This is a genomic window from Streptomyces sp. NPDC001889 (assembly GCF_053594535.1).
In genome coordinates this window covers 1-57671 of sequence record NZ_JBSFER010000028.1, presented here as the reverse complement: position 1 = coordinate 57671, position 57671 = coordinate 1, and the positions used below count along the sequence as shown (strand labels likewise).

Here is a 57671-nt window from a genome sequence, read left to right as displayed (position 1 = left end):
CCCCGTCGTACTTCTCGTGTCCCGCGATCACCGCGGACTCCACCATCTCGGTGCCCATCTCCCCGCGCACGATCAGCGGGTCGTGGCGCAGATCACGCATGAGGGCCACACACATGCCCACCATCACGATCACGAAGGGCGCGGCGACCAGGATGGTGAGGTTCTGGAGTCCCGCCAGCGCGTCGCCCTCGCCGTTGCCGATCAGCAGCATGATCGCGGCGACGGCGCCCGTCACCACACCCCAGAAGACGACAACGAGCCGGGAGGGCTCGAAGGTGCCCTTCTGCGAGAGGGTGCCCATGACGACCGACGCCGCGTCCGCGCCGGAGACGAAGAAGATCCCGACGAGGACCATCACCAGCAGGCTCATGGCGGTGGCGATCGGGTACTGCTGGAGCACCGCGAAGAGCTGGCCCTCGGGGGTGGCCTCCTTGCCGAGCTGGTTGTTCTCCTGGAGCTTCATCGCCGTGCCGCCGAAGACCGCGAACCACACCAGGCTGACGGTGCTCGGCACCAGGATGACGCCTCCGACGAACTGGCGGATGGTGCGTCCCCGGCTGATCCTGGCGATGAACATGCCGACGAACGGCGTCCAGGAGATCCACCAGGCCCAGTAGAAGACGGTCCAGCTGCCCAGCCAGTCGGCGACGCCCTCGCCGCCGGTGGCCTCGGTGCGCCCGGCGAGCTGCGGCAGCTCACCGAAGTAGGAGGCGATCGAGGTGGGGAGCAGATCCAGCACGATGATGGTGGGACCGGCGATGAAGACGAAGAGCGCCAGGACCAGCGCCAGCACCATATTGGTGTTGGAGAGCCACTGGATGCCCTTCTCGACCCCGGAGACCGCGGAGAGCACGAAGGCGACGGTCAGCACCCCGATGATGGCGACGAGCAGCCCGGTGCCGGTCTTCTCCATCCAGCCCAGCTCGGAGAAACCGCTGCCGATCTGGAGCGCGCCCAGACCCAGGGAGGCGGCGGAGCCGAAGAGGGTGGCGAAGATCGCCAGGATGTCGATGAAGCGGCCGACGCCGCCGTGGGCGTGGCGCTCGCCGATCAGCGGCTCGAAGACCGCGCTGATCGTCTGGCGCCGGCGCCGGCGGAAGGTGCTGTAGGCGATGGCGAGCCCGACCACCGCGTAGATCGCCCAGGGGTGGAGGGTCCAGTGGAAGAGGGTGGTCGCCATCGCGACCTCCATCCGGTCCCCGGAGTCCTGGGGGTCGGTCCCCGGCGGAGGGTTGGTGTAGTGCGCGAGCGGTTCGCTCACACCGTAGAACATCAGCCCGATGCCCATGCCGGCGCTGAACATCATCGCGACCCAGGAGACGGTGCGGAACTCGGGCCCCTCGCCCTCCTGACCGAGCGGGATCTTGCCGTAGCGGCTGATCGCGAGCCAGAGGGCGAAGACCACGAATCCGGACGCGCCGAGGACGAACGCCCAGCCGCCGTTGTGGATGAGCCCGTTCAGCATGGAGCTGGAGATGGACTGCAGGGCATCGGTGGCGAGCGAGCCCCAGACCACGAAGGCCAGGGTGAGAACCGCGGTGACTCCGAAGACCACGCGATCCGTCGAGGGGCGCCCGGTCTCCTGGGGATGACCGGAGGGCTCGGCCGTCGCCGGCCGCACCCCCCGGTCATCCGGTCCTTCATCGTGTGACACGAGTGGCACCTTTCGGGGTTTGCGCGGAAGAAGCTGCTTTGTGCTCCCGCTACCCCCTACCACAGGTAATGCACCTCACCACGATCAACAGGCGGTAACAGGTTCTCCCTCTGTGAGGTGATACGCCGCGCGGGAGTCCAGCAGCAGCGGAATCAGCTTCCGCTGGGACTGCCGAAGCGGGACGAACACGCCGTCACCGTACATCGTGGACACGACACCGTGCAGCGACAGCTCGTCCCCGACCTCGGCGGCCTGTGCGGCGTCGAGCCGGTAGCCGCAGGGCGGGTCGGCCAGGATCTCCCCCGGTTCCGGGGGGTCGTTGTCCGCGCCGCCGAGATGGACCGGGCCCCGGTCCCGCAGGCCCTCCGTCCGGGCCGCCGCCGTCGCCCGGCGGATCTCCCGGCGCCGCTCCCCCGCGAAGGAGAGCACCCCCTCCAGGGCCGCGAGCTGGCTGTTGGTCCTGCGCCGGTTGTTGAGCGCCTCATCGGCCCTCTCCGCGTCGGTCAGCGGATCGATCCGGCTCTCGATGAGCAGCCCGACCGCGTGCTTGACACCGGAGGCGTTGCGCAGGATGCGCTCCTGGCCGTCGCCCGCGACCTGCCGGATCGGGTCGCCGGTGGCCGGGTCGGTCCAGATGCCGTACGTGCCGGTGGTGAAGGATCTGGCGTGCGCGGCCGGGCGGACGTACCGCTCGGAGAGGGTCCTCGACTCCCGGTGCACCCGGCTGTCGGTGTTGAGGTTGCGCGGCCACAGATCGAACAGCTCCCGGTCGTAGTACGGCGGGGTGGCCCCGTACTCGTGCAGGTCGTAAACGATGTCGGGCCGGCGGTCGCGGACGACGGCCGCCAGCGCCCGGGCCTCGGCGGTCCGCAGGGCGAGGTGGTCGCGGTTGATGTCGACACCGTCGGAGTTGCCCCGGGTGCCGGCGGCCCGTCCGTCCGGGTTGGCGGTCGGCACGACGAGGACGCGGGTGCGCTCCAGCAGCCGGCGGGTCTCCCGGTCCCGGGCGAGGGCGAGATCGCGGACGGTGGTCAGACACGCCTCCCGGCCGGAGGGCTCGTCGCCGTGCTGGGAGCAGATCAGCAGCACGGTGCCCGGGGCGTCCCGGTCGCCGACGCCGACGAGCCGGAACGGTCTGCCCTGCCGGGTCGTCCCGATCCGTTCGACGGACATCCGCTCGCTGGCCCGGTCGACTGCGGCGAGGAAGACGCGCTCCTCGGACTGGGTGGTCCAGCGCGCCCCCTCGGTCCGCTCGAAGCCGGTGCGCGGCGGATGGCTGTGCGTCGCCTGCGCCGGGGCGGTGATCAGGGGCACGGCGAGCGCCGTGGCCACAGCGGTCAGCGCGAGTCCGCGGAACCGTACGCCGGGGTTCACCGGGCACCGCCGGCGGGGACCGGGTGGGCGGGACGCGGTCCGGCGACGCCGTCGAGACGGGAGTCGCCGGGCGCGGCCGGCGCGGCGTGCGCGGTGCCCTCGGTGGCGCGCGCGAAGGCGGGCGCGCCACCGACGACCGGCAGCTCCGCGGAGGTGCGGGCCAGGTCGACGGTGAGCGTCGGGGTGCTCGCGGGCGGGTCGATGAGGTCCTTGTCGGTGCCCGCGACGATCAGCGCGAGCCGGTGGCCGGCCGGCACCACATGGTCGCTCGCGTGCAGATCGAGGGAGATGGTGTGCGCGCGGCCGGGGGTCAGCGGCCGGCCCTGGGCGGCGGACGCGTGGTTGCCGAGGTCGGCCCAGCCCCGGCTGAAGACGGTGTAGTCGACGGCCCTGGTCTGTGCCCGGGTCTCCTTGTAGCAGGCGCTGTCACCCGTGGTGCTCGTGCCCCAGCAGGTGCGCTGGGGGACGGTGACGATGCCCTCGCCACTGGCCGCGTAGTCGCGGATGGTGTCGGGGCCGAGGTCCACCAGGACGGCGCTGAGATGCGCGGAGGCGGTCGTGGGGGTGGCGGTGACCGTCACCGTGCCGGAGCCGGAGAGCCGCAGATCGCCGCTGAGGGGCGGGGTGATGAACCCGTTCTTCGCCGGGGTGGAGCGGTCGATCAGGGAGGCCCAGTCGGTCTCGTCCTGCGAGGGGTCGTCGGTGAAGGTCTCGCTCGCGCCGGGGGCGGCGGGGGTCAGGGAGAGGGTGCCGACGCCCGGGACAGCGCCCTCGCCGGGGCGCAGGGTGGTGGCGGCGGCGGTGCGCGGCGGCCAGTGCTCCTCGGCCGACCACTGGTCGGGGGCGTGCTCCACCTCGGCCATGGGCTCGCGGTCGACGCCGTTGTCGTACTCCAGGAGGTGGTGGTCGAACCAGCGGTGGAGCGCCCTCACCCAGTCGGCGCGCCGGAAGTCGAAGGGATCGACATGGCCGGTCTGGGAGAGCCAGACCTTCCGCTCCACGCCCTCGGCGGCGAGGGCGTCCCACCACTGGCCGAAGTGCTTGGCGCGGACATTGAGGTCCTGCATGCCGTGGACGGCGAAGACGCTGGCGGTGATCCGGTCCGTGTCGGGCAGATAGTCGCGCTCCTGCCAGAGCGGGGTCAGATCGCCGCTGCGCGGGGCGCCGTCGGCCAGCCGCTGCTGCACGGCCTGGCAGCGCTTGTGGGCGTCGGGGCTGTTGACGTACTGGGAGAGCCACTGGGGGCCGGAGCTGTAGAGCGGCGCGCCCTTGGCGAAGTAGTAGTCGTACCAGGAGGAGATGGCGCCGATGGGGACGATGGTCCTCAGGCCCTCGACCCCGGTGGCGGCGACTCCGTTGGCGATCGTCCCGTCGTAGCTCTTGCCGATCATGGCGGTGTCACCGCTGCTCCAGCCGGCCGTGGCGCGCCGGCTCCCGGTGCGGGTGGTGTAGCCGTCGGCGCGGCCGTTGAGCCAGTCGACCACCGCTTTCCCCGAGGCGATGTCGGAGCGGCCCCCGACATCGACACAGCCGTCGGAGCGGTTGGTTCCGGCGAGGTCGACGGCGGCGAAGGCATAGCCGCGCGGGACGAAGTAGTTGTCGTAGTACAGCGGGAACTGGACCGGCCTGCCCTGTGCGTCGTAGGTCTTGCGCTGGGCCTCGTTGCCCCGGCCGCAGCAGAGGTAGTACGGGCTGGCATCCATGATCACCGGAACTTTCCGGCCCTGCTGGGCGGGTTCCCGCGGGCGGACGATGTCGACGGCGACCCGGTCGGTCCGCCCGTCGCCGTCGCCGTCGAGCCGGGTGTCCACCCAGACGGACTCCCGGACGGCGTTCTCGTAGGAGTGGACCGGCCGGCTCTCCTGCGGACCCCGGGCGAGGGGGGCGCTCTGCGCACCGGCCGGGGCGGGCGACATGGCCATCAGGGCGGCCGAGGCCGCCACCACGAGCGATCTGTACGTCAAGCGGGTGACCCGCGCACCTATCGGCATGGGCGGACCGTACTCCCCGGCGACCGGCCGGCGACAGAGGGCGCACCGGGTCTCAGCGGGCTTGTGGAACGGGCGGGTTGAGCGGAACGTGACCTCCCGGCAAGAATCCGGGCACCTGCTCATTACCAAGCGGTAACCGGGGCTGCTTTGATGGTCGGGCCGCACCCTCTCCCCCCACCGACCCAAGGAGTCCCCGTGCAGCGAACCGCCCTCCGGCGCGCCCCGGCCGCCGCCTCCCTCGCCACCGTCCTCGCCGCCGCCGCGCTCGCGGGCGGCGCCTCCCCGGCGAGCGCCGACGCGACGACCCCCCGGCTGAAGGTGCTCTCGTACAACGCCTTCCTCTTCTCGAAGAACCTCTATCCCCACTGGGGCCAGGACCACCGGGCGGCGGCGATACCCGCGGCTCCCTTCTTCCAGGGGCAGGACGTGGTCGTGCTCCAGGAGGCCTTCGACAACTCCTCGTCCGACGCGCTGAAGCGGCACGCGGCCGACCGCTATCCGCACCAGACGCCGGTACTGGGCCGGTCCACCGCCGGCTGGGACGCGACCGGGGGCGCGTACTCCGCCGTGACACCGGAGGACGGCGGGGTCACGGTGCTGAGCAAGTGGCCCATCGTCCGCAAGGAGCAGTACGTCTACAAGGACGGCTGCGGGGCGGACCGGTGGTCCAACAAGGGGTTCGTGCACACGGTGCTCGATGTGAACGGCAGCCGGGTGCATGTCGTGGGCACCCACGCGCAGTCCACCGACCCCGGGTGCGCGGCGGGCGAGGCGGAGCGGACCCGCGCGCGGCAGTTCAAGGAGCTGGACTCCTTCCTGGACCGCAAGAACATTCCGGCGTCCGAGCAGGTCGTGGTGGCGGGCGACTTCAATGTGGACTCCCGGTCGGCCGAGTACGGCGCGATGCTGAGGGACGCGGGTCTCGCCGGCGCGGACGCCCGGACCGGTCATCCGTACTCCTTCGACACCGAGGAGAACTCCATCGCCGCCGAGCGCTATCCGACGGACCCGCGCGAGGACCTCGACCATGTCCTCCACCGCGCGGGTCACGCCAGGCCGGCCGGCTGGACCAATGAGGTGATCGCCGAGCGCACCGCGCCCTGGACCGTGCACAGCTGGGGCACCAGCTATACGTACACCCATCTCTCGGACCACTATCCGGTCGCCGGGCGGTAACGGGGCGTGCGGCAGCGGCGCGCGCGACCGGGCAGGGGTGGCGCGCGCCGCGGCGCGCGGGCGATGGGCGGGCTCCGGCGCACCGGGGGCGCCGGCTGACGGGCCGTGAGGGGCCCGCGTCCGCGGGGGCGTCGGAGGTTTCCCCCGTGCACCGAGGCGGAACCGATGATTCCGTGCACCCTGATGTGCATGGCGGGGCCATGCCCACAGTGGGTCCACCGAGCCGGCCACGTCCGGCCACCGCTTCTCGGCACCCCACGGACAACCCGAAGGAGAAGCCCTCATGAGACGCCGCATCCACACCCGGTTCAGCCTCCCCGCCCTGCTGGCCCTCGCCGTGCTCGGACTGGGCACCCCACCCGCCGGGGCCGCCCCGGACCCGCTGCCGACCCCGGAGCCGGGAGTCACCGTCTCCCCCGCCCAGTACGCCCTCGCCGAGCGGCTCGAACGCTCTCTCGGGGACGACACCGCGGGCTCCTATCTCGACCCCGTCACCGGTGAACTGGTCGTCACCGTCACCTCCGAGGCCGCCGCCGGGAAGGTGCGCGCCCAGGGCGCCCGCGCCGAGGTCGTCCCGCGCGGCACCGCCCGCCTCAAGGAGGTGATCGGCGTCCTGGAGGCCAAGGCGAAGATCACCGGAACCGCCTGGGGCATCGACACCTCCGCCAACCAGGTGGTCGTCGAGGCCGACGAGTCCGTCCCGGCCGCCTCCCTCGACCGGCTCAGGGCGGTGGCGGCCCCCCTCGGCAAGGCCGTGCGGATCACCCGGGTGCCCGGCGTCTTCACCCAGGAGGTGCTGGGCGGCGACGCGATCCACGGCGGCGGCTACCGCTGTTCGGCCGCCTTCAACGTCACCGACGGAACGGACTACTCCTTCCTGACGGCGGGACACTGCACCAACGGGGTCCAGAGCTGGACGGCGACGCCCGGCGGGGCCGAGATCGGCACCACCGACGGGTCCAGCTACCCGACGAACGACTACGGCGTCGTCGGGTACACCGACGGCTCCCAGCCGGCCGGCACGGTCAACCTCTACAACGGCAGCTCGCAGGACATCACCGGGTCCGCCGACGCGATCGTGGGCCAGGCGCTCCAGAAGAGCGGCTCGACCACCCGGCTGACCAGCGGCCGGGTCATCGCCGTGAATGTCACCGTCAACTACAGCGACGGCCCGGTCTACGGCATGGTCCGCACCACGGCCTGCTCGGCGGGCGGCGACAGCGGCGGCGCCCACTTCTCCGGTTCCACGGCCCTCGGCATCCACTCCGGCGGCGCGGGCTGCACCCCGTCGGCGGGGACGGCCATCCACCAGCCGGTCGGGGAGGCGCTGACCGCGTACGGCGTGGACGTGTACTGACCCGTACCGGCGGACGCCGCGCGGCACGGGCGGGTCCCGAGGGACCCGCCCGTGCCGCCCCGCTCACGAGCGGACCCGGTCCGCCGCGGGCGCGGAAGCCCGCGTACGGACCCCGCGCCACAGAGCACCCGCACCGCGCGGGCCATGGTCGGGGACGAGCCCCCGGGCCCCCGTGCTTGACACCGGCGCGGCCGGGTTCCCCCGGGCTCCGGGAGACAGCTCCGGCGGGGTCGGGAACCGCCTCCGGCCACACGGCCCCGCACGGCCGGACCGGCGACCGCTCAACCGCCCCCGCGCAGTGCGGCGCGCGCCGGCAGCGGACTCGCGGCGAGCGCCAGGACGAGCACGGACGCCACCGGACGGCTTTCACAGTGGCGGTGCGACAGCAATACTGTTGCACCGCACGGCGATCCGTGACCGGCCGGGGAAAGCGAGGCGCAGGGATGGCGACCGAGGCCGAGGAGCCGACCCTCACCATCGACGAGCTGGCCGCGCGCGCCGGGGTGACCGTGCGGACCGTGCGCTTCTACGGCACCCGGGGGCTGCTGCCGCCGCCGGTGATCGGGCCACGCCGGGTCGGCCGCTACGGGCCGGGGCATCTGTCCCGGCTGGCGCTGATCGAGGAGCTTCAGCGCCAGGGCATGACGCTCGCCGCCATCGAACGCTATCTGGAGCGGCTCCCCGGGGACCTCGACGCCCACGATCTCGCCATCCACCGCGGTCTGGTCGCCGCCTGGGCCCCGGACCCCGCCGAGGAGACCTGCCGCGCCGAACTGGAGCGCCGGGCGGGCCGGCCGCTGGACGAGGAGGACATCGACCGGCTCGCGGCGATGGGCGCCCTGCGGCGCTCCGGTGAGCCGGAGCGCTACCGGGTCGATCCGGGACTGCTGCGGCTGGGGGTGCAGTTGCTGGAGGTTCCCCTGGCGCACGAGACGATCCTGGCGGCCCGCGCGGTGCTGGCGGAGCACACCCGCGCCGCCGCCCGGGAGCTGACCCGGCTCTTCCGGGACGAGGTGTGGAACCCGTACCGGGAGCGGGAGTCCGGTCCGGGGAGCGGTTCGGCCCCGATACGGCCGGTGGTGGTGCAGGCGCTGGTCACCGCGTTCCAGTGGTCGCTGCGGGAGGAGTTGCGCGGGGCCTTCGGCCCGGCGGCCGAGGAGCCGGGCTGACGGGTCCGCCGGGCACCGCCCCGGCGGACCGGCCCCGCGAGGGCGGCCCCCCGCGCCCGCCCGGCCCCGGCCGATCGGCCCCTCGACCGGCACGGCCCCCGCGATCAGCGCTCCCCGTCCTCGAACCGCTCCCCGCGCGCCGCCTTCTCCACCAGCAGCGCCGGAGGGTCGAACCGCTCCCCGTACCGCTCGGCCAGCTCCCGCGCCCGCGCGGTGAAGCCGGGGGGACCGCCCTCGTACCCGTTGATGTACTGGAGCACCCCGCCGGTCCACCCCGGGAAGCCGATCCCCAGGATCGAGCCGATATTGGCGTCGGCCACCGAGGTCAGCACCCCCTCCTCCAGACATCGCACACTGTCCAGCGCCTCGGAGAAGAGCATCCGCTCCTGGAGGTCGACGAACGGGACCGCCGCGTCGGACCGTGTGAAGTGGGAGCGCAGCCCCGGCCACAGCCCGGTCCGGCCGCCGCCGTCGTCGTAGTCGTAGAACCCCGCGCCGCCGCCGCGCCCGGTGCGCCCGAACTCGTCCACCATGCGGTCGATGACCGCGTCGGCGGGGTGGGCGGTCCAGGTGCCGCCGTCCTCCTCGGCCGCGCGCCGGGTCTCCTCGCGGATTCCGCGTGCCAGCGTGAAGGTCAGCTCGTCCATCAGCGCGAGCACCCTGGCCGGGTAGCCGGCCTGGGCCGCGGCCTGCTCGACGGAGGCGGGGTCGATGCCCTCGCCGACCATCGCCACGCCCTCGTTGATGAACCGGCCGATGACCCGCGAGGTGAAGAAGCCGCGCGCGTCGTTGACCACGATCGGGGTCTTGCCGATCAGCCGCACCAGGTCGAAGGCGCGCGCCAGGGCCGCGTCCCCGGTGCGCGGGCCCCTGACGATCTCGACCAGCGGCATGCGGTCGACGGGCGAGAAGAAGTGCAGACCGATGAAGTCGGCGGGCCGGGCGACCCCGTCGGCGAGCAGCGCGATCGGGAGAGTGGAGGTGTTGGAGCAGAGCAGCGCGTCCGGCTCGACGATTCCCTGGATCTCCTGGAAGACCTTGTGCTTGAGCGCGGTGTCCTCGAAGACCGCCTCGATCACCGTGTCGCAGCCGGCGAGGCCGGCGGGGCCGGCGGCCGGGGTGATCCGCGCGAGCAGCGCGTCCCGCTCGGCCCCGGTGGCGCGGCCCCGGGCGACGGCCTTCTCCAGCAGCCGGCGGGCGTGGTCCCGGCCGCGCTCGGCCGCCTCGGCGGACGTGTCCTTGAGCACGACCTCGATCCCGGCGCGGGCCAGCGCGTGGGCGATGCCCGCGCCCATCGTCCCGGCGCCCAGGACGGCGGCCCTGCGCACCGGGCGCGGTGCGACGCCGGCCGGGCGGCCCGCGCCGGAGTTCACGGCCCGGAGGTCGAAGAAGAATGCCTGGATCATGTTCTTGGCGGTCTGTCCGGTGACCAGTTCGGTGAAGTACCGGGCCTCGATGGTCTGCGCGGTGGCGAAGTCGACCTGGGAGCCCTCGACGGCGGCGGCGAGGATGTTGCGCGGCGCGGGGTAGGGCGCCCCGGCGGTCTGCTTCTTCAGATTCGCCGGGAAGGCGGGGAGGTCGGCGGCGAACCGGGGGCTGGCCGGGGTGCCGCCGGGGACGCGGTAGCCGGGGGTGTCCCAGGGCTGCCGGGACTCGGGGTGCGCCGCGATGAACGCGCGCGCCTTCGCCAGCATCTCCTCACGGGTGGCGGCCACCTCGTGGACCAGGCCGTGCTCCAGGGCCCGCCGGGGGGTGTACCGGGTGCCCTGGAGCAGCAGCTTGAGCAGCGCGTCGGTGATGCCGAGCAGCCGTACGGAGCGGACCACACCGCCACCCGCGGGCAGCAGCCCGAGGGTGACCTCGGGAAGGCCGAGCCGGGAGCCGGGCGCGTCGAGGGCGACGCGGTGGTGGCAGGCGAGGGCGATCTCGTAACCGCCGCCCAGCGCGCTGCCGTTGATCGCGGCGACGACCGGTACGCCGAGGGTCTCGATGCGGCGCAGGGCGTCCTTGACGGCCATGGAGGCGTCGAAGGCCCGCTGGGCGTCCCCGGGGCCGAGTCCGATCATGTCCTTGAGGTCGCCGCCCGCGAAGAAGGTCTCCTTGGCGGAGGTGACGACGATGCCCCGGATGGAGTCCCTCTCGGCCTCCGCGCGGTCGGCGACGGCGGCGACGGAGTCGCGGAACGCCTGGTTCATGGTGTTGGCGGACTGGTGGGGGTCGTCCAGGACGAGGGTGACGATCCCGCTCGTGTCCTTGCGCTCCCAGCGGATGGCGGGGCTCGCGGGAGTGTCGGGGGCGGGGCCGGGTTCTGTGGCCGACGCGGGGTCCGTGGCCGACGCGGGGTCCGTGGCCGACGTGGGGTCCGTGCTCGCCGTGGGGTCCGTGCTCGCCGTGGGGTCCGTGCTCGCCGTGGGGTCCGTGCTCGCCGTGGGGTCCGTGCTCGCGCTCATGGTGAGGTTCTCCGGGAAGTCTGGGGTCAGGGCCTCGGGTCTGCTACTGGACGCGCTCGATCACCGTCGCGATCCCCATGCCGCCCCCGACGCAGAGCGTGGCGAGACCGTACCGCTTGTCCTGCCGCTCCAGTTCGTCGACGAGCGTGCCCAGGATCATCGCACCGGTGGCGCCCAGCGGGTGCCCCATGGCGATGGCGCCACCGTTGACATTGACGATGTCCAGCGGAACGTCCAGTTCTCGGGCGAAGCGGAGCACCACCCCCGCGAAAGCCTCGTTGATCTCGATGAGGTCGATGTCGCCGATGCCGAGACCGGCCCGGGCGAGCGCCTTGCGGGTCGCGGGCGCGGGCCCGGTGAGCATGATGGTCGGCTCGGAGCCGGAGACGGCCGCGGAGACGATCCGGGCGCGGGGCGTGAGCCCGTACCGCTCCCCGGTCTCCTTCGAGCCGACGGCCACGAGCGCGGCGCCGTCGACGATGCCGGAGGAGTTGCCCGCGTGGTGGACATGGTCGATCCGCTCGACCCAGTGGTACTTCTGGAGTGCCACGGCGTCGAAGCCGCCGAGGTCGCCGATGTCCGCGAAGGAGGGCTTGAGGGCGGCGAGGGTGTCGGCGGTGGTGCCGGGGCGCACATGCTCGTCGTGGTCGAGCACGGTCAGACCGTTGCGGTCGCGGACGGGGACGAGGGAGCGTTTGAACCGGCCCTCGTTCCACGCGGCGGCGGCCCGTTCCTGGGAGAGGGCGGCGTACTCGTCGACATCGCGGCGGGTGAAGCCCTCGATGGTGGCGATGAGGTCGGCGCCGATGCCCTGGGGGACGAAGCCGACGGAGAAGTTGGTCATCGGGTCGGCGAACCAGGCGCCGCCGTCGGAGGCCATGGGCACCCGGGACATGGACTCCACCCCGCCGGCCAGCACCAGGTCCTCCCAGCCTGAGCGGACCTTCATGGCGGCCATGTTGACGGCTTCGAGACCGGAGGCGCAGAAGCGGTTCTCCTGGACGCCGGCGACGGTGTCGGGGAGACCGGCGGCGATGGCCGCGATCCGGGCGATGTCGGAACCCTGGTCGCCGACCGGGCCCACGACCCCGAGCACGATGTCGTCGATGGCGGACGGGTCGAGGCCGGGGAAGCGGTTGCGCAGTTCATGGATCAGACCGACGACGAGATCGATCGGTTTGGTGCCGTGCAGGGCGCCAGTGGCCCTGCCGCGCCCGCGCGGGGTGCGGATGGCGTCGTACACATACGCTTCGGTGCTCACGTCAGCAGCCTTTCGGGGGTGGGGAGCCGTGATGGGTCGGGCCGGACCGGCGGGTCGGCGAAGCGTCGGGGCGGCGGGCGGAGGTGGGGGGAACGGCCCTTGTCGTGCTCCTTATCCGGCGCCCGGGCCCCCGGCGCGCGGAAGGCCGCCGCCGCCCGGGAGGCCCCAGTCGCGCGCCACCTCGGCGGTGTGCGCGCCGGGCAGGGCCGGACCGGAGCGGACGGCGGCGGGGGTGGCGGAGAACCGGGGCGCCGGGGCGGGCTGGACCACCCCGCCGTGCTCGGTGAAGGTGCCCCGGGCGGCGAGGTGCGGATGGCCGGGGGCCTCGCGCAGCGACAGCACGGGTGCCACACAGGCGTCCGACCCTTCGAAGACGGCGGTCCACTCGGCGCGGGTACGGGTCGCGAACGCCTCGGCGACGGTGGCCCGCAGCTCGTCCCAGCGGGCGAAGTCCTTGCGGGCCGGGGCCCGGTCGGCGATGCCGAGAAGCCGGCTGAACTCGTCGTAGAACCGCTGTTCCAGTGCTCCCACGGCCATGTACCCGCCGTCGGAGGTCTCGTAACAGCCGTAGAAGGGGCAGCCCCCGTCGAGGAGGTTGGCGCCGCGCCGGTCCTGCCAGCCGCCGGCCGCCATCATTCCGTGGATCATGGTGGCGAGATGGGCCGCGCCGTCGACGATGGCCGCGTCGACGACCTGGCCCCTCCCGCCGTCGGAGCGGGCGTGCTGGAGCGCCGCCAGAACGCCGATGACGAGATAGAGCGAGCCGCCCGCGTAGTCGCCGAGGAGATTGGCGGGGACGGCCGGCGGTTCGTCGGAACGTCCGATCATGCCGAGGGTGCCGGTGACGGCGGTGTACGCGATGTCATGGCCGGCCCGCTCGGCCAGCGGCCCGTCCTGGCCCCAGCCGGTCATCCGTCCGTACACCAGCCGGGGGTTGCGGGCGAGGCAGTCGTCCGGCCCGACACCGAGGCGCTCGGCGACTCCGGGGCGGTATCCCTCGATCAGGATGTCGGCGCGCTCGGCCAGGTCGAGTACGTGCGAGGGCCCGTCGCCGGCCTTCAGATCGATCAGTACGGAGCGCTTGTTCCGGTTGGTGAGGTCGTGGGCCGGGTCGATGCCGAGCCCCGGCCCGCCGGGCCGGTCGACGCGGACGACATCGGCGCCGAGGTCGGCCAGGACCATGGCGGCGAAGGGGCCGGGGCCGATGCCGGCGAGCTCGACCACACGGACTCCTGTGAGAGGGCCGTTCGTGGTCGGTTCCGTGGCGTTCGTGGTCATCGGGCCCCCAGCGGTGATGTGACACAAGTGATGTAACACCAGCGATGGTAAGAACGTGTTCCACCACGGGCAAGGGGCCGGTCCGGCCGGGCGGGGTATTCACCCGCCCCCGGGGCCGCCCTCCGCCACCACGGCGGAAACCCGCTGTTGTTACCGGCGGGAAACACATCTTCTTCCGGGACGGAGGGACACGCTAGGGTCTCCCGACCGGACCGGACCGGCGAGGCCTGGGGATGGGATGTCGCGGGGCGCAGGACGGGAACGTGGGCCTCCCGGGCCGAGGGACCGGGGGTGGTCTCGCGGGGCGCGGGACGGGAGCATGGGGTCTCGCGGACCGAAGGACCGGGGTGTGGCCTCGCGGGGCGCGGTACCGGACGTGGGGCCGGGGGTGCCCTCCCGGATCGAAGGACCGGAGCATGGGGCCTCCCGGGCCGAAGGACCGGAGCATGGGGCCTCCCGGGCCGAAGGACCGGAGAGCACAAGACCTCCCCGGCCCCAGGAGCCGGGGTCTCCCCGGGCCCCAGGGCACAGGGTTGGGGTCTCCCCGGGCCCCAGGGCACAGGGTTGGGGCCTCCCCGGGCCCCCGGGCCCAGGGGAAGGTCGCGAGGCGGAGCATCGCCCCGCCGCCGTGGTCCCGTGCCCGCGCCGGAGGCCGCGACGGACGTGCGGCGCCGGGGCACGCGGGCCGGCATGACGCAGGCACAGAGACGGACGCAGACGCAGGCAGAGACACAGATACACACACGGACACAGATGTCAGAGGTCGGACATCGGACGAGGAGCCCCCGGGCTCACCCCGATCACCGCGCGGACGCCGGAGGAACCATTGGACACCCAGGACGGAACCGGTCGCGCGGAGCGCCCGTACGACATCGTGCTCTTCGGGGCGACGGGGTTCGTGGGCACGCTCACCGCCCGCTATCTCGCGGCCCACGCACCCGAGGGGTGCCGCTGGGCCATCGCGGGCCGCAGCCTCCCGAAGCTGGAGCGGCTGCGCGAGGAACTGGCCGCCGCGCACCCGCACTGCGCGGACCTCCCGCTGATCGAGGCCCGGGCTGACGATGCCCCGGCGCTGCGCCGGCTGGCCGCGTCCGCCGCGGTGGTGGCCACGACGGTGGGTCCCTATATGTGGTACGGCGAGCCCCTGGTCGCCGCCTGCGCGGAGTCCGGCACCGACTGTCTGGATCTGACCGGTGAACCCGAGTTCGTGGATCTGATGTACGTCCGGCACGACGCGCGGGCCCGTGAGACGGGGGCGCGGCTGGTCCACTCCTGCGGCTTCGACTGCGTACCGGCGGATCTGGGGGCGTACTTCACGGTCCGGGAGCTCCCGGAGGGGGTGCCGCTGACGGTGGACGGTTTCGTCAGCTCCAACGGGACCTTCTCCGGCGGGACCTTCGCCTCCGCTCTGCTGGCGATGAGCCGGTTCGCGCAGACCGCGCGGGCGGCGCGGCAGCGGCGGCTGCACGAGCCCCGGCTGATGGGGCGTCGGTCCAGGTCCCCGCTGGGCGCCCCGCGCCGCAGCCGGGAGACCGGCACCTGGGCGCTGCCGCTGCCGGTGCTCGACGGTCTGATCGTCGCCCAGTCGGGCCGGTCGCTGCCACGGTACGGCCCGGACTTCCGCTATCGGCACTACGCCACGTTCCGGTCGCTCCACATGGCGGTGGCCGGGGCCCTCGGGGTGGGCGCGCTCTTCGTCCTCGCCCAACTGCCCGCCGCCCGGCGCCGGCTCTCGGCGCGGCGCGCGCCGGGCGAGGGCCCCGATGAGCAGCGCCGGGCGAAGAGCTGGTTCACCGTGCGCTTCGTCGGCGAGGGCGGGGGGCGGACCGTGTTCACCGAGGTGTCGGGCGGTGACCCGGGGTACGACGAGACCGCGAAGATCTTCGCCGAGTCCGCGCTCTGCCTCGCCTTCGACGAACTGCCCCCCGCCTCGGGCCGGCTCACTACCGCGGCGGCGATGGGAGACGCGCTGCTGGAGCGGCTCCAGAGGGCGGGAATCCGCTTCCGGGTGGCCGCGCGGCGGTAGGGCCGGCGCCGGGGGGCAGGCCGGGCGCGCTCAGGTGACGGCCGCCGCGAGGGCCTCGCGGCAGAGCCGGTCGGCGCGGCGGGTGGTCTCGGGGAGGCGGTAGCGCGGGGTGAGCAGCAGGGTGTGGGCGCAGGCGCCGTCGAGGGTGGTGCGGTGGCCCGCCGAGACATAGACGGGCTTGACCCCGGGCTGGGTGCGCAGCGCCCGGCCCAGCTCCTCGCCGTCGCCGTCGGCGCGCAGGGCGGCGGTGTCGCCCCGGAGCGGGCCGAGCGGGCCGTGGCGGAGGAGGAAGGGGTTCTTGGCGACGCCGATGGCGGGCAGCCCGGTGAGTACGCCCAGGTGGGAGGCGAGGCCGAACCGGCGGGGGTGGGCCCGGCCGTAACCGTCGCAGACCACGAGACCGGGGTCCGAGGCGAGCGACCGCAGGGCGCCGAGCACGGCGGGGAGTTCACGGAAGGCCAGCAGTCCGGGGACGTAGGGGAAGGCGACCCTGCCGACGGCGGTGGCCTCCTCCACGACGGTGAGCGTGCGGGCGTCGAGGACGACGGCCGCCGCGGCGACGAGGTCGCGGTCGTCGTCGTAGGCCACGTCCACCCCCGTCACCAGCCCCGTCCCGGGCGCGGGCCCCGGCTCGTCCTGCACCACCCGGGCGCGCAGTTCGTCCTGGACGGCGCGGGCCTCCGCCTCGTCCGCCGGCCAGCCGGCGGGCACTTCGATGATCGTCATGGTGGGGTCAGCGTAGGGCGTGTCCGGATGCCCCCGAGGATCGGGCCCCGGCACGGCGGGGGTCGTCCCCGTACGGGACGCGGGCGGGCGAATCGGCCGCCGGGGCCGGGCGCCGCGGCTGTCGTCGCGGGCCCCGCGGGATCGCCCCGGATCGGGGTCGGGGGCCCCGGGGCGCCGCCGGAGGTGCCGTAGCCTGGCGGTCATGTTCGTACTGGAGTTGACGTACACCGCCCCCGTCGAGCGCGCCGACGCGCTGATGGAGGCGCATCTGGCCTGGCTGGACGCGCTGTACGAGGAGGGTGTGTTCATCGCGTCGGGGCGCAAGAACCCCCGGGACGGCGGGGTGGTGCTGGCCGTCGGGGACGACCGCGCGCGGATCGAGGAGATCGCGGCGGCCGACCCGTTCACGATCGGCGGGGTCTGCTCGTACCGGATCACCGAGTTCACGGCGACCCGTACCGCCCCGGCGCTCGCGCCGTACCGTCAGCGGCCCCTCTCCTAGGGAGTTTCTTCCGGGCCGGGCCGGGCCGGATCGGTGAGCGGGGTCCGGTGCCGTGGATCGCGAGGCGGGGGACGGGGCCCGTGCGCGGCGCCGGCGACGGACGACAGCGCGGCGAGGCGCGGTGCCGGGGCACAGCGAACCCGGCGAGATCCGAGAGAGACGACCCAGGGCCCTGCGTCTGGATCGGGCTGGACCAGTGAGCGGGGTCCGGTTGCCGTGCGTCGCGAGGCGGGGGACCGAGCCACCGCGGTGGGGGCCCTCCCGTGCCCGCCAGGGCACAGGGGGCCATGGGTCATGGACGACAGCGCGGCGAGGCGCGGCACCAGGGCACGCGAACCCGGCGAGATCCCGGCGAGATCCCGGCGAACGACCCTAGGCCCCGGGTTCCAGCCGCGCGACCCTGCCCTTCTCGCCCGAGGCCCAGCAGCCCGCGCCGGGACCCGCCGCGCAGTCGACGGTGTCGTACGAGCCGGTGTCGACGGTCCGCCAGTTCCCGCCGCCGTCCACCGTGAGGTCGGTGCCGGTCGGGCCGACGGCGAGCGCGGCGCGGGTGCTGTGCGGCAGCCAGGCGACCCCGGAGCGGTAGGCGGGCGGGGGTGCGGAGGAGCGGTGCCAGGTGCGGCCGCCGTCCCGGGTGACCGACGCGGCGTGCGGGGAGGGCTGCCCGGGCCGGTAGTCCCCGCCGACGGCGATGCCGTGGGCGCGGTCGCGGAAGGCGAGGGCGAAGACCCCGCGCGCCGGATCGCCCGCCGGGACGGCCGACTCGGCGGCGGTCCAGTTCAGCCCGCGGTCGGCGGAGTGGAACACGCGGGCGGTGGCACCGCCCCCGGTCGCCAGCCAGACGTCCCGGGGCCCGGAGGAGACCAGACACTGGCCGCTCGCCGCGAACCCGGCATCGCCGGGCCGGGCGGCGGGCATCCCGGCGCTGGGCAGCGCCTTCCAGGACCTGCCGCCGTCGCGGGTGGCGAGGATGCGGTACGCGCCGTCCACCGGGTCGCTCATGGCGAGGCCGTGGTGGCGGTCGAAGAAGGTGAGACAGTCGTAGAAGGCCCGGGGGTCGGGGTTGCGGAACGACTCGGTCCAGGTGTCACCGCCGTCGGTGGTGCGGTAGATCCGCGACGCGTCGCCCTCGCCGATGGCGAGCACCACGGCACGGCGGCCGTCGAACGCCTCGATGTCGCGGAACTCCAGGCCCTCCGCGCCGGGCGGGGAGACGTCGTGCCAGCCCCGGCCCGCGTCGTCGGTGCGCAGCACGGTCCCCCGGGAGCCCGCCACCCAGGCGGTGGTGCGGCTGACGGCCGCGAGGCCCCGGAAACGCGCCTCCGTGCCCGTCTCCTTGAGGCTCCACCCCGGTCCCCCGCCGGCGGTGACCGTCTCCGCCTGCGTGTCCGCGGCGGCGGAGCGCCGCGGTCCCGCGGCGTGCGCCGGTCCGGCGAGCAGGGCGGCGACGGCCGCCGCGCACACCCCCAGCGCCACCGTGCGTCTCGTCTTCCCCATGGACGTCATGGCGCTGGAAGCTAGCCCACCCGCCGTGCCCCGTCCAGGGCGCGGCGCCGGCGGGCCCCGTCCAGGGCGCGGCGCCAGCGAAGGGCGTCCCCGGCCCTCCCCGGTGACACACCTCACGCACCCGCCCGATGCACGGGACGCGCCCGCGAGGCGTCCTCAGGGGTATCAGGGGCATGTTTCAGCCAGGGAGCAGCCGGCCGGGGGTCGGCCAGGGAGAGGGAGTCGGTCGTGTCCACCGTCATCGAGCAGGCCGTCGAGGTCCGGATGGTCGCCTCCGCTCCCCTGATGGAGACCATTCCGGCGACGCTCCGGTACGACGGCGGCGACCCCTTCGCGGTACGGATCGACTTCCCCGGCCCGGCGACGACCGAGGGCACCGATGTGACCTGGGCCTTCGGCCGGGAGCTGCTGGCCGACGGCATCGAGGAGCCGGCCGGGAGCGGCGATGTGCGGGTGCGGCCCTACGGCTATGGACGCACGGTGCTGGAGTTCCACGCCGAGGAGGGGGTGGCGGTGGTCCATGTCCGCACCAGCGAGCTGCGCCGCTTTCTCCGCCGCGCCCAGGGTGTGGTGCCCGCCGGGGGTGAGCACATCGGGCTGGATCTCGACCATGGACTGGCCGAGCTGCTGCGCGACGCCCGCTGAGCCGGCCCTCCCCCGCCTCCGGCCCCCGGGCCCGCTCGCACCCCGCACCCCGTACCCCGTACCCCGTACCCCATACCTCCGACGCACCACCGCCGGCATCCCCACCGCACCCCCGCCGGCACCACCGCCGCGACAATCGCGTTGACCGGCGCCGCGCCCGCTCTCTATGGTGGAAGTGCTTCTGTTGCCGCCGATTGGAGAAGGACGTTGCTCGTCTGAGGTCCGGGACACCGTGTGCCACCGCCGTCCACGGCGTGTGCGCTCTCGCGTGCGACCTCGGCGTTCGAGCCGTTCCTTGTGGCGGAGAGCCCTCTTCCTGAGCCTCCGGGCCCTGCCCGCTCCCGTCCGTCCGCTCCCGTCCGCGTCGTGCGCCTTCCCGGTGTCTCCACCCGTTGCCCCCACCCCTTCCACGCAACCGGGAGACCCCTGTGTCAACTGTTTCCACCCATGTGCTCTGCTCCTCCCTCTCCTTCTCCTGGCCCGACGGCACGGAGGTCTTCGACGGCTTCCAGCTCGCCGTCGGCCCCGGCCGGACCGGGCTCATCGGCCTCAACGGCTGTGGCAAGTCCACCCTGCTGAAACTGATCGCCGGGGAGCTGACCCCGGCGTCCGGCAGCGTCCGCACCACCGGTGAGATCGGCTGGCTGCCGCAGAACCTGGTGCTCGACACCGCGCTGCGGGTGGACGAGGTGCTGGGGATCGCCCCCACCCGGGCCGCGCTGCACGCCATCGAGGCGGGCGACGCGAGCGAGGAGAACTTCACCGCCGTCGGCGACGACTGGGATGTGGAGGAGCGCGCCCGGGCCACGCTCGACCAGCTCGGCCTCGGCCACATCGGTCTCGACCGCACCATCGGCGAGGTCTCGGGCGGCGAGGGCGTGCTGCTGCGGCTCGCGGCGCTCCTGCTGGCCAGGCCGGATGTGCTGCTGCTCGACGAGCCGACCAACAATCTCGACCGGTACGCCCGGCGGCGGCTGTACGACGCCGTCGCCTCCTGGTCCGGCGTCATGATCGTGGTCAGCCACGACCGCGAGCTGCTGGAGCTGGTCGATCAGATCGCCGATCTGCGCCAGGGCGAGGTGGCCTGGTACGGCGGGAACCACTCCGCCTACGAGGAGGCGCTCGCCGTCGAACAGGAGGCCGCCGAACGCATGGTGCGCGTCGCCGAGGCCGATATGCAGCGGCAGAAGCGCGAACTGGAGGACGCCCAGATCACATTGGGCCGCCGCAAGCGGTACGGCCAGAAGATGTACGACAGCAAGCGCGAACCGAGGATCGTGATGAACGCGCGCAAGCGCGCGGCCCAGGAGTCGGCGGGCAAGCACCGCATCATGCACACCGAGAAGCTCAACGAGGCGAAGGAGCGGCTCAGCGAGGCGGTGTCGGCGGTCCGCGACGACGACGAGATCCGGATCGAGCTGCCGCACACCACAGTCCACCCGGGCCAGGGGGTGCTGCGGCTCGACGGCCTCGAACTGCGCTACGGAGCGCGGGTCGAGGGGCTCTTCGAGCTGCACGGCCCGGAGCGGATCGCCCTGGTCGGCCGCAACGGGGCGGGCAAGACCACCCTGCTCCGCACGATCACCGGGGAGCTGGCGCCGGTCGCGGGCGAGGCGGTGGCCCAGGTCCCGCTGCGCTTTCTGCCGCAGCGGCTCGATGTGCTCGACGACGCTCTGAGCGTGGTGGAGAACGTGGCCCGCGCCGCGCCCGCCGCGACCAACAACCGGATCAGGGCGCAGCTCGCGCGGTTCCTCTTCAAGGGCGCGCGGGCGGACCAGCCGGCCGGGACGCTCTCCGGCGGGGAGCGCTTCCGGGCGGCGCTGGCGGCGCAGCTGCTCGCGGAGCCCGCGCCCCGGCTGCTGCTGCTCGACGAGCCGACCAACAATCTGGACATGGCCAGTGTCCGCAGGCTCACGGCGGCGCTGGAGGGGTACGAGGGGGCGCTGATCGTGGCGAGCCACGATGTGCCGTTCCTGGAGTCCATCGGCATCACCCGCTGGCTGCTGCTGGACGGCGGGCTCCATGACGTCTCCGTGGAGGAGGTACGGGAGGGCCTGCTCCAGCGCCCCGCGGAGCAGCCCTGACCGGCCCGGTCGCCGTCCCCCGCCGAAGCCGGCCGGAAATCCCGACAGAAGGTGTCGGGATTATCCGGTTGGCTTCGGTGTCATGGACCGCGACATCGTCATCACCGGCGCACGGGAGAACAATCTCCGCGGCGTCTCGCTCACTCTGCCCAGGAACCGGATCACCGTCTTCACCGGAGTCTCGGGGTCGGGGAAGTCGTCCCTGGTCTTCGACACCATCGCCGTGGAGTCGCAGCGACAGCTCAATGAGACCTTCACCTCGTTCCTCAGGAACCGGCTGCCGAAGTACGAGCGCCCGCGGGCCGACGAGATCGACGAGCTGTCGGTGGCGATCGTCGTGGACCAGCGGCCCCTGGGCGGGAATGTGCGCTCCACGGTCGGCACCGCGACCGACATCCACTCGGTGATCCGGGTGCTGTTCTCGCGCCATGGCACCCCCAGCGCGGGCGAGGCGACGGCGTACTCCTTCAACGACCCCTCGGGCATGTGCCCGGAGTGCGACGGCGTGGGCAGAACCCTCCATGTCGACCCCGAGCGCGCGGTGGACCGCTCCCGGTCGCTGAACGAGGGGGCGCTGCTGCTGCCGGGGCTCACCGTGGGCGGCTGGGAGTGGCAGCTGTACGCCAACTCCGGCCTGTTCGATCTCGACAGACCACTCGGCGAGTACTCCCCCGAGGAGTGGCGGCTACTGCTCCACGGGTCGGGTTTCGCGGTGCGCATCGAGATGAAGTCGGGCTCCGCGGAGATGCAGTTCGAGGGGATCATCAACCGGTTCACCCGGATCTTCCTCAACCGCGACACCACGACCCTCTCGGAGAAGCGGCGGGAGGCCGCGGCCCGTTTCGTGGAGCAGCGGCCGTGCGGGGCGTGCGGCGGGGCCCGGCTGAACGAGGCGGCGCTCGCCACCCGGATCGACGGTCTGGGGATCGCCGACTACAGCCGGATGGAGGTGGCCGATCTGGTGCGGGTCCTCGACCGGATCGACGACCCGGTGGCCGGTCCGGTCGCCGCCGCCGCGCGGAGCCGGCTCCAGCGGCTGGTGGACATCGGACTGGGCTATCTCTCGCTGGACCGGGAGACGACCACCCTCTCGGGCGGGGAGGGCCAGCGGCTGAAGATGGTCCGCCATCTCGGCAGCGCGCTGACCGGGCTGACCTTCGTCTTCGACGAGCCGAGCACCGGGCTGCACCCGCGTGACGTGGGTCGTCTGGGCGAGCTGCTGACCCGGCTGCGGGACCGGGGCAACACGGTCCTGGTGGTGGAGCACGACCCGGATGTGATCGCGGTCGCCGACCATGTCGTCGACATGGGCCCGGGGGCGGGAGCGAGCGGCGGACGGGTCGTCTACGAGGGTCCGCCGGGTCCGCTGCGGGACGCGGACACCCTCACCGGCCGCTGTCTGCGCCGCCGCACCCCGCTGAAGGAGTCCTTCCGCTCCCCCGCCGGGTGGCTGCCGGTGACGGGCGCCGCGCTGCACAACCTGAAGGGGATCGATGTGCGCTTCCCGGCGGGGGTGCTCACGGTGGTCACCGGGGTGGCCGGCTCCGGCAAGTCGACCCTGGTGTCGGAGGTGTTCACGGCGGCGCACCCGGAGGCGGTGGTGATCGACCAGAGCGCGATCACCGCCTCCGTGCGCTCGACCCCGGCCTCCTTCCTGGGGGTGATGGACACCCTGCGGGGGCTCTTCGCGCGGGTGAACGGGGTGCGGCCGGGGCTGTTCAGCTTCAACTCGGAGGGGGCGTGCCGGGAGTGCTCGGGGCGGGGCGCGATCACCACCGATCTGGCGTTCATGGACCCGGTGACCCGGATCTGCCCGGTGTGCGGGGGGCGGCGGTTCCAGGACGAGGTGCTGGCCCTGCGGGTCGGCGGCCGATCCATCGCCGATGTCCTGGACATGACGGCGGCGGAGGCGGTGGAGTTCTTCGCCGGGGCCGCGGAGGCCGCCGGCGGCGGGTCCACCGCGCCGGCCCGGGACCGGGACCGGGCGCTGCCGAGGAAGCTGGCGGCGCTGGGCGAGGTGGGCCTCGGATATCTGGCGCTCGGACAGCCGCTGAGCACCCTCTCGGGCGGGGAGCGGCAGCGGCTCAAGCTGGCGACCCGGCTGCACCGCACGGGCAGTGTGTACGTCCTGGACGAGCCGACCACCGGTCTGCACATGGCCGATGTGGACACGCTGACCGCGCTGCTCGACCGGATGGTGGACGCGGGGAACACGGTGATCTGCGTCGAGCACAACCTGGAGGTGGTCAAGCGCGCGGACTGGATCGTCGATCTGGGTCCGGACGGCGGCAGGAACGGCGGCGAACTGGTCTTCGAGGGGACTCCCAAGGAGCTGCTGGACCACCCGGTGTCGCTCACCGCGGAGTATCTGCGGCGGGACACGGCCGGGCGCGAGGGCGGTCCGCGGGGCCGCGAGGGAGTGTGACCTGTCTCTCCGCACGCGCCCGTGCCCGGGGCCCTCGGCCCGCGCGCCCTGGCGCGCGCCCCCGTGACCTGCGGCGCATAACGGAACGTAACCGGCCGGGAGGGGCCGGCGCGCCCCGGGCAGGGGGGTCGACTTGGTCGCGCGCTTACAGCGCCCTTAACCTACGGTTTCGTAACCTACGAATCCGTAGGTAACTCTCCCGTCCCCAGGAGCATCCGTGACCATCACCTCTCCCCACCTGGGCAGCTCGGACGCGTGGACCGACGCCCGGCTGCTCCACGCCCTGGAGGAGGTCGTGGAGAAGGAACTCAACCGGCATCTGAAGGTCGCCAAGGACTGGATGCCCCACGAGTACGTCCCGTTCAGCGACGGACGCAACTTCCCCGGCCTCTTCGAGGACGGGCAGGCCTGGGAGCAGGAGCAGTCCAAGGTCACCGACATAGGCCGTATCGCCCTCGTCGTCAATCTGCTGACCGAGGACAATCTGCCCAGCTACCACCATGAGATCGCGTCCCTCTTCGGCCGTGACGGCGCCTGGGGCACCTGGGTGCACCGCTGGACCGCCGAGGAGGGCCGGCACGGCATCGTGATGCGCGACTACCTGCTGACCTCGCGCGCCGTCGACCCGGACAAGCTGGAGCAGTTCCGGATGTCGCACATGTCGGAGGGGTTCGAGTCCGACAACCGGCACTCGATGCTGCACTCGGTGGCGTACGTCGCCTTCCAGGAGCTGGCCACCCGCGTCTCGCACCGCAACACCGGCCACCAGTCGGGCGACCCCGTCTGCGACCGGATGCTGGCCCGGATCGCGACCGACGAGAATCTGCACATGGTCTTCTACCGCAACCTGCTGGGCGCGGCCTTCGAGATCGCCCCCGATCTCACCATGCGGTCCGTGCGCGATGTCGTCGTCGACTTCCGCATGCCCGGCCACGGCATCCCCGGCTTCGAGCGGGCCGCCGCGCAGATGGCGATCGGCGAGATCTACAACATGCGCATCCACCACGACGACGTCCTCGCCCCGGTGCTGCGCTTCCTGAAGGTCCTGGAGATCGACGGCCTCGGCCCCGACGGTCTCCAGGCCCAGGAGGAGCTGGGGCTGTACATGAACGGCCTCGACGCCGAGGCGGCCAAGTTCGACGAGAAGCTGGCGGCCCGCAAGGCCCGCATGGCGGCCCGGGCGGCGGGCTGACCCCGCCTTCTCACCAGCCGGTCTCCCGGTAGTCCTTCAGCACCACCCCGGCGACCGGGGAACCGGCCTCGCCCCGCACGATCGGATCGTGGATCGGGGCCGCGCCGTCGACGACATCGAGCGGGGCACGGGTCCCGGCCGCCGCGATCCACGCCCTGCGCGGCGCCGGGTTCTCATCGGTGATCCAGCCGGTGTCCACACCGCACATGCAGACCCCCTGGACGGCGAGCCGCGCCGCGCTCGTGCGCGTGAGCATATTGAGCGCGGCCTCGTCCGGCTCGGGCTCCGGCTCCAGCTCCGGCGCCGTCTCGCTCTCGCGCAGAACGGGGTCGAGCGCCCGGTCGGCGCGGCCGACGGCGGCCATCGGGGTGTAGCCGGGCGGGAGCGCACCGCGCTCACCGGCCGCCGGCCGGGCACAGGAGGCGGCCGGACGGCGGATCGTCTGCGCCGCGTTGTTGACGAGGATGTCCAGCGGCCGGCCCGCCGCGCGCAGCCGCTCGCACACCCCGATCACCTGCCGGGGATCACGCAGACCGACGGCGACGACGGTGAGCCGGTCCAGCCGGCGCTCGCTGCCCGGGACCGCCCGGAAGCGCGCGAGGGTGTCCTGCGGGAAGCGGCTGGTGACCAGGGTCTCGGCGCCGTCCCTCAGCATCATCAGGGCGAGCCGGAAGCCGATCTTCACCCGCCCGCCGGTGAGCAGGACCCGGCGGCCCGTCAGATCCGTCGACAGCCCTCGGCGCGCGGTGTTGTCGGAGGCGCAGGCCGGGCAGAGCAGATGGCAGAAGCCGTCCGTGTGCCAGTACAGCTCCTCGTGGACAGAGCAGCGGCGGGGGCGCGCGAGGACACCGGGTGTCCCGGCCCCGGCGGGCAGCGGCGCGTCCTCCCGGCGGTCCAGCCCGCCGGTGACGGTGCCCGCCACCACCCCGGCGTCCGCGTCCCGGCGCAGGCGCCGCAGCTCCCTGCGCCGTCTGTTGCGGCTCTCCCGCGCGAAGGACGAGGCCACCTCCTCGCCCAGCCGCCTGGACGGTCCGCTCGAAAGCGGCCAGTTCGTCGGTGGTGATCTGATGTCCATGGTGCTCCGCTCCCGGGTTTCTCCCGGTGATTCTCATAACCGATGGTCCGGGAGGGCATCCGGATAAACCACCACTCGTCCGGGTGACGCCGGTTGCGGCTCCGGGCTGATGATCTGTCAGGGTGTGCTGCCATGGATCTCCAGGTGGACACCGAGGAACTGGGGCGCCTCGCGCGCGCCCTGGAGCGGTCGCTGTCATCGCTGGCCGAGGCGCGCTCCGCGCTCCGGCGGGCGCGGGCGGACCAGTTGGGCACCGGCCGTCTCGACCGGGCCTGCGACGGCTTCCAGGAGCGCTGGGCCCACGGAGCGGAGCGGTTACGGGACCGGATCGCGTCGATCGACGACGGGGTGCGGCTCAGCCACCGCGGCTACGCCGAGGTCGACACGGCCGTCGAGGACTCCTTCCGCCCGGCGCCCGGCCATGGCTGACCACCCCCACCTGGGCTGGGACCCGGCCCCCGGCAGCCCGCCCGCCATCGCGGCGCTGCGCACCTCGCTCACCGCCTCCGCGACGGCCCTCGCCACCGCCCACCGCCTGGTGACCCGCCTCCTCACCGAGACGTCCTCCTGGCGGGGCGAGGCCGCCGAGGCCTTCCGCGCCGCCCTCGACGGCGACCTCCCCCGCCGCCTCGACCAGGCCCACCGCTCCCTCGCCCGGGCGGCCCGCGAACTCTCCCGCTGGCACGACGACCTGCTCGCCTTCCAGTCCACGGCCCGCGCGTACGACACCCGCGCCCGGCGTGCCCAGCAGTCCCTCACCCGCGCCCGCACCCACGAACACCACCTCCGCTCCACCCCCACCACCCCGGAAGCCGACCTCCGCACCGCCTCATCCGCCGTGGCGGACGCCCTGGCGGAACTGGAGGGGGTGCGGAGGCTGGCGCGCGAACTGGAGGGGGAGCACGAGGCGGCGGCGGGGAGGGTGGCGAAGGGGATGGAGGAGGCGGGGGTGGGGGTGGAAGGGGAGGAGGAGGGGGTGCTGGACAAGGTTCTGACCTGGGTCGACGACAACTTGGGTGACGCCTTGAGCCTGTTGTCGGCCTCCCTGGGGCTCTTCGCCGTCTTCATCGCGGCCCCGGTCGCCGTACCCCTGCTCTTCGCTGCCGCGGGGCTGAGCCTTGCCGCGCTCGTCTCGCACGCTTCCGACCCGGAGCACAGAGCCGCCCTCAGCGGCGGACTCAGGCAGGGCAGGTTCGATGGTCAGTTCTGGTCCAGCGCGGTGACTCTCGGCGGTGACGCCCTGGGGACACTTCCCGGCGTGGGGGCTGTCGCGCACGGAGCCAAGAGCATGGTCAACACGACCCGATCGGGTATCGCGGCCGACGAGGGGGCGTCGGTGAGTCTTCGAAATGGCGTACGGGCCTTCGGGACCGGCTCGTCCGAGGCGATGCACCAGATCAACGAGGCACCGAAGCCGGTACTGGACTGGGTGGTCCGGAGAACCAGCCCTCGCGTGGAAGTGCCCCTGCAGGCGGGCGTCGCGGGCAGTGCCGTGGTAACCGCAGGAGTCGGGCTCACCCCGGCTGAGGACAGTGACGGCGCCAAGACCGCGGCGACCGGCGTTGACGGTGCCCGGATCGCCGCGTCCGACGCACCGAGCGCCGGCCTCAACGCGGCTCGCATCTGGGCCCAGCTGACGAGATAGGACCAAACGACATGCCACCCGCTCCTTCTGCCGAATCCCGGTGCGAGCCTTGTTGGTTCGGCCTGCCACCGGGATTCGTCGACCTCCCCCACGATGACGTGAGCGAGGTGAAGGAGCGCATGAAACATGACATTCTGGCACTGCCTCTTCCCTCCCACGTCCGTGACCAGTACACGCGCGCAGCCGAAGTGCTCAGCGGACTACTCGAAGATCTATGCGGACAAGGAGTCATGCACTTCGCCTTCGGCCTCCACTCAGGAGGAGCTCAGAGGGTCTCCATGTCGGTCCTGACCCTGTCGGAGATCTGCACCAGCCTGATGACAAGCAACCTGGCCGCTGCGCAGTGCGCGATTCATCTCGTACGGAATCCCCTGGGCGCCATTCTCCGGCGCGACCTCGTGGACCTGCCGTGCAAGGCACCAGCGGCACTGGTGACGTGCCTTCTCCCGGTTCCGTCGCTGGAGATCGGTCCCGCGAGAATCCCCGCCCGCAGCGATGGTGTCTTCCAGGCACGGCTGGCGGTCGGGCGCCCCGCCAGTTCACGTGTGATCCTCGTCGACCTCACCACCGCATCGACTGATCTCTCGGAGGAGTACACCGAGATCGTGCTCGGGATCGGCCGTACTCTGCGCTTCACCGACCCCGTCGCACGACCGACTGGGCCACGGCCCAGGAGCCGACTCTCGGAGATGTAACCCGTCATGTGTCGCGGAATGCCCACCAGGGAGCAGCCGGCCTTCGCCCATGCGCCAACGGCAGCGGGGTACCGCCGGCTCGTGGCAGGACGAAGGCTCGGCGTCGCCGCGGCTCTCGGCGTACCGGCCGCGCTCATCTGGGCCGCAGAGCTCACTGCCTTCCCTGACGAAGCGATTCCGCTCCTCGCCGTGGCGCTTCTGGCCAGCCCCTTCCCTCTGCTGGTCTCAGTTCTCGCCCTGATTCACACGCCCAGGACCGCGCGCGTTCTCCAGTGCTACGCGTGGCGGTCCTATCCCTGTCGCTACCCGCAGGGGAGTCAGAGGCGGAGCTTCGCCATCGCCGTCACCGTCGCGCCCGGGGAGGAGATCCTGCTCCGGACCACGCCGTACCGGCGCGGCCTCGGGCGCAGGCGGAGCGATCGGCTGGACACCATCTGGTTCGCGGGCGACCCCGCAGCGGGAGGCGTCCTCTCGCCGGTCGGCGGGGCCCGTCCCGTCAGGGCCCTGCGCACGGCCCTCTGGGAGAGCGGGGCACAGGTACCGCCCGCCGACGCCCAGGCCGAGCGGGCGGGTCTGGCGAGAGAGGGGCGATTCGTGCGGCGCTGGTTCTGAGAACGTCAGCCGCGCCCCCTCCGCAGCACATCACGCTCCTGCTCCGACATCCCACCCCACACCCCGAACTTCTCGTCATGCCTCAGCGCGTACTCCAGGCACTCCACCCGCCCCTCACAAGCCCCGCACAGCCGCTTCGCCTCCCGTGTCGAGGACCCCGGGGCCGGGAAGAAGAACTCGGGGCCCGTCTGGGCGCACAGGGCCGTCTCCTGCCAGGAGAGGTCGTCGTCGGTGGTGGTCGTGGTGTTGGTCGGCATACCCGACACCCTCCCTCGCACCGATAAACGCCGGATCAATGACCCATCAACACCCTGCTGGAGCGCCCCGCGCCCTCCCGCGCCCGCGCACCCTCACCCCTCCCCCTGCATCACCGCGAACCGCGGGCCCCACGGGTCCGACAGCTGGGCGAAGCGGCCCACGCCCTGGAGGTCGACAGGGGGTGTGATGAGCGTGGCGCCGGTGGAACCGGCGCGGGTGACGGTGGCGTCGCAGTTCTGGACGGCGAAGTAGGGGAGCCAGTGGGGGGTGGTCCCGGAGGAGGTGGCGGCGAGGGGGACCAGGCCGGCGAACATCGCCTCCGGGGACTCGCCCGCCGGGTGGGTCATGGTGTAGGAGCCGGAGCCGTCGGGGTAGGGGACGGCGGTGGTCTCCCAGCCGAAGACCTCGGTGTAGAAGGCCAGATCGGCGTCCGGGTCCGGGGTGTACAGCTCCAGCCAGCACAGGGCGCCGGGGGCGTTCACCACGTCGAGGCCCTTGGTCAGGGCCGGCTGCCAGATGCCGAAGCCGACGCCCGCGCGGTCCGCGAGGACCGCCATGCGGCCCCGGTCGAAGACATCCATCGGTTCGACGACCACCGTGCCGCCGGCCCGGCGCACCGCTTCCGCCGTGGCGGCGGCGTCGGCCGACTGGAAGTAGATGTTCCAGGCGGGCGGGCCCTGCTCCGGCGGGACGGTCATGCCCGCCGCCGCGGTGCCGCCGTCCAGCGTGAACATTCCGTAGCCGCCCGCCTCCGGCCCGGCGGACGCGAAGGTCCAGCCGAAGATCCCGGCGTAGAAATCGGTCGCGGCCTCCAGATCCGGTGTCCCCAGATCGAGCCAGTTCGGGGAGCCGGTGACATAACGCGTGGTGAGCATGGTGCGCTCCTTCGCGGGGTCCCGTTCGTCTCCCTGTCGAGTCTGCTATCGATGCCCGGGGCCCGCATCCCTGGGGGCCGGGCGCGGCTGTGCGCCGGGCGCGTGCTCCCGGGCGCGGTGCGGCTCGTACCCCGGGATCGTGCCGTCGGGCTTGGCCACCAGGAGGAGCCCGGCCATCCCCATGTCCGAGTGGCTCTGGACATGGCAGTGGTACATCCACGCGCCCGCGCCCGCGTTCTCGCCCGCGATGATCTGGAAGCCGAAGGAGTCCGCCGGGCCGGTGATCTTGTTGTCGATGACCCTGCTGACATCGCCGGGGCCGCTGAGCAGGCCCGTTCTGTTGTCCGCCCAGCGGTGCCCATGGATATGGAACGTGTGGTACAGCTCACCGTGCGTGATCATGATGATCTCGACACGGTCACCGACCGTGACCCGGAAGTCGGGACCCGTGTGGCCGGGCTTGTTGTTGATCGTCATGTCGTTGAAGACGATGGTGCACTGGTGGTCGGGGAGCGGATCGCCCTGGCGGCGGACGACCACCGGACCGTACAGGCCCTTGCGGATGCCGCCCGTGCCGTGGTCCGTGCCCACGACATGGTCGTGGTAGTGCCAGTAGCCGGCGCTCCCGGCGCGCCAGGTGCCGTCCGCGCGGCGGCCGGGGAGGTGGGTGCGCCAGGTGTACGTACGGGTCGCGCCGGGTTCCACATGGCTGCGACTCATCCGGGTGCCGTCGTTGGCGATGTCGTAGTCGACGCCGTGGACATGCAGGCTGACCGGCACGTCCAGGGTGTTCTCGAACTCGATGTGGAGGGTGTCGCCCTCGGTCAGTTCGATCAGCGGGCCGGGGACGGACGCCTTGCCCTTCTCCAGGCCGTACCCCATCCCGCCGTCGGCGAGCTTCTCCGCGTAGAGCTTCATATGGCGTATCCGGCCGCCCGCCGGGGCGGTCCTCAGGCCGCCGGCGGCGGCGGGAGCGCCCCGCGCCCCGGGGGCGGTGGCGAGCGACAACGATGTCGTCCCCGTCGCCGCCACCGCTCCCCCGGCCAGCAGCCGGCGGCTGAAGCCCCGTCTGTCCATGCCCTGACCACGACCCTCGCCCATGCCGGACTCTCCACTCCGCTCGGGGAGATGACGGGGCTCACCCCCGGGAACGGCCATACGGTAGCCGGGCGACCAGCGTTTTTCCACACTCAGGACAAAGTTCGTTCTTTTCCGGCTCCACCTCTTGGCGGAACCGGCGAACAGGTCTAACTTCCAAGGCTGTTGCTGTGACCACAGAGGGGTGGGTGACCATATGCACCGCACACCGCGTCGCGGGCCGAGATCCCCGGGACGCCCGGTGGCGGCGGTCCTGGGGGCCGGCGCACTGATCGTCTCGCTGCTCGGCGGGGGTGCGTCCGCGTCCGCGCAGGAGCCGCCGGAGCCGCCGGACCCGAAGAAGACAACGTTGTCCCTGCCCTCGCCGCCCGGCGGGCGCGCCGTGCGGGTGCTGGTCTTCCACGGCTCCGCCGGAGCCGAGTCGCCCACCGTGGACGCCGGGATCGCGGCGATCGAGTCCATCGGTCTGACCGGCCCGGCCGCCGGGCGGTTCGCCACCGTGGCGACCGACGACGCCGCCGTGTTCACCGACGCCCGGCGGCTCGGCCGGTTCAACGCGGTGGTCTTCCTCACCGGGGGCGGCGATGTGCTCGACCCGGAGCAGGAGGCGGGTCTGGAGTCGTACATGGAGGCCGGCGGGGGCTTCCTGGGCATCCATGACGCGGCCAGGACCGAACCGTACTCCGACTGGTTCACCGGGCTGGTCGGCGCCCGGCCGGCCGGGGCCGCGAGCACGGTGCAGCGCGCGGTGGTGGAGGTCGGCGACCGCCGGCACCCGGCCACCGCGTCGCTGCCGCTCCAGTGGAAGCGGCCGGACAAGTGGTTCAACTGGGCGGCCAACCCGTCCGGCGGCGTCCACACGGTCGCCCGGCTGCGGGAGAGTTCGTACACCCCGGCGGCGGGGGCGAACGGCTGGGACCACCCCATCTCCTGGTGCCGCGACTACGACGGCGGGCGCTCGTTCTACACCGGGATGGGCGGCACCGCCGACAGCTTCGCCGAGACCGGCTTCCGCGACCATCTGCGCGGCGCGCTCGCCTGGACCTCCCGGCTCGCGCGGGCCGACTGCAAGGCCACCATCACCTCCCACTACACGGCCGAGCGGGTCACCCGGCCCAACCAGCCGGGGCAGAACGACCAGATCGGCGAGCCGCACGGACTGACCGTCTCCCCCGACGGCACCGTCTTCTCCATCGGGCGCGGCGGCTCGGACGGAAGTGTTCCGGTCGTCACCGACTGGAACAGCCCCGACGTCGGCAGGGGCCGGGGCGAGATCCATGTGTACGACCCGGCCACCCGGGAGGTGACCCTGGCCGGGGCGCTGACCGTCTTCGGCAACAAGGGCGGCGGGGACGAGCTGACCAAGAACGAGGAGGGTCTGCTCGGGATCGAGCTGGACCCGCGCTTCGCCTCCAACGGCTGGGTGTATCTGCATTACACCCCGCACGAGCGGATCGACCGCGAGAAGCGGATCGGCGACCGGCGGGTCTCCCGCTTCACCTGGGACCGCACCACCCGCCGGCTGGACCCCGCCAGCGAGAAGGTGCTGCTCTCCTGGCCGGTGCAGCTCCACAGCTGCTGCCACGCGGGCGGCGGGATGGCCTTCGACTCCCGGGGCAATCTGTACATCGCGACCGGCGACAACAACTCATCCGGCTTCAGCGGCGGCTACTCGGGCAACAACCCCCTCCCCACCTACCGGGGCACCGCCTTCGCCGACGCCCGCCGCACCTCGGGCAACACCAACAACCTCAACGGGAAGATCCTCCGCGTCCACCCCGAGGACGACGGCACTTACACCCTCCCCGAGGGGAATCTCTTCACCGGCCGGGAGCCCGACGAGGGCGGTGGGAAGACCCGTGGCGAGATCTATGTGATGGGGGTCCGCAACCCCGCCCGGATCTTCGTGGACCGGACGACCGACATCCTGTACGCGGGGTGGGTGGGCCCGGACGCCGGGGCGCCGTCGACGACCTGGGGCCCCGCCAAGTACGACACCTTCGCGGCGATCACCCGGGCGGGCAACCACGGCTGGCCGTTCTGCATGGGCAACAACCAGCCCTACCGTGACCGCAATCTGCCGGACCCGGCCACACCGCTCGGCTGGTACGACTGCTCCGCGCCGAGGAACGAGTCGCCGCACAACGACGGCCTGGTGAAGGTGCCGCCGGTGACGCCGAACACCATCTGGTACGCGCCCCAGGGCGGCGCCCCGGACTTCCCGCGCGACGCGGCCGGCGTGCCCAGCTACCGGGAGTCCGAGCAGAAGCTGCTGCTGCCCTGGCTCAAGGGCGGCGGGCAGGCCACCATGAACGGCCCGGTCTACCGCCACGACGGGTCGAGCACGAGCGCGGTGCGGTGGCCCCCGTACTGGGACGGCAAGTGGTTCGTCGGGGACTTCTACGACGGGGACCAGCCCCGGCACGCGGTGCTGACCGACCCCGCGACGGTGGGCAGGGGCGGTCTCCCGGTGCACGCGGAGTCCCTGAAGAAGATCGTCCCGGTCGGGGCGAACGGCATCCGCAACCTCATGGACTGGAAGTTCGCGCCCGACGGCTCGCTCTACGTCCTGGACTACGGGCGCGGGTTCTTCACCTCCGACTCCCGCTCGGCGCTGTGGCGGATCACCTATCACGGCGGCGGGGCGACCCCGGCCGCCGACGGCCTGGCGCGGAAGGCGGCGGTCCGATGAGCGGTGGTCCGATGAGCGGTGGTCCGATGAGCGGTGGTCCGATGAGTCCCGGCCCGGCGAATCGGGGCCGGGGTCCGGGGAGAAACGGCCCGGCAGGACACCGTCCGGGGGGAGGCGGCTCCCCGAGAACGGCGGGACGGCTGTGGACGGCCCTGGTGGCCTCGGTGGCGCTGGTCGTGGGCCTGCTGTCGACAGCCGCGCACGGCCGGCCGGAGGGGGCCGCCGGGCGGGCCGGGGCGGGAACGGCGGCGCGGCAGACGCTGACCTGGACCGCCGGTGACCCGATCGACCGCTATCTCTCCTTCCCCGCGACGGCGGTGGAGGGCCGGACCACCATCGTCTTCGAGAACAGCCGGGCGAGCGGCAACACGACCGGGATGCCGCACTCCCTGACCTTCGACGTCTCGGACCCGGAGTACAACAACGACGTACCGCTGAACATCCTCGCCAACCCCGGGGACGACCGGGGCGGCCGGCACACGGCGGAGGTGACGCTCACCCCCGGGCGGTACCGCTTCTCCTGCGCCATCCCCGGCCACGGCACCATGCGGGGCGTCCTCACCGTCACCGAGAGCACCGGCGGCGACACCACACCGCCGGACACCTCGGCGGCCGTCACGGGCGACCGCGACGACCAGGGCGCCTATGTCGGGCAGGCGACGGTGACACTCACCGCGACCGACGAGGGCTCCGGAGTGGAGCGCACCGAGTACGCGCTGGGGGCGGACGGCCCCTGGCAGCCGTACACCGCCCCGGTCGTGGTGAACACCGTCGGCGCGCACACACTGCGCCACCGGGCCACCGACCGGGCCGGGAACACGGGGGCCGGGAAGAGCGAGTCCTTCACGGTGGCCGCGCCGCCGACCGGCGACACCACACCGCCGGACACCTCGGCGACGGTCGCCGGCGACCGCGACGGCCAGGGCCGCTACCGGGACACGGCCACCGTGACCGTGACCGCGTCCGACACCGGCTCGGGCGTCAACACCATCGAGTACGCGCTCGGGGAGGCCGGCGCCTGGCAGCCGTACACCGCCCCGGTCGTGGTGGACTCCCCCGGCGCGCACACGGTCCGCTACCGGGCCACCGACCGGGCGGGCAACGCGGCGGGGGTGAAGTCCGCCTCCTTCACGGTGGTCGCGACCCCCGCGCCGGACCGGGAACCGCCGGTGACGGCGGCCTCGGTGAGCGGACGGCTGAACTCCGACGGCGCCTATGTGACCAGCGCCCGGGTCACGGTCGACGCCACCGACGCGGGCGGCTCGGGGGTGGAGCGGATCGAGTACTCGCTCGACGGCGGCCCGTATCTCGCCTACACCGCACCCGTGCTGATCGACCGGGTGGGCTTCCACTCGGTGCTGCACCGGGCCACGGACCGGGCGGGCAACACCTCGCAGGCGCGGCGGGTCACCCTCACCGTCGCCGAGGGCGGCGGCGTCCCGGCGCCCCACTGCCCCGAGTGGGACGAGCGGCTCACCGTGATCGTGGGCACCGTCGACTCCGGGGTGCCCAACCGGATGACCCGGGGCCGCTGCACGGTCAATGAGCTGATCGAGGACGAGAAGTCCTGGTCCTCGCACGCGCTCTTCCTCAAGCACGTCGACTCGGTGCTGGACGGGCTGCTGGCGGAGGGGGTCGTGGACGCGCGCGAGCACCGGGTGGTGTACCGGGCGGCCCGGCAGTCGGGCATCGGCAGACCGGGCCGGAACACCGGCTACCGCCCGCTGTTCGACGGCTCCCGGGCGTCCTTCGACCGCTGGCAGCACGTGGGCGGCGGCTCGTTCGCCCTCAACGACGACGGGACGATGACCAGCGGCACCACCCGGGCCGGTCTGGGCATGCTGTGGTTCCCCGGGACGCGGTTCGGGGACTTCTCGCTGAAGCTCCAGTGGCGGGACGACGCCCCCGGCGGCTCCCACGCCAACAGCGGGGTCCTCGTCCGCTTCCCCGGGGTGCACGACCACCCGGAGGAGCCGCGCCCCGAGTGGGTCGCCATCACTTTCGGCCACGAGGTGCAGATCCTGGACCGGCCGGACGGCGACCCGTACAAGACGGGCTCGGTCTACGGCTTCGACCGGGTCGGGCTCGGCGGTGCCGGGGTGACGCCGAAGGGCACCTGGAACGAGTACGAGATCCGGGTGGTCGGGCAGTCGTACGAGGTGCTGCGCGACGGCGTGCTGATCAACCGGTTCGAGAACACCGGCGGCCAGGAGTTCGTCCCGCCGCGCGCCGGCGACCCCGGGACCGACGGCCGGCGGTACGCCACCGGGTACATCGGGCTCCAGGTCCACGGCACCACGGATGTGGTCTCGTACCGCAATATCCGGATTCAGGAGCTGTGACCGGGGCGGCGGCCCTCCGTCCGGGGGCCGCCGCCACTCCCGCCGTCACTCCGGGTCGCGCGCGCGGCTGGGCTGGACCCGTTTGGGCTCGCCGGGCATCTTCGGGTACTCCGGCGGATAGGGCAGATCGCCCAGGCCGTGGTCCGCCTCGTCGCGGCGGGCGGTCTCCAGCAGGGTCTCCAGGCTGAAGCGGTGCTCGTCCATGTCGGCGTGGACATCGCCCTCGCGCGCGTAGCGGCCGGGCATGGTCCTGATGTCGAAGTCCTCCGGGCGGGCGTCGTCGATCTCCTCCCAGCGCAGGGGCGCGGAGACCGGGGCGTGCGGCCGGGGGCGGACCGAGTAGGCGGAGGCGATGGTGCGGTCGCGGGCGGTCTGGTTGTAGTCGACGAAGATCCGCTCGCCGCGCTCCTCCTTCCACCACTTGATGGTCACCCGGTCCGGCATCCGCCGCTCCAGCTGCCGTCCGCAGGCGATGGCGGCGCGCCGGACCTGGGTGAAGGTCCAGCGGGGTTCGATGGGGACGAAGACATGGAGACCGCGCCCGCCGGAGGTCTTGGGCCAGCCGCGCAGCCCGGCCTCGTCGAGGACGGCGCGCAGTTCGTGGGCGGCGCGCACGGCGTCCGCGTAGTCGGTGCCGGGCTGGGGGTCGAGGTCGATGCGGAGTTCGTCGGGGTGGTCGGTGTCGTCGCGGCGGACCGGCCAGGGGTGGAAGGTGACGGCGCCCAGATTGGCGGCCCAGATCACGGCGGCGGGTTCGGCGGGGCACATCTCGTCGGCGGACCGGCCGCTGGGGAAGGTGATGTGGGCGGTGGGAATCCAGTCGGGGAGGTGCTTGGGGGCGCGCTTCTGGAAGAAGGACTCGCCGGTCACCCCGTCGGGGTAGCGCTCCAGGGTGGTGGGGCGGTCGCGCAGGGCGCGGGTGATGCCGTCGCCGACGGCGAGGTAGTAGGTGACCATGTCGAGCTTGGTGTATCCGTGCTCGGGAAAGTAGATCTTGTCGGGATGGGACACGCGCACGGTGCGTGTCCCCACGTCCAGCTCCACCGCTCCAGCCATGTCCGTCAGGGTATGTCGTGCCGACATTCACCGCATACCGGACACTGTTCCCATGGATCTGCCGGTGATGCCGCCCGTGAAACCGATGCTCGCCAAGTCCGTGAGGACCATCCCGCCCGGTATGCAGTACGAGGCCAAGTGGGACGGCTTCCGGGCGATCGTGCACCGCGACGGCGACGAGATGGTGCTGGGCTCCCGCACCGGCAAGCCGCTCACCCGCTACTTCCCCGAGCTGGTCGAGGCGCTGGCGGCGAATCTGCCCGCACGGTGCGTGGTGGACGGCGAGATCGTCGTCGCCCATGAGGGGCGCCTCGACTTCGACCGGCTCAGCGAGCGCATCCACCCCGCCGACTCCCGGGTGCGGACCCTCGCCGAGCGGACCCCGGCGAGCTTCATCGCCTTCGACCTGCTGGCGCTGGGCGACCGTGCGCTGCTGGACGCCCCGCTGTCCGAGCGCCGGACCCGGCTCGCCGAGGCACTGCGCCCCGCCGCTCCCCCGGTCCATCTCGCGCCGGCCACCACGGACCGGCAGCTCGCGGCGGAGTGGTTCGACCGGTACGAGGGCGCGGGGCTCGACGGGATCGTCGCCAAGCCGCTCGATCTGCCCTACCGGCCCGACGCGCGGCTGATGTACAAGATCAAGCACGAGCGGACCGCCGATGCCGTGCTCGCCGGCTACCGCTTCCACAGGAGCGGGCCGGTCCTCGGCTCGATGCTGCTGGGGCTGTACGACGGGACGGGCACGCTCCAGCACGTCGGCGTCTGCGCCGCCTTCCCCATGAAGCGGCGGGCGGAGCTGATCGCCGAGCTGGAGCCGCTGCGGATGGACCCTCCGGACGGCCACCCCTGGGCCGCCTGGGCGCGGGAGAGCGCCCACGAGGGGGCCAGGCTGCCGGGCGCGCCGAGCCGCTGGAGCGGGAAGAAGGATCTGTCGTGGGTGGCGCTGCGGCCCGAGCGGGTGGTGGAGGTGGCCTACGACCACATGGAGGGGGACCGATTCCGGCACACCGCCCAGTTCCGCCGCTGGCGCCCCGACCGGGACCCCTCCGGATGCACCTACGCCCAGCTCGCGGAGCCGGTGCGCTACGACCTCGCGGAGGTGCTCTCGGCACCCGGGGGCTGAGAGACGGGCGCCGGCGCCGAAGCCGCCGGGGAATCGGGCGAGTTGATCGATTCGGATGCCCGTGCGGCGTTCGCGTAAGGTGTGTCGCCGGTGCCGCCCGAGACGGAGGGCCGGGCGAGCCGCGCTGTGCGCACCTCTCGTACGACACCGTGGTCCCGGTCGCCTCGACGGGGGCGCGGGCTGCGGGGTCGCCGCGCTGCTCGGGCCCTCCTCGCATCCTCGCGCACGCCCGTGTCCGGCTCCTGTGCGCGCCGCGCGGAGGGGAGTCGGCGGGAGAGGGCACCGCTCACTGCCCGGGGGGGTCGCACCGCCGGTGCGCAGTGGGAGATCGAGGGGCGGCCGGCGACGGTTGCCCCACCGGGACATTCCCGCCGCCGAACGCGGACCTCGCTCCGCTAGGTATGGAGGGACAGGGTCCGCCGGGAGCCCGGCGGACCGCTGGAGCAGAAGAGAAGGACTACGCCGTGACCGCCTCGCCCTCACCCCTCGTCCCCGTGCCGATCCCGGACCGGGTGGCCGTGCTGATCGGATCGTGCATGCCCGACCATGTGCTGCGCGCGGAGATCGAGGCGGACAGCGCCGCACGGGAGATCGGCCGCTTCCGGGGCCCGCTGTGCGCCGAGGACCGGGCCGACCGGGAGTACGCGCTCTCCGTGCTGGCCCGGGCGAACAAGGTGCTGGCCGCGCACCACCCCCGGCTGGTGATCGGCCCGTACCAGGGGTGCTGAGGCGCGGGCGGAGCGCCCGGCGCCGTGCCGGGATGTGAGCGCCGTGGGCCGCCGCTACCCCGGGCGGACTCCCCCCGCATGCGGCTGACCTGGGACGGTGTGACGCTGCGAGGGTGACCTCCGGGATTGACACCGCAAGCGGCGCCGCCGCGCCGCCCGTGCTCGACGCGCGGCAGCGGAACATCGTCTTCGGCACGGTTCTGCTCGGGGTGCTGCTGGCCGCGCTGGACCAGACGATCGTCGGGACCGCGCTGCCCACGATCGTCTCGGAGCTGGGCGGCGCCGCGCACATGTCGTGGGTGGTCACCGCGTATCTGCTCACCGAGACCGTCGCCACGGTCCTGGTCGGCAAATTCGGCGATCTCTTCGGCCGGAAGCTGATCTTCCAGATCTCGGCGGTCATCTTCATCACCGGCTCGTTCCTGTGCGGGCTGTCCACCACGATGGCCGCGCTCATCGGCTGGCGGGGGCTCCAGGGCATCGGCGCGGGCGGGCTGATGGTCACCTCGATGGCGCTGATCGCCGATGTCATCCCGCTGCGCGACCGGGGCAAGTACCAGGGCGCGATCGGCGCGGTCTTCGGTGTCTCCACGGTGGTCGGCCCCCTCATCGGCGGGCTCTTCACCGACCATCTGACCTGGCGCTGGGCGTTCTACGTCAATGTCCCGATCGCCATCGCCGTGGTGGTCGCCGCCGCCCGCACCATGCCGTCCGTGCGCGCGGCGGGCCGCCCGGTCATCGACTACGCGGGCATCGCGCTGGTGACGGCGGGCGCCGGAGCCCTGATCCTCGCGACGAGCTGGGGCGGGAACCAGTACGCCTGGAGCTCACCGGTCGTCCTCGCGCTCTTCGCCGGCGGACTGCTCTCGCTCGTCCTCTTCTGCCTGGTGGAAGTGCGGGCCGCCGAGCCCATGCTGCCCATGCGGCTCTTCCGCAATCCGGTCTTCACCGTCTGCTCCGTGCTGAGCTTTGTCGTCGGCTTCGCCATGCTCGGCGCGCTCACCTTTCTGCCCACCTATCTCCAGTACGTGGACGGGGACTCGGCCACCCTCTCCGGGGTGCGCACCCTGCCGATGGTGCTGGGGCTGCTGGTCGCCTCCGTCTGGAGCGGCAACGCGGTCAGCAGAACCGGCCGGTACCGGATCTATCCCATCGTCGGCAGCGTGGTGATGGGCGCGGGCCTGTTCCTGCTCTCGCTGATGGGGCCGGGGACCGGGGCCTGGCTGGAGTCGCTGTACATGGTGGTGCTCGGCGTCGGCATCGGTCTGTCGATGCAGGTGCTGACGATCGCCGTGCAGAACACCGTGGAGTACGCCGATCTCGGCACCGCGACCTCCGGGGTCACCTTCTTCCGGACGCTGGGCAGCGCGTTCGGGGCGGCGGTGTTCGGCACCATCTACGCCAACGCGCTGGCCCCGAACCTCACCCGGGCCGTGGCGCGGGCGGCGCGGGAGGTGGGCGCCGACCCGGCGGTGATCGCCCGGCTGGCGCGCAGCCCCCGGGGGCTGCACCACCGGCTGACGGCCGCGCAGCGCGAGCCGATCGTGCAGGCGTACGCGGACACCCTCCAGACGGTCTTCCTCTGGACCGTGCCCGTCGCCGCGCTGGGGCTGCTGGTCGCGCTCTTCCTGAAGGAGGTCCCGCTGCGCGACACGGTCAGGGCCGCCTCCACCGACATGGGCGACGGCTTCTCGTCGCCGACCACCGGGGACTCGGAGAAGCTGCTGGAGGGGGCGGTGGCGAAGATCGTCTCCCGGACCGGGCCCGCGACCGCGCGGCAGGTGGTCACCGGCTCCGACAGCAGGCTGGACATCGCGGGCGCCTGGGCGGTGATGGAGGTGGAGCAGATGACCCGGCTGGTCGGGCACGCCAGCGCGGGGCTGATCGCGGCCCGCCACCGGCTGCCGCCCGAGGTGCTGGTGCCGGTGTTCGCCCGGATGGTGGACGAGGGGTTCCTGAGCCGGGAGGGAAGCTACTTCTCCCACACCGAGGCGGGGCGGCGGGAGGCCGGCGCGATCACCCGCGCCTGGCAGCAGTGGCTCGGCGACCAGCTGGAGCACGACATCGGGCGGCCTCCGGGCCCCCGGCTGCACGCCGCGGCCGACAGCATCGCCAAGCGGCTCCTCGCCGAGGAACTGGAGGAGGGCCTGCCGAGGAAGTGACCACCGGGACCGGGGCCCGGCGGTGCCGGCCGGCGCGGGGGCACGGCGGTGCGGGGCCGGGCCGGTGCCGGGCCCGGCGGATCACTCCAGGAAGACCCCGTCCACGTACACCCACAGACCCCGCACCCGCTCGAAGGCGCTCCTCTCGTGCAGCGCCCCCCGCTGTCCGTGCTGCCGGTACCGCGCGCGGAAGGTGACCGTCCCCGTGGAGTGGAAGGGACTGCCCTCGGTGGTCCCGGTGATCTCCAGCCCGCTCCAGCGCGTCGCCGGGTCGAGCTCCAGCTCGGGGGGCCTGGTCGCCGGGTGCCAGGTGCGCAGCAGATAGGCCGGGTCGTGGGCGGCGAAGGCGCTGTAGCGGGAGCGCATCAGCAGTTCGGCGGTGGGGGCCTCGGCCCCGCCCGTGTGGAAGCGGCCACAGCACGCGCCGTAGGCGGCGGGCAGCCCGCAGGGGCAGGGCGAGCCGGCGGTGAGGACCGGCGGGGCGGCGGGGGCGCGCCGGGGACGGGAGCTGCGTCGGGACATGCCCCCATTCTCCAGCGGCGCCCGCCCGGAGAACCAGCCGGGGCGCCCGGGCCCCGCGCCCGGTCCCGCGTCCGGGACGCCGGACCCCGCGCCTCAGCCCTGGCCCGTCCGGTGGTCCTGCTGCCGTGCGCGGGGCGGCGGGAAGACCGGGGCGCCGGGGCGGGTGGTGGTGACGCGGCGGGCACGGGCCAGCACCTCGGGCTCCACCGCCGCCAGCGCCTCGTCCGAGCCATGGGCCAGCAGCTCGGCCACGGCCTCCCCGAGCACGGTCCGCGCCTGGGCCGACCCCTGCCGCTCCGACCAGAGCGCGAGCAGCCGCTCCGGGCAGCTCGTGGCCGCGTGGGCGAAGGAGGCCTCCGCCCACGCCCGTACCGCCGTGTCCTCGCCGTGTGCCTCCAGCGCGGTGAGCGCGACCCGCGCCATCAGCCCCACACCGACCGTGTCGTGCGCCCCCGATTCGATGACGCCCAGGACCCGGCCGACCACCGCGGCCGGCAGCCGGGCCGCGTCGGTGGCGAGCTGGCCCAGGAGCAGCCGGGTCACACAGCGCTGCGAGGTGTCGTCGAGGCCGCTGCCCGGTCCGATGAAGGTGGCGCAGCGCTCGTACTGGGCGGCCAGCTCCTCCTCGGGCGCCCCGAGCCCGCTGGCGAGCCAGAGCGAGGTCAGCCCGTGGGCGACGGAGGTGGCGCTGCCGTCGGCGGTGCCCACGAAGGTGGTGACGGCCGGGGCCAGCCAGGTGAAGACGGGGTCGATGGCGTGGAGCACGATGGCATCGTCGGTGCCGGCGGAGACGGTCATCTTGTGGCGGATCTGGTCGGGGAAGGCATGAATCCAGCCGACGGTCCGGCTCCGGTCCTCGTGCGCCGGCCAGCGGCCGTGCAGCCAGTACACATCCACCGGCTCGGGCAGGTGCAGCAGGTCCTGGGCGGGCCGGATGTCGAGGTCCCGGTCCTCCCCGTCCCAGACCTGCCGGATGCTCAGCGCGAGGGCGAAGTCCGTCCACTCCGGCTCGGTGAGGGCGGCCCGCCAGAGCTGGACCCGCCGGTGCCACAGGGCCGCGCAGGTCTGGACGTCGGGGAAGAGCCTGCTGGCCCGGACTCCCCCGGTGACCAGCAGGGTGAGGATCAGCAGATTGGCGGAGTAGACGCCGTGGCGCGAGGCCGTGGACCGGACGGCGGGGCGGTAGCCGGCGTAGCGGTGCTCGGTGCGGTGGTGGTGGCCGGCGATCACGGTCAGCAGCAGCTCGCCGAGCCGGTGGCGGTCGCGGGCGGAGATCCGGCCGATCCGGGCACCGACGAAGCGGAGCATCTGCCGGGAGGAGAGCGGGGCGTACGACAGCAGGACGTACAGCAGGTCGTCGTCGACGGTGGTCCGGCCCACCGAGAGCGCGGGCCGCTGGTCGAGGAGCTGTTCGAGGAGCTGTACGGCGAGCCGGGCCGCGAGGTACTCGCCGAAGGTGGCGTGGAGGAACTCGTAGGTGGCGAGCCGGTGGTCGTCGCGGACGGCCTGGGCGCGCTGGACGAAGAAGAACCGGCCGAGGGCGATCTCCCCCTGGCCCAGCGGGGCGCGGAAGCCGTCCTCGGCGGGTTCGGGGCGGCCGAGGACGGCGGTGAGATCGGCCTCGGCCTCGGCGGTGGTGATCCACTGGCGGTGCCGGTTGAGCATCCCGAAGGAGATCAGGGAGAGCCGCTGGAGCTCCTGTCCGGCGCGCTGCCGCAGCTCCGCGTGCGTACAGGCGACGGCCGACTTGCTGACCTCGCGGACGGCGAAGGACTCCAGCAGCTCCTCGTACAGCTCGGCCTCGCCGAGGGGTTCGTCGCCGCCGGCGCCGCGCTGGAGGGCGTTGTCCGTGGCGTCGTAGAGGGCGAGCATCAGCAGCAGCAGCGGCTGGGAGGCCAGCGCCTGGTGGCGGTGGGCGACATCGGCGCTCAGCGGGCGCAGTCCGCGTTCGCAGAGCGACCGGGCGTTGAGGCGGTTCCACAGCTCCAGCCAGTGGCCGATCTGGGGGCGGCTGAAGGGTTCGAGCCGGAGCGCGACGGAGCCCTCGGGGTAGCGTGCCCGGTCGGCGACGGCGGTGCGGCTGGTGACGACCGCGAAGACCGGCCGGCCCTGGTCCGCCTCGCGCTCCTGGAAGCGGGCGACCCGCACCAGGAAGTCGGACTGGCTGACGCCGGTGGCCTGGAGGAGTTCGTCGAATCCGTCGAAGAGCAGCACCGGGACGGCGCCGCCGGCCGCCCGGACCAGCTCGGGCCAGGAGGCGCGTTCACCGGTGCCGGCGCGGACGGCGTGCTCGATCTGGTCCTGGATGTCGGCGTCGGCCGGGACCTCGCGCAGCACGATCCGCACCGGGAGGTATCCCGCGCCCGGCAGCCGGGCGGCGAGGATCTTGGTGAGGACGGACTTCCCGGCGCCGGGCTGGCCGAGGACGATCAGCGGTGCGGTGGTCGCGGCGATGGTGGTGAGGGTGCCCGCCAGGTACTCGGTGAGGTCGGAGCGCACGGGCACCGACTCCCACCAGCCCTCCTCGGCGGGGCCCTGGGGGCTGTCGAGCACCGGGCGCACCCGGAAGTCGGGGTCGACATACCCCTCGCCGAGGGTGGGCAGACAGACGCCGGCGGGGGCCTGCCCCTCGGACAGTATCGGCCGGGGCAGGGTGGCGCGGTAGCCGGTGGTGAGGGCCTCGGCGACCTGCCGCAGCGGGCTCGGCGGGCTCAGTCCGGCAAGGGCGGTCTCGATGCCGGTGAGCGCCCGGCGCAGAGCGACCCGGGTCGCCTGGTGCTCCGTCTGCCCGGACCAGAAGCCGAATTCGGGCACGTCCCGGGCGAGTTCGGTGTACAGCTCCTGATAGCGCTCCACGGCCTCCACGGCGAAGCCGCCATCGCCGAAGAGCTGATCGACGGCCTCGCGCTGCCGGTCGTCGAGTCCGTCCCAGACGGCGAGCCCCCGGACGAAGGAGGTGAGTTCGTCGCCGCGCGACCCGTACCAGCGGCGCAGTTCGCCGAGGACGGTCTCGTACGGGGTGTGGGGCGCGGGCTGGGGGGCGCCGGTGGTGAGCAGGGAGGCGAGGAGGTCGCGCCCGGCGCCGCCGGCGATGGTGAGCTGCTCGCCCCGGGTCAGCTCCAGCTCGTCCAGCCGGAACGGCAGGCTCCGGGTGCCGAGGGTGTCGAAGAAGGCGGTGATCACCAGCACCGTGTGGGCCGCCGCGATGCGTTCGGTGCGGGTGGCGCGGTCGGCACCGGCGAGGTGCTCGCGCAGACCGGCCGTCAGATCGCGGCCGAGCCGGAGAATCCGGCCGCGCGCGTCCAGGGCGTTGAGCACCACATCGCTGACTCCGCCGGTCGCCACGGTCAGCGCGCCGCCCAGTATCCGGTCGGCGGCGGCGAGACCCGCGCTGTCACCCGTCAGAATCGCCACCGCGTCGCTGTAGCCGACCAGTCGCCGTGCTCGCACCGCTACCCCTGACCTCGGCCGTCGTTGCCCTTCCGGTTTACCACGCGAATCACCTGTCTCGTGGTGAAATCGGTCGGATACGACACAGTGTGCCCGACCGGGTCCGGTCGGACACACCGTCGTACACCTCAGGAGCGGCCGCGGCTCCGGGGGTGGGCGTGACCCACCTGGATCTCGTCCACCCGGAGTTGGCGGTGGAACCGGGGCACGGTCTCCTTCGCCCAGGTGCTGTCGATGTCCAGTCTGATGTAGCGGGTCCGCAGCGTGCCGAGGTCGATGAAGCGGGTGCCCCGGGCGCTCTCCAGGACCGCGCTCCGCACGGGCGCGCCCCAGGTGGTGCCGTCGCGGCTGACGGAGACCCGGTAGTCCTTGATCCTGGCCGAGTCCTCGGCCCGGCCGAAGGTCTCCCGGCTGTGGGTGGGCGACCACTCCTGCTGGCTGACACCGAGATGGGTGACCTGCTTCACCCGGCCGAGGTCGAGCGTCACGGAGACCGGGACCTGGCCGTCGGAGTCCCAGTGGGCGGAGAAGTCGCCATCGCTCAGGGCGCTCGCCGGGAAGCCGGCCTTCGCGGAGGTGGCGGTGGCCCGCACCGACCGCGCGGGGTACACGCCCTCGCGGTCCGGGTGGGTGTCCACGGTGAGGACGGTGTCATAGGGGTCCCAGGCGGTGATGCCCTTGACGGTGACGGTGCCGTCCCGCTGGTCGAAGGCCAGGCGCTCGCCGGTGCGCAGATCGGTGACCCGGCGGACCCGGTGGCCGTTGTCGCGTATCCGCACCTCGTCCGCCGTGGCGGGCCGGGTCGTCACATGGACGTACTGGCGGGTGCGGTCCTTGGCGCTGACGGTGACATAGCCGTAGGCGCCGTCGTTCCAGGAGCCGGGCTGGAGGCCGCCGTAGCGGTAGCCGCCGCCGTGGACGCCGGAGAGCGACTTCCAGATCGGCGGGAGGTACTCCTTCATGAAGTCGGTGAACTTCTGCTGCTGCGGCGGGAAGGTGCCGTTCACCCGGGCGGTGAGGTTCATCAGCGATTTGATGGAGGTGCCGGCGTTGGCGGCGTAGCGGCCGACGTTGAGTCCGGTGGAGACGGGCCGGTCCTGGCCGTCGTACCACCAGGCGCCGGTGTCGGGGACCTTGTAGCAGGACTCGGTGAGCCGGGGCATGGGGGTCCAGATCGCCGACGGCTGGTCGTAGGCCGGGGTCATCCCGGTCTTCTGCTCATGGGACACCATGTCCATGATCGCGGTGTCCTCGTTGTTGTTGCTGAGGGTCATGTCCGGGCGGCGCTCCCGGATCTGCTCGTAGAGCCGGTTCTGCTCCCAGTACTCGTTGTCGTTGTCGATCCAGAAGCCGGAGAGCCGGGGGTATCCGGCCATGACCTCGAAGAAGAGGTCGTAGGAGAACTCGCCGAAGCCGGGCCGGGTGGTGAGGTCGACCTCCTTGCCCTTGTGGGCGGAGTAGGCGGCGGAGTCCAGGGTGTTGAAGCCCTGTTCGCTGTGCCACTTGGGGTCGTCGGTCATATAGAGGATGACCTCGACGCCCTTGGCCCGGGCTGCGGTGATCAGCTCACCGAGGATGTCGCGCTCGGTGGCGCAGCTGCCGGGGATCTTCGACGGCCAGGGGCGGGCGTAGCCGAGCCGGGAGTGGAAGGTGGCGAGGACGATATAGCTCGCCCGGAGCTTCCTCGCCTCGTCGACCCAGTAGCCGGCGTTCCAGCCGCCGTCCGTGACGGACTTCTCCCAGGCGCGGCAGTCCTGGTGCATCGGGCGGGTGAACATGCCCCAGTGGAGGAAGAGTCCGGCGGTGGAGTTCCGCAGCATCCTCTGCCGGGCCGGGTGGGCGGGATCGGTCGCGGAGGGGCGGGAGGCCGGGAGATCGGCGGGGCCGGCCGCCCGGTCGGGGGTCCGGGCCGCCGGGGCCTGCGGGGCGGGGCTCCGGAGGGCGGGGCTCTGCGGGGTCGCGGCGGAGGGCGCGGAGAGCAGCAGCCCGCCGAGCAGGGCCAGGACCGCCGCGAGCACGATCGCGGGTGTCCGGTGTCTCATGGGTGCACCACCTCGGTTCCATTGACGAAGACCTGACGGATGGTCAAGTCACGGGTGAAGCCGATGACATGGGGCTGGGTGATCCCGGTGAACCGGCAGCGCTCGATGTGGACACCGGTGAAGGGATCGGAGTCGAGCCCTTCGAGGCTGATGGCGCGCCGGGCGCCGTCGTGGACCATGTCCTCGATCCTGATGTTGCGGATGACGGCGGGCCGGGTGCCCTGCTGGCCGGCGTAGCGCGTGGTGAGGTAGATGCAGTCGCGGTCGATCGCCCGGCCGGTGAACCTCCTCACGTACACCCCGTCGATGAAGCCGCCGCGCTTCTTGTTGGTCTTGATGAAGACCGGGTGGCGGGGGTTGTACCGCCCGGGGAAGTCCAGCGGGTTGATCCGGCAGTCCTCGGCGAAGACCCCGCTCACCCCGCCGGACATCTCGCTGCCGACGGCGATCCCGCCCCAGCGGCCGGAGAAGACACAGTTCCGTACGACGATGTTCCGGCTCGGCACACCGACCCGGATGCCGTCCTCGTCGCGCCCCGACTTGACCGCGATGGAGTCGTCCTCGGTGTGGAAGCGGCAGCCGGTGATGAGCATGTCGGAGGTGCACTCGGGGTCGACGCCGTCGCTGTTGTTGATCCGGCCGATGACATCGACGTCCCGGAGGGTGACATTGCGGCAGAGCACGGGGTGGATGGTCCACATGGGCGGTTCGAGGACCGTGATGTCCCGCATCAGGATGTTGCGGCAGCGGTAGAACTGGATCATGTTGGGCCGCAGATGGTGGCCGGCGCCGAAGACGCGCTCCTCGACCGGGACGCCCTCGGTGCCCATGCGGCGCAGCTCCGCCTGGTCGGCCAGGGCGTTTCCGCCGGGGTCGCGCCAGCTCTTCCAGGGGCCGTCCATGCCCTGGCCGTCGAGAGTGCCCCGGCCGGTGATGGCGAGGTCGTGCTGGCCGTGGGCGTGGATGAAGGAGGAGTAGTTGTAGCACTCGGTGCCCTCCCAGCGGGTGAGCACCACGGGCAGATAGTCGGCCGGGTCGGTGGAGAAGAGGACGGTGGCGCCCTCCTCCACATGGAGTTCCACCCGGCTCAGCAGCCGGATCGCACCGGTGAGGAAGCGGCCGGGCGGGACGACGACCCGGCCGCCGCCGGCCCGGTGGCAGGCGGTGATCGCGGCCCGGAAGGCCCCGGTGTTCTTGGTGGTGCCGTCGCCGACGGCACCGTACCGGGTGATGTCGAAGCGCCGCCGGGGGAAGCGCGGGGGCCGAATCCGGGCGAGGATCGCGGGGACGCGGTCCCAGGGGTCGCGGGCGAGCCGGGCGACGGTGGTCTCGGCGGCCCGGACCGTGCCGGCGCCGATCGAGGGCGGCAGGAGCGCGGCGGCGGTCACCGTGCCCGCGCCACTGAGGAGACAGGCCAGGAGGGAGCGTCTGCCGAGGGGGCCCACGGCGGTCACCTCCCGGTCGCCGGGCGCGGGACGGCGATCATGCCGTAGCGGTCCCAGCCCTGGGAGATGCGGGTGAGGTACTTGTCGGCCTCGGCGGCGTCCCGAATCCAGTCCCACTCGCCGGTGGCCGCCTTGTCGGGGCGGGCGCGCATCTCGGCGGCGACGGACTGCGAGGCGTCGAGCCCGGCCCAGATGAGCCGTCGCAGGGCCTCGGTCCGCCGCTCGGGGCCCTGGACCCAGATCCGGTAGCCGAAGTAGGCGGTGGTGATGGCCTCGTGCAGCCGGGCGGTGAGCAGGGTGCGCTCGAAGTGGTGGCTGAGCTGCTGGTAGTGGGCCGGGGAGAGGTCCGGTTCGGCGCGCCGGATGTCGCGCAGCGCGGCCCGGGCCATCGCGACTCCGTACGCCTTCTCCTTGCGCACATCGCGGAGGTAGGCGTGGTTCATCGTGTTGCGGTCGGTGAGCCAGCCGTTCGCGAGGACATGCGGGTTCTCGCGCTTCATCGTGGCCGAGGTCTTGCAGTAGGCGGGCGCGAGATGCTCGATCACCCCGGTCCAGAAGTGGTAGGTCCTGTCGACCGTGTGGCGGACCCGGGTCACCGGCGGGTCGATCCACTTGCCCGAGATGCTGCGGTCGTAGCTGGAGCAGTACGGGTCGTAGTCCAGCCGGGAGTGGTTGGCGTTGTTGGTGCCCAGGGTGTACATGACCGAGGTGACGATGGCGTGCGACCGGGCGAGCGCGGCGCCGACCCGGCGGGCCGCCCTGGCGCCGTAGGCGCGGGCGGCGAACTCCCGGTACATGGCTCCGGGCCGGGCCCCGCGGTCGCGGTCGGCGCGGGCGAGCGCCCAGAGGTTGATCTCGGTGGGGGTGCCGATGATCCTCGACTCCCGGTACCGGTCGGTGCGCGCCACATAGCCGATGACATTGCGCTGTTTCTGGTAGTAGCGCATCCGGTCGACATGGTCCTCGGTGAAGGCGTTGGCGATCTTCCCCTGCCCGTGGTACTCGCCGGTGGCGTCGTACTCGACGAGGACGGGCCGCTTGATCCGGGTGACGGTGGTGTCCACGGGGTGGGTGAGGAAGAAGTCGTGCGGCATCGCCTTGATCATGACCTTGGCGGCCCGGTTCTCGACCAGGTCGATGGCCTTGATGGTGCGCTCCATCTCCTCGGGGAAGTAGCCGAAGGTGCGCAGATAGAGCCCGAGTCCGCGCTCCTCGTCGACCACGTCGGCGACCTGGTCGACGAGGTGGGCGAGTTTGGCCTCCTCGGTGGTGAGCCGGGTGGAGTGCTGGCGCTCCACCCGGGCCCCGGTCTCGATGAAGGTCAGCACCACGGAGTCGATGTCGGGGACCAGGTCGAGCATCTCCCGGTAGTCGTCCTTGAACCACTCCCAGAACGCGGGGTTGTCGAGGTCGATGGTGCCGCCGGGCCCGGTGCGGAACTCGGCCGGGTAGTAGTCGAGCGGATAGAGGGCGTGATCCCAGATCGCGACCTCCCCGATGCCCGCGCGATGGGCGGCGGCGGTGATCCGGTTGGCCTGGTCGCGCCGCTTCTGCTCCCGCACCTGCCGCAGGTCGTGGACGATGTGGTGGCTGATCTGGAGGTGGTTGATCCGGTACGAGGGGGCCGCGGCGACCACGTCGTCGGCGCCCCGGTCGCTGTCGGAGAGGATGGTCCAGCCGCGCACGGCGGAGCCGGTCCCCGACGGCTCCGCCGTGCCGGCCCGCGCCCCGGCGGCCGGGCCGGGGCCGTCGGCGGCTCCGGCCCCAGGGCCGGAGGCTTCGGTGGGCTGGACGGCCCCGGCGAGGGCGAGCACGGCCGCCGCCAGCAGCGTCACCCAGCGTTTCATTATCATGCTCATGACACCTCCACCCCGTTCACGGACACCTTGTGCCGGGTCAGGCCATCGGTGAAGACCACCGAGTCGGGGCCGCGCACCGAGGTGAAGACCGAGCGCGCGAGATGGACCCCGCTCAGCCGGTCGCTCTCCAGGCCCACCAGATGGAGCACCGCGCGGGCCCCGTCGATCCGCGCGTCGGTGAAGTGGACATCGCGCACGGCGACCGGATGCGTACCCCCTTCGCCGTTGTTGTAGTTCATGTTCACGAAGACGACATCGCGCTCCACCCCCTGCCCGCTGAAGCCCCGGACGTACACCCCCTCGACGGCGCCGCCGCGCTTCTTGCTCGCCTTGATGTAGAGGGGGTACTTCACCGGATAGTGGCCCGGGAAGTCGGGCGGGTTGATCCGGCAGCGCTCGGCGAACACCCTCCGTACGCCCCCGGACATCTCGCTGCCGACGGTGATACCGCCCCAGCGGCCGGAGAAGTCGCACTCCTGCACCACGATGTCCGTGCTCGGGACACCCACCCGGTGCCCGTCCTCGTCCCGTCCGGACTTCACCGCGACACAGTCGTCATTGGTGTTGAACCGGCAGCCGGTGACATGGACGAAGCTCGACGCCTCCGCGTCGACCCCGTCGGTGTTGTACAGCAGGCTCTCCACGGTGATCCCCCGGACCGTCACATTGGTGCAGAGCACCGGGTGCACAGTCCACATCGGCGGGTCCACGATGGTCAGATCGCTGATCAGCACGTCCCGGCAGCGGTTGAACTGCACCATCTTGGGGCGCAGATGGTGGCCGGCGCCGAAGACCCGGTCCGCGACCGGAACGCCCTCGCTGCCCATCCGGCGCAGCAGCCGCTGATCGGGCCCCTGGAGGGAGCCGGTGCGGTACCAGCTCTCCCATGGGCCCAGCCGCGCCTGGCCGTCGAGTATCCCCGCCCCGGTGACGGCGACCCGGCGCCGGCCGTAGGCGTAGATGAAGGGCGAGTAGTTGTAGCACTCGGTCCCCTCCCAGCGGGTGCGGACCGCGGGGAGGTAGTCGGCCGGGTCGGGGCTGAAGGCGAGGATGCCGCCCTCGCTGACATGGAGATCCACCCCGCTGCGCAGATGGATCGCCCCGGTGACGAACCGGCCGGCCGGCACCAGCACATGGCCGCCGCCCGCCCGGTGGCAGGCGGTGACCGCCGCGCGGATCGCGGCGGTGTTCTTGGTGGTGCCGTCGCCGACGGCGCCGTACCGGGTGATGTCGAACCAGCGCCGGGGGAAGCGCGGGGGCCGGATCCCGGCGAGGATGCGCGGGACCTGACTCCAGCCGTCCCCGGCCGGGGCGGCCGGGCCGTTGGGCAGCGCGTCGGCGGCGCCGGAGGCGACGGCGGGCAGTGCGGTGCCCGCCGCCAGCGCTCCGCCGGCCCTGAGGGCCGAACGACGCGAGGGGTGCGGATGCATGACACGTCACCTCTCCACAGATGGTGCCGGGTGGGGGTCAGCCGGTGGTCCGGTCCTCCTTCACCCGGGTCACCAGCTGGGTCGGATTGACGAACCGCAGCGCGATCACCAGCAGCACCAGCATCGACAGCGTGTACATCACCGCCATGGCGTCGATGGACTGCTGGGTGCGGATGCCCGCGGAGAACACCGCGTAGTAGAGCGCCACGATCAGGGTCTGACTGTCGGGTCCCGCGGTCAGGAAGGTCAGCTCGAACATGCCGACGGTCCTGACCAGGACGAGAACGGAGGCGGCGAGGATGCCCGGCACCAGCAGCGGGGCGAGAATCCGCAGCAGCACGGAGGAGGTCCGCGCCCCGCACATCCGGGCCGCCGCCTCGATCCTCGGATCAATCTGCTCGATGAACGGGGTCATCGTCAGCACCACGAAGGGCACCGAGGGCACCAGATTGGCCAGCACCACTCCGGTGAGCGTGCCGGCGAGCTGGAACTTGTAGAGCACGGTCGCCAGCGGAATGCCGTAGGTGATCGGCGGGACCAGGATCGGAAGCAGGAAGAGCAGCAGCACCAGCCGCTTCCCGGGGAAGCCGCGGCGGGCGAGCGCGTAGGCCGCCGGCACCCCGAGCACCACCGAGACGGCCACCACCAGCACCGAGACCAGTGCCGTGGTCCAGAAGACCTGGCCGAGACCGAACTCGCGCCAGGCCGAGCCGTACCACTTCACCGTCCAGCCGTCCGGCAGCCAGCTGGTGAACCAGCGGGTGCCGAAGGAGTCCACCAGCGGGACCCCGACGACCCCGGCGAGATGGACGAAGAAGAAGCCGAAGACCAGCACCGTCACCCAGGTGCCGGGCCGTCCGGCCCGGCGGCGCCCTCCCGGCGGCCGGGCGGGGGCCGTCATCCCTTGCCTCCCGTCGAGCCCCGGTAGAGCAGCGAGCGCCAGCCGAGCACCACGAGCACCACCGCCGTCATCACGGCGGCCATCACCATCGCGATGGCCGAGCCGAGGGAGTAGTCGAACTTCTGGAAGGCCGCCTGGTACGCCTCGATCGAGATCACATGGGTCTCCCCGCGCGGATCTCCCACCAGCTGCGCCGACGGGAACACCGCGAAGGCCAGGACGAAGGAGAGACAGAAGGTGATCGCCAGGCCGGGGGCGAGCAGCGGCAGCAGCACATGCCGGAAGCGCTGCGGCCGGTTCGCGCCCAGGGTCGCCGCCGCCTGCTCCAGGCTGGGGTCGATCCCGGTCAGATAGGAGAGGGTGAGCAGATACGAGAACGGGAACCCGGTGATCACCAGCGAGGCGAACACACCCCAGTAGGTGTGGACCAGCACGAGCGGGTCGTCGATGACCCCGGTCGCCAGCAGGGCCTTGTTCAGCCAGCCGTTCGGCCCGAGATAGCCCAGCAGCCCCTGCGCGGTGAGGACCGTGCCCAGGGTGATCGGCATGACCAGCAGGGTGGTGATCAGCCGCCGTCCCCGGAAGGGGCCCCGGGTGCGGAAGGCCACCGGGACGGCGGCGAGGCAGTTCACCAGCGCGACCGGGACGGCCAGCCGGAGCGTGAGCCAGACCGTCTCGCGCAGATACGGGTCCGAGAGGAACTCCCGGTAGTTGGCGAGCGCTCCCCCGCCGCGCGGCGGCTGGAAGGAGAGCTGGAGCCCGTAGAGGAAGGGGTAGCAGAAGAGCAGCGCGAGAAAGACCGCCCCGGGGAACAGCAGCAGCAGGACGCGGTCCACACCGCGCTCCGCGAGCCGGTGCCGCAGCGCGGGCCGGGCCGCTCCCGGCGGGGCCGCCGTCACGGGGTGCCCGCCGTGGCGCGCGGGGCGGTGCCGGACGGACGGGCGGGGTCCGCGCCGTCCCCGGCGAAGACGAGCACCCGCTCCGGGGCCGCGGTCAACTCCACCGCGTCCCCCGGGGCGAGGGCGCGCGGGGTGCGGAAGTGGACCGGCCCGCCGCCGCCGAGCCGGGCCCGCACGGCGAACTCGCGGCCGTGGTACTCCACGACCTCCACGACGGCCGGGACGCGCCCGGGGGGCGGGGCGTCCGCGCTGCGGCTGCCGGGGGTGCCGGTCCCCGCGACCGTCAGATCCTCCGGCCGCAGCGCCGCGACCCCGGCGCTCCCCGCCGTGAGCCCGCCCCGGTCCACACCGGTCAGCTCCGCCGCGCCCAGCCGGAGCGCCAGCCGCCCGCCCGGCCGCGTTCCGGTGACGGTGACCGGCAGCATGTTGCGGTAGCCCATGAAGGAGGCGACACAGCGGTTCGCGGGGTGCCCGTAGACCTCCTCGGGGGTGCCGGTCTGCTGGGTCACCCCGTCGCGCAGCACCACCAGCCGGTCGGCGAGGGAGAGCGCCTCCTCCTGGTCGTGGGTGACATAGACGGTGGTGAGACCGAGGCTCTGGTGCAGCCGCCGGATCTCGGTGCGCATCTCCAGCCGGAGGGCGGCGTCCAGGTTGGAGAGCGGTTCGTCCATCAGCACCAGCCGGGGTTCGAGGACGATGGCACGGGCGATGGCGACCCGCTGCTGCTGGCCCCCGGAGAGCTGCCCCGGCCGCTTGTGCGCGTGCCCGGTGAGCTGGACCAGACCGAGGGCGCGGTCGGTGCGCCGGAGCAGCTCCGCCCGGGGCACCTTCGCCATCCGCAGCCCGAAGGCGATGTTGCCGCGGACCGTGAGATGCGGGAAGAGCGCGTAGTTCTGGAAGACCATGCCGAATCCGCGCCGCTCGGGCGGGACCCGGTCGATGCGCTCGCCGTCGAGCAGGATCTCGCCGCCGGTCAGCGGCAGCAGCCCCGCCAGACAGTTCAGGGCGGTGGACTTGCCGCAGCCGGACGGCCCGAGGAGGGCGATGAACTCGCCGCCCGCGATGTCGAGCCGCAGGTCGCTGAGGGCGGCGTGGCGGCCGAAGCTGCGGGAGACCCTGTCCAGCCTGAGCGTGCCGAAACGGGACATCATTCCCCTGCTCTCCGATGAGTCCGGGTCTTCTCCATGGACCGGTCCGGGCCGGCCGGACCTCCACGGGCTCCGGTTCCGGCCGCCCCGGAACGCGCCGCGGGTGGGCGTCAGCCGCCCGCGACCTCGCGGTTCCACAGGTCGAAGGCCTTGACCTGCTGCTCCGCCGGGAGCGAGGGCTTCTTCGGGAACCGCTCGATCCACTGGTCGAACTCCGGAACCCCGAACTCCTCGATGGTCCTGCGGGACTTCCCGGGGGCCATCTCCAGCGGTACGCCCTTGATCGCCGGGCCGGGGTAGAAGTACCCCTCGTCGTAGGCCTTGGCCTGCTGTGCGGGGGTGAGCATCCAGTTGATCAGCTTGAGCGCGGCGGACATGGTGTCGGCGCTCACGCCCCGGGGGACCACCGCGTACTGGGCGTCGGTCACCCAGGTCATCCCGTCGAAGCGGCCGGCCCTGACCTTCTTCGGCACGGTGCCCAGCGCGCGCGGGTTGATGTACCAGCCCGTGGTGGTCATGATCATGTCGTGGCTGCCGGAGGCCAGGTTCTTCATGGTCTCGGTGGTCCCGGAGCCGTAGACCCCGACGTACTTGTCCAGCTCCTTGAGGTACGCCCAGGTCCTGTCCCACCCCGCGACCGGGTCCAGCGGGTCCTTGTCGCCGAGCAGATAGGGCAGGCCCATCAGAAAGGTCCGCCCGGGGCCGGAGTTGGCCGGATCGGCGTACTGGAACCGCTTCGGATGCTCCTTGGCCCAGGCCAGCAGCTCCTGCGGGGTCCGGGGCGGGTTCTTCACCCTGTCGGGGTCGTACTGGAAGAGGGGGCCCGAGGGGTAGTAGACGACCGCGGTCCCCTTGCCCTGGGCGAGCTTCTGCATCTCGGCCGCGGGCTCCAGATAGTCAGGGGTGCCGATCGCCGCGGAGTGCTCCGCCAGGGAGCTCCAGAGGTTCTGCGAGAGCCCGGCCGCCAGGCCGTCGGTGCCGGTGAGGACGAGGTCGATCTGCACCCGCCCCGCCTGCTGCTGTGCCTTGATCTTTCCGGCGAGGTCGGGGGCCGGGGCCTTGGAGTAGGTCACGTCGCCGACGATGTCCGGGTGCTTCTCGGCGAACTCGTCGATCATCCCCTGGGTCAGCTGGAGATTCCCGGCGACATCGAGGATGTCGAGGGTCACCGGCTTGGCGGGCCGGTCCGGGATCTTCCGCGGCGTCCGGTCGCCGGAGCCGGAGTCCCCGGAGCCGGGTGCGCCGCAGCCGGCGACGGCCACCGCCAGCAGAAGTCCCGTGAGCGCGAGCCTTGCTGAACGGTGGCGCAGTAATCGGGACATGGCGTGAGACACCCCTCTGGTGAGACGGCTCCCCGGGCGATGGGTGAGATAGCGCTTACTCGGCCCTGTGCCCGAACAAGGTCCACCCCACCCGGTGCCCTGTCAAGAGAGTGCGCCGGTGGAACTGCGGACCCGCAGCTCAACAGGGATGGTTTCGGGCTCGATGTCCTCGTCGCCGCTCATGATCCGGCCCAGTGCCTCGCCCGCGGCCTGGCCCAGCCGGTCGCGCGGAACCGCTACCGTCGTCAGAGGCGGAGCGGAGAATCGAGCCATGTCTATCTCGTCGAATCCGGTGAGCGACATGTCCTCGGGCACTCTCACTCCCAGCTCCGAGAAGCGGGCGAGCACCCCGAGGGCCACGAAGTCGTTGTAGGCGATCACGGCGGTCGCGCGGGTGTCCAGGGCCGCGGGGGCACCGGCGTACCCCTCGTCCGTGGTCGAGCCGCAGGGCACGGTGACGACTTCGAGGCCGAAGGCCTCGGCGCCCGAGAGGGCGCGCAGCCGCTCGCTGTTGGCCCAGGCGTGCGCGGGCCCCTCCAGATAGACGACGCGGCGGTGGCCGAGCCGGGCGAGATGGCCGCAGAGCGCCATGATCCCGCGGAAGAAGTCGACCGTGATCGAGTGCAGGGCGAGGCCCGGCACCTGGCGGTTGGTCACCAGCACCGGCGTGGACCGGCCGGCCATGGCGGCGAGGTCCGCGCGGGGCATCCGGGGCGAGCAGAGCAGCAGCCCGTCGGCGTACCGCAGCAGGTCCTCGGTCAGCTCCCGCTCCACCGACGGGTCCTCGTTGGAGTCCATGACCAGGACCCGGCCGCCGGCGTCCCGGGCGACGACGGAGACCGACTTGATGATGTCGTGGAAGTAGGGATTGGCCAGATCCGGTACGAGCACCCCGATGGTGCCGGACCGGCCGCGCGCCAGCCCCTGGGCGGCGGCGCTCGGCCGGTAGCCGAGTTCGACGATGGCGGCGCGGACCCGCTCGGCGAGGCCCGGGGCGACCGTGTCCACCCCGTTGAGCACCCGGGAGACGGTCGCCACGGAGGCCCCGGCCTCCCGGGCGACATCGGCGATCGTGGCCCTTTTCGCGCGCTTCGAGGCAACCATCGGTCCGCTCTCCTTCGGGGCACTCTGCTTGCGCACGGTTGTCCGCAAGGAGTGAGAAACCGGTTTCTCGCTCCAGGAAACTAGCAGAGTCCGGGGCGCGCCGGACCGGTCCCGGCAGGAAGGAACCCTGGCCGGGGGCCTGTTGGGGCCCGGACGCCCGGCGTGCGGGGCGCGGGCGCGGGGCGTGCGACGCACGGGCGGAGCGCGCGGGCGGAGCGCGCGGGCGGAGCGCGCGGGACACGGGTGCGGGTGCGGGGCACGGGTGCGGGTGTGCGCGGCCGGATGGGATCATCCGGCCGCTCGGGGAAGGGCAGCCCGAACAGACCCATGGCGCCCATCTCGGCGACGATCTCGTACGGGAACTCATGGCGC

42 protein-coding genes (1 of these 42 running past the window's edge) are annotated in these 57671 nt (G+C 72.7%); 18 read left to right on the top strand and 24 right to left on the bottom strand.

What is annotated here, in order from left to right; all coding sequences use genetic code 11:
- The 3 genes from ACWCRA_RS29300 to ACWCRA_RS29290 all read right to left on the bottom strand — a co-directional run.
- Positions 1-1654: the 5' portion of a BCCT family transporter gene (locus ACWCRA_RS29300; RefSeq protein WP_451069029.1), read on the bottom strand. 101 nt of this gene lie to the left of the window's left edge; only the first 1654 of its 1755 coding nucleotides appear in the window; its start codon is at positions 1652-1654; its stop codon lies beyond the left edge, outside the window.
- An 84-nt stretch (positions 1655-1738) separates the two neighbouring features.
- Positions 1739-3028, bottom strand: coding sequence for a M14 family metallopeptidase (locus ACWCRA_RS29295; protein WP_451069028.1), 1290 nt, complete (start codon positions 3026-3028; stop codon positions 1739-1741).
- On the bottom strand, positions 3025-5019 hold the full coding sequence (locus tag ACWCRA_RS29290) for a Xaa-Pro dipeptidyl-peptidase (protein WP_351559678.1): 1995 nt from the start codon (positions 5017-5019) through the stop codon (positions 3025-3027). The genes ACWCRA_RS29295 and ACWCRA_RS29290 overlap by 4 nt, the downstream gene beginning before the upstream one ends.
- Positions 5020-5169: 150 nt before the next feature.
- Here ACWCRA_RS29290 and sph point away from each other — a divergent pair, with 150 nt between their 5' ends.
- The 3 genes from sph to ACWCRA_RS29275 all read left to right on the top strand — a co-directional run bounded on the left by sph (position 5170) and on the right by ACWCRA_RS29275 (position 8721).
- Positions 5170-6195 (top strand): sphingomyelin phosphodiesterase, encoded by a 1026-nt coding sequence (gene sph, locus ACWCRA_RS29285; RefSeq protein WP_451069027.1) that lies wholly within the window; start codon positions 5170-5172, stop codon positions 6193-6195.
- A gap of 283 nt (positions 6196-6478) precedes the next feature.
- Positions 6479-7552 (top strand): S1 family peptidase, encoded by a 1074-nt coding sequence (locus ACWCRA_RS29280; protein WP_351559674.1) that lies wholly within the window; start codon positions 6479-6481, stop codon positions 7550-7552.
- Between the two features lie 443 nt (positions 7553-7995).
- Complete coding sequence (locus ACWCRA_RS29275) at positions 7996-8721, top strand: MerR family transcriptional regulator (protein ID WP_351556651.1); 726 nt, start codon at positions 7996-7998, stop codon at positions 8719-8721.
- A 104-nt stretch (positions 8722-8825) separates the two neighbouring features.
- Here ACWCRA_RS29275 and ACWCRA_RS29270 read toward each other — a convergent pair whose 3' ends face one another.
- From ACWCRA_RS29270 to ACWCRA_RS29260, 3 genes are all read right to left on the bottom strand, one after another.
- The gene (locus tag ACWCRA_RS29270; RefSeq protein ID WP_451069026.1) at positions 8826-11171 is read right to left on the bottom strand and encodes a 3-hydroxyacyl-CoA dehydrogenase NAD-binding domain-containing protein; all 2346 of its coding nucleotides are present in this window, start codon (positions 11169-11171) and stop codon (positions 8826-8828) included.
- Between the two features lie 43 nt (positions 11172-11214).
- Entirely contained in the window at positions 11215-12432 is a 1218-nt protein-coding gene (locus tag ACWCRA_RS29265) for an acetyl-CoA C-acetyltransferase (RefSeq protein ID WP_351556645.1), read from the bottom strand.
- A gap of 111 nt (positions 12433-12543) precedes the next feature.
- Complete coding sequence (locus ACWCRA_RS29260) at positions 12544-13710, bottom strand: CaiB/BaiF CoA transferase family protein (RefSeq protein ID WP_351556642.1); 1167 nt, start codon at positions 13708-13710, stop codon at positions 12544-12546.
- 826 nt (positions 13711-14536) lie between these two features.
- On the opposite strand from ACWCRA_RS29260, the gene ACWCRA_RS29255 reads away from it, so the two are divergent.
- Positions 14537-15736 (top strand): saccharopine dehydrogenase family protein, encoded by a 1200-nt coding sequence (locus ACWCRA_RS29255; RefSeq protein ID WP_351556638.1) that lies wholly within the window; start codon positions 14537-14539, stop codon positions 15734-15736.
- A 30-nt stretch (positions 15737-15766) separates the two neighbouring features.
- On the opposite strand, the gene ACWCRA_RS29250 is transcribed toward ACWCRA_RS29255, so the two are convergent.
- Complete coding sequence (locus ACWCRA_RS29250; RefSeq protein WP_351556636.1) at positions 15767-16462, bottom strand: endonuclease V; 696 nt, start codon at positions 16460-16462, stop codon at positions 15767-15769.
- Positions 16463-16664: 202 nt separating this feature from the next.
- Here ACWCRA_RS29250 and ACWCRA_RS29245 point away from each other — a divergent pair, with 202 nt between their 5' ends.
- The gene (locus tag ACWCRA_RS29245; protein WP_351556634.1) at positions 16665-16964 is read left to right on the top strand and encodes a YciI family protein; all 300 of its coding nucleotides are present in this window, start codon (positions 16665-16667) and stop codon (positions 16962-16964) included.
- Positions 16965-17336: 372 nt separating this feature from the next.
- On the opposite strand, the gene ACWCRA_RS29240 is transcribed toward ACWCRA_RS29245, so the two are convergent.
- Positions 17337-18470 carry a WD40/YVTN/BNR-like repeat-containing protein gene (locus tag ACWCRA_RS29240; RefSeq protein ID WP_351556631.1) on the bottom strand — a complete coding sequence of 378 codons (1134 nt, stop codon included), beginning with the start codon at positions 18468-18470 and terminating at the stop codon, positions 17337-17339.
- A 228-nt stretch (positions 18471-18698) separates the two neighbouring features.
- On the opposite strand from ACWCRA_RS29240, the gene ACWCRA_RS29235 reads away from it, so the two are divergent.
- The 4 genes from ACWCRA_RS29235 to ACWCRA_RS29220 all read left to right on the top strand — a co-directional run bounded on the left by ACWCRA_RS29235 (position 18699) and on the right by ACWCRA_RS29220 (position 24816).
- Positions 18699-19115 (top strand): spore wall synthesis regulator SsgD, encoded by a 417-nt coding sequence (locus tag ACWCRA_RS29235; RefSeq protein WP_351556628.1) that lies wholly within the window; start codon positions 18699-18701, stop codon positions 19113-19115.
- A 428-nt stretch (positions 19116-19543) separates the two neighbouring features.
- A complete protein-coding gene (locus tag ACWCRA_RS29230; protein WP_351556625.1) occupies positions 19544-21199 on the top strand; it encodes an ABC-F family ATP-binding cassette domain-containing protein in 1656 nt (551 codons plus the stop codon).
- Positions 21200-21281: 82 nt separating this feature from the next.
- Positions 21282-23624, top strand: coding sequence for an excinuclease ABC subunit UvrA (locus tag ACWCRA_RS29225; protein ID WP_351556622.1), 2343 nt, complete (start codon positions 21282-21284; stop codon positions 23622-23624).
- A 217-nt stretch (positions 23625-23841) separates the two neighbouring features.
- Complete coding sequence (locus tag ACWCRA_RS29220) at positions 23842-24816, top strand: acyl-ACP desaturase (protein WP_351556619.1); 975 nt, start codon at positions 23842-23844, stop codon at positions 24814-24816.
- 10 nt (positions 24817-24826) lie between these two features.
- On the opposite strand, the gene ACWCRA_RS29215 is transcribed toward ACWCRA_RS29220, so the two are convergent.
- Positions 24827-25891, bottom strand: a complete 1065-nt coding sequence (locus ACWCRA_RS29215; protein ID WP_451069025.1) for an SDR family NAD(P)-dependent oxidoreductase — start codon at positions 25889-25891, stop codon at positions 24827-24829.
- A 132-nt stretch (positions 25892-26023) separates the two neighbouring features.
- Between ACWCRA_RS29215 and ACWCRA_RS29210 the strand changes: the two genes are divergently transcribed.
- The 4 genes from ACWCRA_RS29210 (at position 26024) to ACWCRA_RS29195 (ending at position 28843) form a co-directional block, all read left to right on the top strand.
- Complete coding sequence (locus ACWCRA_RS29210; RefSeq protein ID WP_451069024.1) at positions 26024-26320, top strand: hypothetical protein; 297 nt, start codon at positions 26024-26026, stop codon at positions 26318-26320.
- Positions 26313-27536, top strand: a complete 1224-nt coding sequence (locus ACWCRA_RS29205) for a hypothetical protein (RefSeq protein WP_451069023.1) — start codon at positions 26313-26315, stop codon at positions 27534-27536. The genes ACWCRA_RS29210 and ACWCRA_RS29205 overlap by 8 nt, the downstream gene beginning before the upstream one ends.
- A 278-nt stretch (positions 27537-27814) precedes the next feature.
- Positions 27815-28231, top strand: a complete 417-nt coding sequence (locus ACWCRA_RS29200) for a hypothetical protein (protein WP_351556610.1) — start codon at positions 27815-27817, stop codon at positions 28229-28231.
- Between the two features lie 81 nt (positions 28232-28312).
- Positions 28313-28843 carry a hypothetical protein gene (locus ACWCRA_RS29195; RefSeq protein ID WP_451069022.1) on the top strand — a complete coding sequence of 177 codons (531 nt, stop codon included), beginning with the start codon at positions 28313-28315 and terminating at the stop codon, positions 28841-28843.
- 5 nt (positions 28844-28848) lie between these two features.
- On the opposite strand, the gene ACWCRA_RS29190 is transcribed toward ACWCRA_RS29195, so the two are convergent.
- The 3 genes from ACWCRA_RS29190 to ACWCRA_RS29180 form a co-directional block, all read right to left on the bottom strand.
- Positions 28849-29100 (bottom strand): WhiB family transcriptional regulator, encoded by a 252-nt coding sequence (locus ACWCRA_RS29190; RefSeq protein WP_351556604.1) that lies wholly within the window; start codon positions 29098-29100, stop codon positions 28849-28851.
- Positions 29101-29193: 93 nt separating this feature from the next.
- Complete coding sequence (locus ACWCRA_RS29185; protein WP_451069021.1) at positions 29194-29976, bottom strand: VOC family protein; 783 nt, start codon at positions 29974-29976, stop codon at positions 29194-29196.
- Positions 29977-30021: 45 nt separating this feature from the next.
- Entirely contained in the window at positions 30022-31053 is a 1032-nt protein-coding gene (locus tag ACWCRA_RS29180) for a multicopper oxidase domain-containing protein (RefSeq protein WP_351556656.1), read from the bottom strand.
- A 217-nt stretch (positions 31054-31270) separates the two neighbouring features.
- Here ACWCRA_RS29180 and ACWCRA_RS29175 point away from each other — a divergent pair, with 217 nt between their 5' ends.
- Both ACWCRA_RS29175 and ACWCRA_RS29170 read left to right on the top strand, forming a co-directional pair.
- Entirely contained in the window at positions 31271-33766 is a 2496-nt protein-coding gene (locus tag ACWCRA_RS29175; RefSeq protein ID WP_451069020.1) for a ThuA domain-containing protein, read from the top strand.
- Positions 33767-33906: 140 nt separating this feature from the next.
- Positions 33907-36108: an OmpL47-type beta-barrel domain-containing protein gene (locus ACWCRA_RS29170; protein ID WP_451069053.1), complete on the top strand. Its 2202-nt coding sequence runs from the start codon at positions 33907-33909 to the stop codon at positions 36106-36108.
- A 45-nt stretch (positions 36109-36153) separates the two neighbouring features.
- On the opposite strand, the gene ligD is transcribed toward ACWCRA_RS29170, so the two are convergent.
- The gene (gene ligD, locus ACWCRA_RS29165; protein WP_351556595.1) at positions 36154-37164 is read right to left on the bottom strand and encodes a non-homologous end-joining DNA ligase; all 1011 of its coding nucleotides are present in this window, start codon (positions 37162-37164) and stop codon (positions 36154-36156) included.
- 52 nt (positions 37165-37216) lie between these two features.
- On the opposite strand from ligD, the gene ACWCRA_RS29160 reads away from it, so the two are divergent.
- The 3 genes from ACWCRA_RS29160 (at position 37217) to ACWCRA_RS29150 (ending at position 41177) form a co-directional block, all read left to right on the top strand.
- Complete coding sequence (locus ACWCRA_RS29160) at positions 37217-38287, top strand: ATP-dependent DNA ligase (RefSeq protein ID WP_351556592.1); 1071 nt, start codon at positions 37217-37219, stop codon at positions 38285-38287.
- 464 nt (positions 38288-38751) lie between these two features.
- Positions 38752-39015 carry a hypothetical protein gene (locus ACWCRA_RS29155; RefSeq protein ID WP_351556589.1) on the top strand — a complete coding sequence of 88 codons (264 nt, stop codon included), beginning with the start codon at positions 38752-38754 and terminating at the stop codon, positions 39013-39015.
- Positions 39016-39128: 113 nt separating this feature from the next.
- Positions 39129-41177 (top strand): MDR family MFS transporter, encoded by a 2049-nt coding sequence (locus ACWCRA_RS29150; RefSeq protein WP_451069019.1) that lies wholly within the window; start codon positions 39129-39131, stop codon positions 41175-41177.
- 81 nt (positions 41178-41258) lie between these two features.
- Here ACWCRA_RS29150 and ACWCRA_RS29145 read toward each other — a convergent pair whose 3' ends face one another.
- The 11 genes from ACWCRA_RS29145 to ACWCRA_RS29095 all read right to left on the bottom strand — a co-directional run bounded on the left by ACWCRA_RS29145 (position 41259) and on the right by ACWCRA_RS29095 (position 57299).
- A complete protein-coding gene (locus ACWCRA_RS29145; RefSeq protein ID WP_351556584.1) occupies positions 41259-41699 on the bottom strand; it encodes a YchJ family protein in 441 nt (146 codons plus the stop codon).
- 93 nt (positions 41700-41792) lie between these two features.
- A complete protein-coding gene (locus tag ACWCRA_RS29140) occupies positions 41793-45149 on the bottom strand; it encodes an NACHT domain-containing protein (RefSeq protein WP_451069018.1) in 3357 nt (1118 codons plus the stop codon).
- A 128-nt stretch (positions 45150-45277) separates the two neighbouring features.
- Complete coding sequence (locus ACWCRA_RS29135) at positions 45278-47191, bottom strand: alpha-L-fucosidase (RefSeq protein WP_451069017.1); 1914 nt, start codon at positions 47189-47191, stop codon at positions 45278-45280.
- A complete protein-coding gene (locus ACWCRA_RS29130; protein WP_451069016.1) occupies positions 47188-48636 on the bottom strand; it encodes a glycoside hydrolase family 28 protein in 1449 nt (482 codons plus the stop codon). Before ACWCRA_RS29130 ends, ACWCRA_RS29135 begins: the two co-directional genes overlap by 4 nt.
- Before the next feature lie 5 nt (positions 48637-48641).
- Positions 48642-50495 carry a hypothetical protein gene (locus ACWCRA_RS29125; protein WP_451069015.1) on the bottom strand — a complete coding sequence of 618 codons (1854 nt, stop codon included), beginning with the start codon at positions 50493-50495 and terminating at the stop codon, positions 48642-48644.
- Positions 50492-51925 (bottom strand): glycoside hydrolase family 28 protein, encoded by a 1434-nt coding sequence (locus tag ACWCRA_RS29120; protein WP_351556569.1) that lies wholly within the window; start codon positions 51923-51925, stop codon positions 50492-50494. The genes ACWCRA_RS29125 and ACWCRA_RS29120 overlap by 4 nt, the downstream gene beginning before the upstream one ends.
- A gap of 37 nt (positions 51926-51962) precedes the next feature.
- Positions 51963-52826, bottom strand: a complete 864-nt coding sequence (locus ACWCRA_RS29115; protein WP_351556566.1) for an ABC transporter permease — start codon at positions 52824-52826, stop codon at positions 51963-51965.
- Positions 52823-53725, bottom strand: a complete 903-nt coding sequence (locus ACWCRA_RS29110; RefSeq protein WP_351556563.1) for an ABC transporter permease — start codon at positions 53723-53725, stop codon at positions 52823-52825. Before ACWCRA_RS29110 ends, ACWCRA_RS29115 begins: the two co-directional genes overlap by 4 nt.
- Positions 53722-54876, bottom strand: coding sequence for an ABC transporter ATP-binding protein (locus ACWCRA_RS29105; protein ID WP_451069014.1), 1155 nt, complete (start codon positions 54874-54876; stop codon positions 53722-53724). The genes ACWCRA_RS29110 and ACWCRA_RS29105 overlap by 4 nt, the downstream gene beginning before the upstream one ends.
- 107 nt (positions 54877-54983) lie before the next feature.
- Positions 54984-56195 carry an ABC transporter substrate-binding protein gene (locus tag ACWCRA_RS29100; protein ID WP_351556557.1) on the bottom strand — a complete coding sequence of 404 codons (1212 nt, stop codon included), beginning with the start codon at positions 56193-56195 and terminating at the stop codon, positions 54984-54986.
- 102 nt (positions 56196-56297) lie between these two features.
- Entirely contained in the window at positions 56298-57299 is a 1002-nt protein-coding gene (locus ACWCRA_RS29095) for a LacI family DNA-binding transcriptional regulator (protein ID WP_351556555.1), read from the bottom strand.
- Between the last annotated feature and the right edge of the window lie 372 nt (positions 57300-57671).

Excerpts from the sequence above, each read along its gene's own strand:
- ACWCRA_RS29245 (WP_351556634.1), top strand. The coding sequence starts at position 16,665 with ATGTTCGTACTGGAGTTGACGTACACCGCCCCCGTCGAGCGCGCCGAC.
- ACWCRA_RS29105 (WP_451069014.1), bottom strand. The coding sequence starts at position 54,876 with ATGATGTCCCGTTTCGGCACGCTCAGGCTGGACAGGGTCTCCCGCAGC.
- ACWCRA_RS29180 (WP_351556656.1), bottom strand. The coding sequence starts at position 31,053 with ATGGACAGACGGGGCTTCAGCCGCCGGCTGCTGGCCGGGGGAGCGGTG.
- ACWCRA_RS29190 (WP_351556604.1), bottom strand. The coding sequence starts at position 29,100 with ATGCCGACCAACACCACGACCACCACCGACGACGACCTCTCCTGGCAG.
- ACWCRA_RS29120 (WP_351556569.1), bottom strand. The coding sequence starts at position 51,925 with ATGCATCCGCACCCCTCGCGTCGTTCGGCCCTCAGGGCCGGCGGAGCG.
- ACWCRA_RS29215 (WP_451069025.1), bottom strand. The coding sequence starts at position 25,891 with ATGGACATCAGATCACCACCGACGAACTGGCCGCTTTCGAGCGGACCG.
- ACWCRA_RS29095 (WP_351556555.1), bottom strand. The coding sequence starts at position 57,299 with ATGGTTGCCTCGAAGCGCGCGAAAAGGGCCACGATCGCCGATGTCGCC.
- ACWCRA_RS29270 (WP_451069026.1), bottom strand. The coding sequence starts at position 11,171 with ATGAGCGCGAGCACGGACCCCACGGCGAGCACGGACCCCACGGCGAGC.
- ACWCRA_RS29250 (WP_351556636.1), bottom strand. The coding sequence starts at position 16,462 with ATGACGATCATCGAAGTGCCCGCCGGCTGGCCGGCGGACGAGGCGGAG.
- ACWCRA_RS29280 (WP_351559674.1), top strand. The coding sequence starts at position 6,479 with ATGAGACGCCGCATCCACACCCGGTTCAGCCTCCCCGCCCTGCTGGCC.
- ACWCRA_RS29185 (WP_451069021.1), bottom strand. The coding sequence starts at position 29,976 with ATGCTCACCACGCGTTATGTCACCGGCTCCCCGAACTGGCTCGATCTG.
- ligD (WP_351556595.1), bottom strand. The coding sequence starts at position 37,164 with ATGGCTGGAGCGGTGGAGCTGGACGTGGGGACACGCACCGTGCGCGTG.
- sph (WP_451069027.1), top strand. The coding sequence starts at position 5,170 with ATGGTCGGGCCGCACCCTCTCCCCCCACCGACCCAAGGAGTCCCCGTG.
- ACWCRA_RS29275 (WP_351556651.1), top strand. The coding sequence starts at position 7,996 with ATGGCGACCGAGGCCGAGGAGCCGACCCTCACCATCGACGAGCTGGCC.
- ACWCRA_RS29290 (WP_351559678.1), bottom strand. The coding sequence starts at position 5,019 with ATGCCGATAGGTGCGCGGGTCACCCGCTTGACGTACAGATCGCTCGTG.
- ACWCRA_RS29205 (WP_451069023.1), top strand. The coding sequence starts at position 26,313 with ATGGCTGACCACCCCCACCTGGGCTGGGACCCGGCCCCCGGCAGCCCG.
- ACWCRA_RS29175 (WP_451069020.1), top strand. The coding sequence starts at position 31,271 with ATGCACCGCACACCGCGTCGCGGGCCGAGATCCCCGGGACGCCCGGTG.
- ACWCRA_RS29160 (WP_351556592.1), top strand. The coding sequence starts at position 37,217 with ATGGATCTGCCGGTGATGCCGCCCGTGAAACCGATGCTCGCCAAGTCC.
- ACWCRA_RS29200 (WP_351556610.1), top strand. The coding sequence starts at position 27,815 with ATGTCGGTCCTGACCCTGTCGGAGATCTGCACCAGCCTGATGACAAGC.
- ACWCRA_RS29135 (WP_451069017.1), bottom strand. The coding sequence starts at position 47,191 with ATGAGACACCGGACACCCGCGATCGTGCTCGCGGCGGTCCTGGCCCTG.
- ACWCRA_RS29100 (WP_351556557.1), bottom strand. The coding sequence starts at position 56,195 with ATGTCCCGATTACTGCGCCACCGTTCAGCAAGGCTCGCGCTCACGGGA.
- ACWCRA_RS29260 (WP_351556642.1), bottom strand. The coding sequence starts at position 13,710 with ATGACCACGAACGCCACGGAACCGACCACGAACGGCCCTCTCACAGGA.
- ACWCRA_RS29115 (WP_351556566.1), bottom strand. The coding sequence starts at position 52,826 with ATGACGGCCCCCGCCCGGCCGCCGGGAGGGCGCCGCCGGGCCGGACGG.
- ACWCRA_RS29240 (WP_351556631.1), bottom strand. The coding sequence starts at position 18,470 with ATGACGTCCATGGGGAAGACGAGACGCACGGTGGCGCTGGGGGTGTGC.
- ACWCRA_RS29145 (WP_351556584.1), bottom strand. The coding sequence starts at position 41,699 with ATGTCCCGACGCAGCTCCCGTCCCCGGCGCGCCCCCGCCGCCCCGCCG.
- ACWCRA_RS29210 (WP_451069024.1), top strand. The coding sequence starts at position 26,024 with ATGGATCTCCAGGTGGACACCGAGGAACTGGGGCGCCTCGCGCGCGCC.
- ACWCRA_RS29225 (WP_351556622.1), top strand. The coding sequence starts at position 21,282 with ATGGACCGCGACATCGTCATCACCGGCGCACGGGAGAACAATCTCCGC.
- ACWCRA_RS29125 (WP_451069015.1), bottom strand. The coding sequence starts at position 50,495 with ATGAGCATGATAATGAAACGCTGGGTGACGCTGCTGGCGGCGGCCGTG.